Consider the following 57,671-nt stretch of genomic DNA (forward strand, 5'->3'; position numbering starts at 1 on the left):
CATTATATGATTGGCCGATAAGGCCAAGTCAAATCACTTAAGACTTAGCGCTGCTGATTCATGAACTCATCAAAGTTCACAGCGTTCTCAGTAACTTTAGCCGCTGCCAGAATCGCGTCAACCGCTTGCTCTTCCAGAGCAACGTTGCGCATGTTCTGCATCATTTCCTGATTCTTGGCGTAGTAGTCTTTCACTTCCTGCGGATCTTCGTAAGCGGAGGCCATTTCGGCGATCAGCGCATCAACACGCTCATCTTCCACTTTCAGATCCTTGGATTTGATCACTTCACCCAGCAACAGGCCAACCTGGACACGACGCTTGGCTTCATCAGCAAACAGCTCGGCCGGCAGTTCTGGCATCTCGCCGCCCTGCTGGTTACCAAAACGCTGCATGGCCTGCTGACGCAACTGGTTCACTTCCTGATCGATCAGGGCAGATGGCATGTCGATGTCATTGGCCTTAACCAGACCTTCGATCACCTGATTCTTAACGGCGTTCTTCAGGGCCTGCTTGAGCTCGCGCTCCATGTTCTTGCGAACTTCGGCACGCAGGGCTTCAACGCCACCTTCGGCGATACCAAACTTAACCACAAACTCGTCGTTCAGTTCAGGCAGTACCTGCTCTTCAACGGAGTGCAGCTTGATGGCGAACGCAGCGGCTTTACCCTTAAGGTTTTCCGCGTGGTACTCTTCTGGGAAGGTCACATCAACGGTAAATTCAGCGCCGGCCTTCTGGCCCTTGATGCCCTCTTCGAAGCCCGGGATCATGCGGCCGGAACCGATCACGATCTCGAAGTTTTCAGACTTGCCGCCTTCAAACTCTTCGCCATCAATGGAGCCGGTGAAATCGATTTTCACGCGGTCATTGTCGCCAGCCTCACGCTCAACAGCAGCGAAAGTCGCGTGCTGCTTGCGCAGGGTTTCCAGCATGGTGTCAACGTTTTCGTCTGTCACTTCGCAAGTTGGTTTTTCAACTTCGATAGTGTCCAGACCTGCCAACTCAACTTCCGGGTACACTTCAAAAATTGCAGCGAACTCCAGATCTTGACCCTCTTCAGACTTCAGAGGCTCAAACTTTGGCATGCCAGCCGGGTTCAGCTTCTCATCCATCACAGCCTTAAAGAAGCTATGCTGCATAACATCACCCAACACCTGGGCACGGATGGCGGCACCGTAACGCTTTTTGAATACGGAAACCGGCACCTTGCCCGGGCGGAAGCCATCCAAACGAACACGCTTGGCTTCTTTTTTCATCTCTTCAATCACCTTCGGCTCGAACTCGGTCGCTGCCACGGTGATGGTCATGCGGCGTTCCAGGCCCTGGGTGGTTTCAACGGAAACTTGCATTTCGTTACCTCAAGTACTCGATGTTCTTTTGCATCCCGCAGGCATCGGCCCACAGGCAAAAATCCGGGCCCGATCCGAGGCAAAATCTGCCAACAATCGGGCTGGTAGGCGTCCACGCCTATAAGCTACCTAAATAAAGGACGGGCCATTATAGCGGCAGCCCAAAGCGGAGTACAGATGGGGATGTGCTCTAGAACACAAAGAAAAAGGGGAGATGCGATGCATCTCCCCTTTATCAGGAATGAGTGGGGTGGCTAACGGGACTTGAACCCGCGACAACCGGAATCACAATCCGGGACTCTACCAACTGAGCTATAGCCACCACCGAAAAATGGCACGCCCGGCAGGATTCGAACCTGCGGCCATCCGCTTAGAAGGCGGATGCTCTATCCAACTGAGCTACGGGCGCAGAGAATACGGCACAATGCGTACGTTAAGCGATTTACGACACCATCCAGTATCGTTGCTACTCTCGCTGAACAGACGCAGCAAAAATAGAAAAAGTGGTCGGTGAAGAGGGATTCGAACCCCCGACCCTCTGGTCCCAAACCAGATGCGCTACCAAGCTGCGCTATTCACCGACATAGTCTGTTGTTATCGGCCCCCAACAGGAGGGTCGCCCCCTGGTCCACTCATCCCAAACTAGGATGCGCACCAAGCTGCGCTATTCACCGACAGGCGTTGCTGAACAAATCACCTTGTCCCTGCAACGGAGGCGCATATTAGCCCCCACCCTGCCCCCCGTCAATGACTTTTTCTCTCCGTCAGGCCAACTGTACAGGCTTTACACAGCCCATCCGCTGGTGGCGTGATCTGACTCTCACCCACTGTTAGACTGCGTGCGCAATCACGCCATAAACCGCGAAAATAAAAAGAGAAGTGCTGATATGACGACAGCTCAAATCATTGATGGTAAAGCCATCGCTGCTTCACTTAGAAATGAGATCCGGGAACAGGTAAAACAACGACTCGCTCAGGGTCAACGCGCGCCAGGACTGGCCGTGATCCTCCTCGGACACGATCCAGCCTCCAGAGTCTATGTCAATAGCAAACGGCGGGCTTGTGAGGAAGTAGGGTTCCTCTCCCGAAGTTACAATCTGCCGAGCGATACGACACAACAACAGCTACTGGATCTCATCGAACAACTCAATGCAGATCCCACTGTCGACGGGATCTTGGTTCAACTCCCCCTGCCCGTTCAGATCGATTGCACAGACATTATCGAAGCGATCCGTCCCGATAAGGACGTCGACGGATTTCATCCCTACAACATAGGTCGCCTGTCCCAGCGTATACCCGTGCTACGCCCCTGTACCCCACATGGGATCATGCATCTGATCGGCACCACTGGCGTCCCCACCCAGGGCCTCCATGCAGTGATCGTCGGCGCGTCCAATATCGTCGGCCGCCCAATGACGCTCGAATTGTTGCTGCGAGGTTGTACCACCACCACCTGCCATCGGTTTACCACAGATCTGGCCCACCATGTGCGTCAGGCCGATCTGCTGATCGTCGCGGTTGGCAAGCCAAACTTCATTCCCGGCGAGTGGATCAAGCCCGGGGCGATTGTCATCGATGTTGGGATCAACCGTCAGGCAAACGGTACTCTGGTCGGAGACGTCGAGTTTGGCGTCGCCTCCGAACGCGCCGCTTACATTACCCCCGTGCCCGGCGGCGTTGGCCCGATGACGATTGCCAGTCTTCTGGAAAACACCCTATACGCCTGCAACACTTATCATGATGCCGTCGCTCCTGGCCCACACCTGAAAAGCGTCAACGCCTTGTAACCAGCAAGACAGGACAGCAGATACAAAAAGCCCGCGGATAAGGCCGCGGGCTTTCGTTGGACAGATACTGATTACTTACGACGCCAAGTGGTACCACCGGCACCGTCTTCCAGGATCACGCCCATGGCGTTGAGCGCATCGCGCGCCTCATCGGCGGCCGCCCAGTTCTTATCGGCACGGGCCTGGTTGCGCTGGGCGATCCACGCTTCGATCTGCGCCACCTCATCGTCATCACCACCGCCTTGCAGGAAGGCTTCCGGCGCTTGGCCCAGCAGACCCAGAATACTGCCCAGTTTGATCATCAAACCAGCCAGTTGCGCGGCCTGTTCAGACTCACCATCTTCCTTGGTGATGTTCAGCTCACGAGCCAGATCGAACAGCACTGGCAACGCCTCAGCGGTATTGATGTCGTCGTTCATCGCCGCATTGAAGCGCTTCACATGGTCGTTGTCCATCGCCACCTCGGCCGCTGGCGTTACGCCGCGCAAGGCGGTGTACAGACGCTCCAGAGCGGCATGGGCCTGATCGAGGTTCTCGGTCGAATAGTTCAACTGGCTGCGATAGTGGCTGGACAGCAAGAAGTAACGCACCGACTCCGCCTGGTAAACCTTGAGTACTTCACGGATGGTGAAGAAGTTGCCCAGAGATTTGGACATCTTCTCTTTGTTCACCTGCACCATACCTGAGTGCATCCAGTAGTTGACGTAGTTATTGGAATTCGCACAGCAGCTCTGGGCGACTTCGTTCTCATGGTGCGGGAAGGTCAAATCGCTGCCGCCACCATGGATATCGAACACTTCACCCAGATGCTTGTTGCTCATCGCAGAACACTCGATGTGCCAGCCTGGACGGCCTTCACCCCACGGTGACGCCCAGCTTGGCTCACCCGGCTTAGCACTCTTCCACAGGGCAAAGTCCATCGGGTTGCGCTTGGACTCGTCCACTTCAACACGAGCGCCAGATTGCAGTTGATCGAGATCTTGGCGGGACAGCTTGCCGTAGTCGGCAAAGGTCTTTACCTCGAACCAGACATCACCGGCTTCGGTGGCATAGGCATGGCCCTTCTCCACCAGCTTGGCAATGATATCGATGATCTCATCCATGTGTCCGCTGACCGTGGGCTCGATATCGGGACGCAACAGACCCAGGGCATCAAAGTCCTCATGCATCAAGGCCACATTGCGCGCCACCAGCTCCTGCCAGCTTTCGCCATTATCGTTGGCCCGGTTGATGATCTTGTCTTCTACGTCGGTGATGTTGCGCACATAAGTAACGTCCATCCCCTGGCTACGCAGGAAACGTACCACGGTATCAAAGGCAACATAGGTCCGAGCATGACCAATATGACAAAGATCGTAAGTGGTCACCCCGCACACATACATGCCTACTTTGCCGGGCACGATGGGTTTGAATTCCTCTTTCTGACGGGTCAGGGTGTTGTAGATCTGCAACATCATTACGCTCTTTGTTCGAGATGGTTCGGGTGAAAAGTCGAAAGGCGCTATTCTAGCATGACCAGGCGCCGATCCGAGCGCTTTTTCCACGCCCGCCATTAAGGTAGGATCCCCCGTAGCAATCCAACAAGAGACTGACCACTATGGTAACTTTGCACACCAACTTCGGCGACATCACACTGGCACTGAATGCCGAGAAGGCCCCTATCACCGTCGAGAACTTCCTCAAGTACGCAAAAGAGGGCTTCTACAACGGTACCATCTTCCACCGAGTGATCGACGGTTTCATGGTGCAAGGCGGCGGCTTCGATGAAATGATGCAGCAAAAAGAGAATGGCGGCGGCATTCAAAACGAAGCCAGCAACGGCCTGTCCAACAAGACCGGTACCATTGCCATGGCTCGTACGCCGGATCCACACTCCGCCACCGCACAGTTCTTCATCAATGTTAACGACAACACCTTCCTGGACTTCAAAAATGAGTCCATGCAGGGCTGGGGATACTGTGTCTTTGGTGAAGTCACTGAAGGCATGGACGTGGTAAACAAAATCAAAGGCGTTGCTACCGGCAACCGCGGCATGCACCAGGACGTTCCTCTGGAGTCCGTGATCATCGAGAGCGTAACCGTTGCAGAATAATCCTGCCAACCATGCTCCGGGGGCCGCAGCACGCGGCCCCCGTACCTTAGTGATCGGTGATCTTCACCTGTGTCCCAGCCGTCCTGATATCACCGCCGCATTCCGCCGTTTTGTCCAAACCCAACTGGTCGGCGCCGATGCGCTCTATATCGTCGGCGATCTGTTCGAGTTCTGGATCGGGGATGACGATATCAACGCGTTTACCGACGAGGTCGCCGAACTGCTTCAGGCCGCCAGTGAGCAGCTGCCCGTCTATTTTACTCAGGGAAACCGTGACTTTGCTCTGGGACAGGCCTTTGCCCGGCGAACCGGCATGATCCTGCTGCCGGATGTCGCCTGTGTCGAACTATACGGAGAAACCACGCTGATCCTGCATGGTGACAGCCTGTGTACCGATGACATCGAATACCAGAAATTCCGGCGACTGCGCTGCAAGCCCTGGTTTATGGGGGTGACGCTAGCCCTGCCACTGAAGCTTCGCCGATACCTGTCCGATCGTGGCCGGGCCAAGTCGAAGAACAAGGCGGCCCAGCAGGACTACAAACCCGTAGATGTCACCGCAAGTGCGGTACAGGCACTGATGGCAGAACACGGCGCCACCCGCATGATCCACGGTCACACGCACCGACCAGCCATCCATGAGTTGGGCGAGGGTAAACGTCGCCTGGTTGTCGGCGACTGGTATAGCCAAGACAGTGTCCTGGAGTTGACCCCGGAAAAGGCCATCCTGCACAGTCAGCCGCTCTAGAGCGCTCCCCAAGCCACAGCGACACTGTGCCTTACACAGGCGTCATGTGGCTTCCTCACCATCACGTGAAACTGCTGTTGCCCCTGACACAGAGTTTGAGAGGCATAGAAACAGTATCTGATCTCATCGCTCCTCACAGGAACACCCCCGCTTTCCAACGCCTCGCAATCCACACCCTGGGCTCCTTTCCTCAAGCAAGCCACGCACAAATGGCTTGACTCCGCCGTTACATTCACCAATAACTAGAACTGGGCGCCGGCTGAATTGGCCTCGTCTTTCCAAACCCGTAGTAGTTGTAGTGTCTGTGGTAATGACACTAAAGAGCGTGACCAACAAAAGGACTATAACTATGATATTGAACCACTTGTGGGGATTGTATGCCCATCCGCGGCAGGAATGGAAATCGATCGAAAACAGCCATGAAGGCGTCTCATCAAGCCTGATCCACATTCTGGTGATCGCCCTGATTCCAGCCATCTGCGGTTACTTTGCCGCAGCCCATATCGGCTGGGACATCGGAGCAGGCGATCCCATCTACTTGACCCAAAGCAGTGCACTGAAGATGACCGGCGCCATGTATCTTGCACTGATCGCCGGGGTCTTCGCACTGGCCTATTTGGCCCACTGGATGGCGAAAACCTTTGGTGCGCACCCCGACTTTTCCCAGGCTCTGGAGTTGGCCGCCTATACTGCCACACCGGTCTTTATGGTGGGATTCGCTACCCTCTACCCTGCCCTGTGGTTCGTGATGATAGCCGGCCTCGCCGGGATCACCTACTCCGTCTATCTGCTCTACTCCGGGGTCCCCATACTGATGAACATTCCCGAAGAGCGTGGCTTTATCTATGCCAGCTCCCTCGTTACCTGCGGCCTGGTGCTGCTGGTCGGGATCATGGCTGCTTCGGTGATCCTCTGGAGCTACGGCATCGGTCCAGCCTACGTCAGTTAGCACGCCAGAAAGACAAAAACGCCGCTTACGGCAGACCGTAAGCGGCGTTTCTCTATCTGCCTTCCTGATCAGGAATGACAGACGTTGTGGATCTCCAGGTTTGTGCTCTGCTCTGCAGCGTTACCGGTTTTCGCATCATCGTTACGGCTCGCATTGAGTCGATCCAGGTAGGCCTGATCAACATCACCCGTGACATAGCTGCCGGTGAAGACGGACGTCTCAAAGTGACCTATGGTCGGGTTTCCCTCCCTCACTGCAGCCTCTAGATCGGCAATATCCTGGTAGATCAGGCCATCGGCACCGATCTCCGAGCGGATCTCATCCACTTCACGGCCATAGGCGATCAGCTCCTCGGAGCTGGGCATATCAATCCCATACACGTTGGGGAAGCGGATCTCCGGAGCGGCGGAAGCAAAGTACACCTTGTTGGCTCCGGCTTCACGGGCCATTTCGATGATCTGCTCAGAAGTCGTACCACGCACGATGGAGTCATCCACCAGGAGTACATTCTTACCCTTGAACTCCTGGCTGATGGGGTTGAGCTTACGGCGCACCGACTTCTTGCGCTGGATCTGACCCGGCATGATGAAGGTTCGGCCAATATAGCGGTTCTTCACGAAGCCCTGGCGGTAGGGCAACTTCAGCTCATGAGCGATCTGCAGCGCGATATCGCAGGAGGTCTCGGGGATCGGGATCACCACGTCGATATCATGGTCCTTCCATTCCCGAGCGATCTTGGCGCCCAATTTGGTGCCCATGTTCACCCGGCTACCATAAACGGAGATCCCGTCGATGGTGGAGTCGGGCCGGGCAAAATAGACGTATTCAAAGATACAGGGCACATGCTGGGGGTTTTCGGCACACTGACGCGTGTGCAGGTTACCGGCAAAATCAACGAAGATCGCCTCACCCGGCGCGACATCACGCAGCGTTTCAAAACCGGACGCATCCAGAGACACGGACTCGGATGCCACCATGTATTCGGTACCCCGCTCCGTTTCCTTCCTGCCCAGCACCAGCGGACGGATCCCGAAAGGATCACGAAATGCCACCATGCCAACGCCGATGATCAAGGCCACCGCCGCGTAGGCGCCACGGACCTGGCGATGAAGTTGGCTCACCGCATCGAAAACGGCATCTGCACTGGGCTGAAGCGAGTCGGACTTTTGCAACTCGTGCGCCAGCACATTCAGCATCAACTCGGAGTCTGATCCCGTGTTGATATGACGGCGCATCACCGCCATCGCTTCCACCAACTCATCGTAGTTGGTCAGGTTGCCGTTGTGGGCCAGGGTGATCCCAAACGGTGAATTCACATAAAAGGGCTGGGCTTCCGAGGAGCTGGAACTTCCGGCGGTAGGATAACGCACATGGCCGATACCGGTGTTCCCCTGCAGGCGGTGCATATGCTTGATCTCAAATACATCCTTTACCAAGCCGTTGGCTTTGCGCAGGCGAAAAGCCTGGCCGTCAACGGTGCAGATCCCGGCAGCATCCTGGCCACGGTGTTGCAATACGGTCAAAGCATCATAAATCAGCTGGTTGACCGGGGAATGGCCGACAATCCCGACAATACCACACATGTTCGAGTTTCCTCACAAAGGTCGATGTTCTATAGGGTCTTATAATTTTTCAGGAAGCTGGACGACTGTTCGATGTGATCGAAAAACCATTGGATCACAATGCCAAACTCTGGGATCAACATCGACTGCTTCCACCACAGGGCTTCGGAGGCCGTGGTAAAGCTGTCGAGGAAGAAGAGTACGGCACTGATCACCAGGACTCCCCGCAAGGCACCAAAGCACGCGCCAAGGACACGATCGGTACCGCTGAGGCCGGTTTTATCCACCAACTGACCAACCAGATAGTTGATCAGAGTGCCCAAAACCAGGGTCGAAATGAACAAAATGGCTACCGCCGCTCCTTTTTTGAGCATTGGATCGCTGATCTGGGTGAGATACACCGCCAGATCCTCGTAAAACCGACTGGCAATCACGAACGCTGCAATCCAGACCACCAGAGACATCGCTTCACGGGCAAAACCCCGTATCAAGCTGATCACCACCGATAGGCCAATCACAGCCAAGATTGCATAATCGATCCATACCATGTCCGTCACGCTTCCTTTTTATCAGGTTATTTTTGGGCGGCGATCTTACCAGAGCCGTGCCAAATTCACACGGGCGATCACCCTCCACAATGGCAATTTCGTGAGCCTCTCTTCAACGAGACAGGCAGAGTCACCCGCTTGACGGCTACAAAAAAGCCCGCAACTGCGGGCTTTTTCAGATCTTCAGCGGATCATAACGCACCAACTGGGTCTCCAGTGCATGCTTCTGTGCCAGCTCCTGCTGCAGGTTTTCGATCCGTTTACGATCAATTTCCGGCCCGACAAACACCAGGGTCAGTTGCCCTTCAACGGGATTGGCAGGCACCGTATAAGCCGGATAGCCCTGCTTACGCAGCTCGGACACCAGGCGGGCGACGTTAGCCGCATTACGGAAACTGCCCAATCGTATTGTCCATCCCCCCTTGCTGGTCGCAGCGGGCGTAGATGGCGGAACCGACTCGGACGCTGGGACACTTACAGTCGGTTTAGGGTCGGCGGTTTGCACCGCCTCAGACACTGCTACCTGAGGCGACTCCAGCGCTGGACGCTGCGACGCGGGCAACTCGGCCACCGGCTCGTAGGCCTCTTCGGCCACCTGAACCGACGCCAACTCCGGCCGCAATGGGATCGTGGCAAACTGCTCCTCCACCCGAGTTTTCTCGCCATTGAGCAGATCCGGCAGGAACAGTATGCCCAGTGCCAACAGGACAACGGTCCCGACTAACCGGTTATGCAAAGGTTTCGCCACGCTCAACTCCTCTTTCGCCAAAAGGCCTTAGCCTCGGCCACAGTGTAAAAGGAGCCAAACAGGATCACCAGATCGGCATCTCCGGCCTGTGATAACGCCACGGACAAAGCCTGATCCACACTGCTAAAGCACTCTGCCTCATCAAGACAGGCGCGCAACGTTTCCGCCTTGGCCCCTCGTGGACAGGACAGGTCTGCCAAGTACCAGCGCAGTGGCAGATCGTCAAACTGGGCCAGAGTGGCCCCAATCTCTTTATCCGCCAACATGGCACAGACCGCATGGATCCGGGAATGCGTCTGCTGACGCAACCATTGGGCCAGGTAAGCCGCAGCCTGGGGGTTATGGGCCACATCCAGTACCAGCTCGGGCTGCTGGGCAAGTCGCTCAAGCCGTCCCGGCACTCGGACCTGGGCCAGCCCGGCACGGATAGCAGCCTCGGGCAGGCTCGGCAGCAGTTGGCTCAGGGCCTGGATCGCGGTGGCAGCGTTATCCAGGGGAATGGCCGGTAGCGGCAGATCGGATAAGATCAGGGAGTCGCTGTGATAGTGCCAAAGCTCACCTTCACGCCGAAGATCAAACTGCTCCCCTCGCTGAGAAAGGACGGCACCGATCCGCAGGGCATGCTCGGCGACCGAGGCGGGAGGATGGGGATCTCCACACACGGCCGGACGGCCAGCACGAAACACACCGGCTTTCTCATAGCCCACCTGCTCACGGTCATTGCCCAGGTAATCCTGGTGATCCAGGTCCACCGTGGTGATCATCGCCAGATCGGCATCAATCAGATTGGTGGCATCCAGTCGGCCACCGAGTCCGACCTCAAGCAGCACCACATCGGGGCGAGCACGAGCAAAGAGCCACAAAGCGCCCAAAGCCGAGTATTCGAAAAAGGTTAGGCTGGTCTCACCCTGAGCGGCAGCGATGGCAGAAAACGCCTCAACATGCGCCTGCTCATCCAGCTCATCGCCGTCGATCCGGACCCGTTCGGTATAACATTCGATGTGAGGTGAACTGAATACACCGACGGAATAACCAGCATGACGCAGGATCTGCTCCATCAAGGCACAACTGGTCCCTTTACCATTGGTGCCGGCAACGGTGATCACCAGGCTGTTGGGCAGAGCCGTCAACTGCATTTTACTGGCAACCTGGCGCAGGCGATCGAGGCCCAAATCAATTTCGCGAGGGTGTAAAGCGAGGATATGGTCCAGCCACTCCGTCAAGGAGTGGCTGTTGTCGAGCGGTGGGATCATGCAGGTTCCAGCTCGGACTCGGTCACAGTTTCCGTCGGGGTCTGGTGAGTAAACTTGGCCAGTACACGGCCCAAAGTATCCCGCATTTCACGGCGATCGACGATCATATCGATCGCGCCCTTCTCCAACAGGAACTCACTACGCTGAAAACCTTCCGGCAGTTTTTCCCGTACTGTCTGCTCAATCACTCGAGGACCGGCGAAGCCGATCAAAGCGCCGGGCTCGGCAACATTCAAATCACCCAGCATCGCCAGAGACGCCGAAACTCCGCCCATGGTGGGGTCGGTCATCACTGAGATATAAGGGATCCCACGTTCACGCATCCGCGCCAGGGCCGCCGAGGTCTTCGCCATCTGCATCAAGGAGAACAGAGCCTCCTGCATACGGGCACCGCCACTGGCCGAGAAACACACCAGTGGGATCCCCTCTTTCAGGGAAACATCCACGGCACGGACAAAGCGGGCCCCGACTACGGAAGCCATGGAACCACCCATGAAGGAGAACTCAAAGGCACAGGCCACCACGGGCATGCCCAGCAGTTCACCCCGCATCACCACCAGTGCATCCTTTTCGTCACTGGCCTTTACCGCCTGGGTGATCCGGTCTTTGTACTTCTTGGAATCGCGGAACTTGAGGATATCCTGAGGCTCCAGCTCAACACCCAGCTCCACTCGCTGCCCCTCGTCAAGGAAAGCCTCCAGGCGCGCACGGGCACTGATCCGCATGTGATTGCCACATTTAGGGCATACTTCCAAATTACGGTTCAACTCAACACCGTAAAGGATCTGGTCACACTTGCTGCATTTGCTCCAGACCCCTTCTGGTACACTGCGGCGGCGCTCAGATACCACCTTGCTCTTTGGCAGGATCTTAGTTAACCAACTCATTTGTGGTCCTGTCTCCATTTCGGCAAATTTAGTCAATTCAGTTGCCATTGGTGGGGAACATGGTGCCAACTTTCCGACAAGTTACCCCCATCGTGCAGTTTGGCGTTCCATCACCCTTTTCAGCATGGCAGCCATTAAACCACAAGGGACTTTTGGCGGCTAACGAAAACTGGTCTTACCCTCTAAGTGCGGCTATTTGCCGCCGATTATCAAGTAAATAATCAAACTCAGTCGCGTAAGGGATCCGGTAAGAACAGGGGACCGGGTGCGCTCTTGGGCAGCCCGAAATGCTCGGGGTAATCCACCTCGACCAGATAGAGGCCTTCCGCCTTGGCCGTCGCCGCCGCCAGGTTACGATCTTTCGCCTCCAAAAGCTCACTGAGCCAGGCCTTGGGTTGATTGCCCTGACCGATCTCCATCAGAGAGCCCACGATATTGCGTACCATGTGGTGCACAAAGGCATTCGCCTTGATGTCCACCACTACGTAATCGCCCTGACGGCCTACTTTCAGATGGTGCACATTGCGCCAGGGGCTATTGGACTGGCACTGAATGGCACGAAAAGAGGAGAAGTCGCGCTCACCCAATAACAGCTGACCAGCCTCATGCATCTTATCCGCATCCAGCTTCTGGTGATAATGGCTGACGCCATGGCGCAGGATCCCCGGACGTAGTCGGTGGTTGTAAATGATGTAGCGATAGCGCCGAGCAGTGGCGGAGAAACGGGCATGAAAATCTTCACTCACAGGCTTTGCCCACCGGACCGCGATGCCATCGGGCAGGTTGGTATTAACTCCGAGCGTCCAGGCCGCCGGACGACGGTCATGCTGACTATCAAAATGCACCACCTGGCCCGTACCGTGCACCCCGGCATCGGTGCGGCCCGCACAGACGACCTCTACCGGGTGATTCGCCACCTTGGACAGTGCTTCCTCCACCCGCTGCTGAACCCCGACCACTTCTCGCTGTTTTTGCCAGCCAAAATAACCGTGACCGTTGTATTCGATCCCCAATGCTATACGCATATCATGCCCTCTAGAATTTTAGGGTGCGCATTATAGCGAGCAAAAAAAACGGTGGCCAATGCCACCGTTTGTTGCGCTTAGTCGATCATAGCTGAGACAAGAGCAGATCCGCTTCACTGCGCTGATTGTCACTGCCCTCGAGACTGACCTCCTTGAGCAGCGCCTTAGCACTGTCGGTGTCCTCAATCTCGATATAGGCGCGAGCCAGGTCCAGTTTGGCGGCAATGCCGCTCTCATCCAGCGGTGCCTCAGGCATGGCGATCAGCGACTCATCGACATCCGAGATCTCCAGCTCGCCCTCTGAATTGCTCTCTTCCAGCAATTTATCGATATCGATGAAAGGCTCATCCACATCGCTACCACCTGGTGCCAGGGCGGTCTCCACTTCCATAGTGTCTGACTCGACGCTGGACAGCAATGCATCCATGTCCACCCCAGAGCCTCCCTCGAAGGACTCATCGCTCTGATCCATGGCACGGCGTGCTGGCGAGTCATCGGCCTGTGCATGGGCCGCTTGCTGAGACTCCTGCTCCTTGAGCAGCTCATCCAAAGAGAGGATCTCCTCTTCCTTCAACTCACTGTCCAATTGGATCTGACCTTCTGGCTCCCTAGGCTCTGGCACCTGATCCAGTAAACCGTTGTCTACAGGCTCCTCTACGGCCGCCTCTTCGCTCAGTACCGCATCTTCCATGATGCCCTGGGCCTGGTCCGCTTCCTCATCAGAGCGACGACGCACCAGCAGATAGAGCAAGCCCAACAGCAGTCCCACCGGCAGGACGGCAAACAGGGTCAACTTAAACGGATCCGCCAACAAATCGCTCCAAAAGGAGGAAACGGGTTCGTTGATCGGCTCATTAACCACGGGATCCACCCCGGTCGCGGGTGTCAAAGTCAGGCTGCGTTGGCGGTCGAGCTCTTGCTCGAGGGCACGATTCAGGTTTTGCTGTTCATTGAGCGCTCCCTGCACCAACCCCATCTCTTCACCCAACTGGTCAAGCTGCTGCTGCAACAGGGCGTTTTGCTCCAACATCCGAGCCATCTCATCGGCGGTAGCTGCCAACTCCTGGCGCAACGCATCCAGTTGGGCCTCATAACGGGCGGAGTTCGCTTCCAGCTCGGCAGTGTTCGTAACCACTGCAGCCGTCTCGGCGGGTCCAACCTTATCGGTAGAAGCGGTCGAGGAGGTTACCACGGGGGTACCTGCGGCGTTGAGCACCGGAGGTTGCCACTGGGCATCATGCTGGCGGGCCTGAGCACGAGCCTCGCTCTGGGGTAGAGACGCCATCACCTCCCGCGGCGGGATGGTCAGGGTCCGGTTTCGCTCCAGGGAGTTAAAATTGGAGCTGGAGAAGGCGTGAGGATTGGCATCGTAAAGCGACAGCATCACCTGATAGACGGTGATCCCATCATCGGGTCGAACCTTATTGGCGATACGCCACAGGGTATCGGTTCGGCTTGTCGGGCCATAGGTGGCCAGTGGGGTGTCTTCAACCTGCCTCACCTGGCCATCCGAGCCAGTGATATACAGGGTCTGGGCCGTTAGCGGCAGCACCAGCAGCGCACTGCCCAAGGCAGCGGCACGGCAAACGCGAGTCAGGGTGTTGTTCATCATTCCCACTTGTCATTAGTCATGGTAACAGGGAGACCGTCCCGATCTCCCATCACCGTCTTGCGGTTACAGGTAATCCTGCACCAAAAGCTCGGCAATTTGTACAGAATTCAATGCCGCCCCTTTACGGATGTTGTCAGCAACGACCCAGAGGTTCAATCCCTGTGGGTGACTGATGTCCTGACGAACGCGACCAACGAAGACGTCATCCTGGCCCTGGGCGGTACCAAATTGGGTCGGATAGTCCTCATCCAGCTCCATCAAAGTCACCCCTGGTGCCTGGGCCAACAGGGCCTTGGCTTCCCCTACGGAGGTGGGCAGGCGTGTTTCGATATGCACAGCCTCGGCATGACCATAGAACACTGGCACCCGCACGGCAGTGGCATTCACCTTGATATCGGCATCACCGAAGATCTTCTGAGTTTCCCAGACCATCTTCATCTCTTCCTTGGTGTAGCCGTTATCCATAAAGACGTCGATTTTCGGCAATACGTTAAATGCGATCTGTTGATCAAACGCCTCAGTGGTTGCAGGTTGTCCCTGCAACAATTGACTGCACTGCTTGGCCAGCTCTTCAATGGCACGCTTGCCGGCACCGGATACAGACTGGTAGGTACACACATTGATGCGCTCGATCCCGAACTGGTCGTGCAAAGGCTTGAGTGCAACCAGCATCTGAATGGTGGAACAGTTCGGGTTGGCGATAATATTGCGATTACGGAAATCCGCCAGTGCGTGGGGATTGACTTCCGGCACGACAAGGGGGATCTCCGGATCGTTACGGAAGTGAGAAGTATTGTCGATCACCACACAGCCAGCCTCGGCAGCAATGGGGGCCCACTTTTCGGAGATGCTGCCACCTGCGCTGAACAGGCCGATCTCCGCCGTACTCCAGTCAAAGCTGTCCACGTCGATGACGTCCAACTCTTCGCCCTTGAACGTCACGGTCTTACCGATGCTGTTCGCACTGGCCAGCGGATACAACTTGGCGACCGGGAAGTCCCGCTCCTCAAGGATCTCTATCATTGTCTGTCCCACCGCTCCGGTGGCACCCAATACTGCAACGTTATACGCCATGACTGCTCTTCTCTTTTACTGTTTGAAAACCTAAATCGGTCAATACTTTCGTTTGTGCCGACGATGCTGGAACCACGGGCAGGGCACTGAACTCCCGCCGGGCCAGATTGGCTTGACGACGTTGGTCAAAGCCCCCCGGCAAAGCAGCCCGGAACAAGTCATCTTCCTGCTCCAGATTGTACACCTGCTGGATCAACCCCAACAGCCCTGCATCGTTCAACTCGACCGGGGCCGGCACCGCCGCCAGGGATCGTTCACCCAGCAGCTCGTGCATGGCGGGAGTTGGTTGCCCTCCCTCAACCAGGGCACGGTGCAGCATCTGACTGCCCCGGATCTTTCCCTCCACCGAATAGCCGGCGATGTGCGCCGACGCGATCTCGGTGACCGCCACAAGCTCTGCCATGGGCGTAGGCTCATTTTCCCAAACGTCCAGGGCCAGCCGCAGATCCGGACGCTGGGCTTTCACCTGCACCAGCGCGGCATTATCAATCACCTCGCCGCGGCAGGCATTGACCAGCCAGGCCCCCGACCTGAGCCTGCCCATCCGCTTAGCATCAAGCAGTTTCAGGGTGGGATCATCACCATCGGTGATCAGCGGTACGTGAAGACTTATCACGTCACAGCGTTCGATCAGTTCATCGATGCTGTACCAGGGCCCGGGGAGCCCACGGCGCGCTTTGGGGGGATCACAACGCAAAACCGTGATCCCCAGCGCCGCCAAGCGTTTCACCACGGCACTGCCGGTATTGCCAAGCCCCACCACGCCAATGGTACGACCATCCAACGCACAGCCTTGACGCACAGCCAGGATCAACAGGGCCTGCAGCACCCATTCGCCCACGGCATCGGCATTACACCCCGGCGCATTGCTCCAGCGGATCCCGCGACGCTCCAGCTCGGTAATATCCAGATGGTCGGTGCCAATGGTGGCGGTGCCGACAAACTCTAACGCCGGGGCCGCATCCAGCAACGCCTTATCGACCTGAGTAACGGAGCGCAACAACAGGGCCTGTACTTCGGCAACGTGCTCTGGGGCGATATCACGGCCCGGCAAACGCCGGATCTCGCCAAGATCCGCAAACAGCGGATCCAGCGCAGCCATGTTCTCATCGGCAAGGATCTTCATCATCGTTTATGGGGGTTATAAAACTTCGGACAGCCAGTGTACCGGATGCAGCACAGAGGATCAGCCCGGGGCTAAAAAGAAAACCCTGAAAAACAAGACAGACTCATAGGCACCAAAGCCACCCGGCACGAAGGGGGATCCTCCTCTGTGTCCTTCAAGGCAACCTATCTCCCCAAGGGGAGATCCAGCGTAAAACCAAAGAACCCGCCATCAAGGCGGGTTCTTAACAACAGACAAAGACTTATTTAAGCTTGCTGAAGATCAGGGCAGCGTTGGTGCCACCGAAGCCAAAGCTGTTGCTCATCACAGTGCTCAGCTCTTTCTCCTGACACTCGGTGACGATGGGCATCCCCTCGGCATCGGGATCCAGGTTGTCCACGTTGATGCTTGGCGCCACGAAACCGTGCTCCATCATCAACAGGCTGTAGATCGCCTCATGGACCCCTGCGGCACCCAGGGCGTGACCCGTCATCGCCTTGGTGGCGCTGATCAGCGGCGCATTGTCACCAAAGGTATCACGGATGGCACCCAACTCACGGGTATCACCCACCGGCGTGGAAGTACCATGGGTGTTGAGGTATTCCACCTCACCGGCACCGGCGGCCTTAGCCTGTTCCAACGCCTGCTTCATGCAGCGAACCGCACCTTCACCTGAAGGAGCCACCATGTCGTAGCCATCAGAGTTGGCACCATAACCCACGATCTCGGCGTAGATCTTGGCACCACGCGCCAGGGCATGCTCCAGCTCTTCTACCACGACCATGCCGCCACCACCGGAGATCACGAAACCATCACGATCGGCGTCATAGGTGCGGGAAGCCTTGGTGGGATCATCATTGTACTTGGTGGACAGGGCGCCCATGCCATCAAAGCCCATGGCCAGGGTCCAGTGCAGCTCCTCGGAACCCCCGGCGAAGACCACGTCCTGCTTACCCAGCTGGATCTGCTCAACGGCGTTACCGATACAGTGGGCACTGGTGGCACACGCGGAGCTGATGGAGTAGTTCACCCCTTTGATCTTAAACGGAGTCGCCAGACACGCAGAGGCGGTGGAAGACATGATCCGCGGCACCAGGTAGGGGCCAATGCGACGCACGCCCTTGGTACGCAGGGTATCCGCTGCCTGCACCTGGTTCAGGGAAGAAGCCCCCCCACAACCCGCAATGATCCCGGTACGCTCATTGCTTACCTGGTCTTCTGTCAGACCGGAATCAGCAATCGCCTGCTCCATTGCCAGGTAGGCATAGGCAGCGGCATCGCCCATAAAGCGCATCACCTTGCGGTCGATGTGCTCGGCGGGATTGATCTTCAGATCACCCCAGACACGGCTACGCAGCCCCATCTCTTCAAACTGCTCGGAGTAGTTGATGCCACTTTTGCCTGCACGCAGGGCCGCAGTGACCTCTTCGGCGTTGTTACCGATACTCGAGATCACCCCGATCCCGGTAATGACCGCTCTTTTCATCTGTTCGTCCTATGTTTAGACCTAATTCAACCGCCGCTATGGTAGCGCGAAGCACACGCCAAACTGGTCGGCTTTCCCGGATTGGCGGTAGAATAAACTCTAAGTTATGAATTTTGAGTGCAATTGTGAGCCAACTGACCCACGCCAGCATTGACTGGTCCGATCCTGCCGCCCCCCTGTCGAGCGAATTCAGCGACTTCTATTTCTCCAAGGTCAATGGTGCCGCCGAATCCGAATACGTCTTTTTGCACCATAACGACCTGCCGAGACGATGGCGACACCATTCGGCAGCGCACTTTACGGTGGCGGAGACCGGCTTCGGGACAGGACTGAACCTATTCGTTCTCTGGCATCACTTCAAGCGCTTTCGGGCCGAATACCCGGATGCGCCCTGCCGCCGTCTGCACTTTGTCAGCTTCGAAAAATACCCTCTGAGTGAAACCGATCTGAGCCGGGCCCATCGCCAATGGCCAGAGTTTGCCGATCTGGCCAGGCAGCTCAGAGAGCACTACCCGCCCGCCATCGCCGGCTGCCACCGCCTGGTGCTGGAAGAGGGTGCCCTGGTGCTGGATCTCTGGTTCGGCGATGTGCTGGACACCCTGCCCGAACTGGATGAGGGCCCCCATGGCGTCGTCGATGCCTGGTTCCTCGATGGATTTACCCCCAGTAAAAACCCCCAGATGTGGCAACCGGCGCTCTACCAGCACATGGTTCGCCTAGCCAAACCTGGAGGGACCTTTGCCACCTTCACCGCCGCCAGCGATGTCCGCCGAGGGCTTCTGGCTGCTGGCTACGAGGTGAAAAAAGCAAAAGGATTCAGTGGTAAACGAGAGATGATCTACGGTGCACTTGCTGCCGGGGCAAACCATCCTAAGCCAGACTGCGATCCCCTCCCCCAGGCCGTCACCCTGATCGGCGCGGGGATCGCGGCGGCCTGCACGGCACTGGCCCTGTGTCGCCGCGGGATCCCGGTCACCCTTTTCTGTGCCGATCCCAAGCCCGCCCAGGGCGCCTCGGGCAATCGCCAGGGCGCCCTCTATCCTCTGCTTAATCTGGCCAACGACGGCTTGGCGCGCTTCTACCAGCAGGCCTTTCCCCTGGCCCGCCAGCAACTGCTTCAGCTTAACCACCAGCACCCCATCGCCCATGAGCTGTGCGGCGTACTGCAGTTGCCGGTGGATGAACGCAGCCGGAGTAAACTGGCCAAACTCGGCAAGGCCGATCTCCCACTGGAGCTGGTGCATGGCGTCAGCGCCCGACAGGCCAGCGAGATCGCCGACTTGCCGCTGGATCGGGCCGGAGTCTACTACCCCCTGGGCGGCTGGCTGTGCCCCCGGCAATTGACCCTCGCCGCCCTGGCCCAGGCGGAAAAGACAGGCCTGCTGACGAGCCACTACCAGCACCGTCTCACCGCCTTGACGCGGCAGCAAGAGCAGTGGCAACTGGACTTCGATGCCGGCCAATACTCGGCGACGACCGTGATCCTCGCCATGGGGGCCCAAAGCATGACGCTGGCACAAACCGCCGAGCTGCCCCTGAGCCCGGTACGGGGCCAGATCCGCTATCCCAAGGCCGGCCCTCAGACTGGCGAACTGAAAACCGTACTGTGCGCCGATGGCTACCTGGTGCCACAGCACGACGGCCGATTAACCTGTGGCGCCAGCTTCGGTCGAGGTGATGGGGAAAGTGATCTGCGCCAGGCGGATGAGCAGGAGATCGATCAGCGCATGAAGCGCAGCTTTGGCACCCTGAGCTGGGTCCCGGAGTTGATGGGCGAGCCACAGGAGTGGCCAACCCAAAGCCGGGCGGCAGTGCGGGCCGCCGTACGAGATCACCTGCCTCTGGTGGGCCCAGTCCCCAGGAGTAAAGCTCTCGAATCAACTGACGATCCCGACCAGCTGCCAACCTACCCTGGCCTGCACCTGCTGAGCGGCCTCGGCTCTAGGGGGCTGTGCAGCGCGGCCCTCTGCGCCGAATTGTTGGCCAGTCAATTGTGTCATGAGCCCCGCCCTTTAAGCCTGAGGGATCAAAACGCCCTGGCACCGGGACGCTTCGCGCGTCGCAAACTGACCAAGGCCCGTCGACGGGCCGGATCTCGTGGATAGAGTCACAGGTGGCGGGATCCCGTATCCCGCCGCAGAAATGACACAAGCGCAGTAAAGGCCTTTCCCGAGTCAACGAATGGGGTCAAGATCAAAGTTCCCTGTCGCCGAACGGCGTAGATTGATGCCCCGTTTGTGCCCTACACACGGAGTCCCCTTATGTCCCCTACCCCTGTCAGCCTGAAGTGCCAGCTTGCCGGGCTGCCGCTCAACGGCTTTTTGATGAACGCTTCCGGCCCCCTGTGCACCACGGAGTCGGAGCTGCATACCCTGGGCCAGAGTGACAGTGCCGCCATCGTCACCAAGTCCTGCACCCTGGCCCCGCGCGAGGGCAATCCTGAGCCCCGCTACCGGGCGCTCCCCCTGGGGGCGATCCAGTCCATGGGCCTGCCCAACCTGGGCTATGAAGCCTACCTGGAACTCCTACCTCGGCTTAAGCAACACTACAAGCCGGTGATCGTCAGCATCTCCGGTTTCTGCCTGGGTGACAACCACACCATGGTTGAGGCCTTTATGAACAGCGAAGCGGATCTGCTCGAGATCAACTTCTCCTGTCCCAACATCGTCGGCAAGCCCCAGCTCGGCTATGACTTCGAGCAGACCCGAACCAGCCTGGAAGCCCTATGCGCCCTGGGGGATAAGCCCATCGGCATCAAGCTGCCACCCTATTTCGACTTCGCCCATTTCGATCTGATCGCCTCGATCCTTAACGACTACCCGGTGCGCTTCGTCACCACCATCAACTCCATCGGTAACACCCTGGTGATCGATCCTGTGACCGAGTCCCCGGTGATCAAGCCCAAAGGCGGATTTGGCGGCTTGTGCGGCGATTACGTCAAACCCGTCGGCCTGGCCAATGTGCGTGCCCTGAGGGAGCGACTGCGCAGCGACATCGATATCCTTGGGGTCGGCGGGATCCGCACCGGCACCGATGCCTTTGAATACCTGCTGTGTGGTGCCACTGCGGTGCAGATGGCCGCCGGGTTCGAACAGGAAGGCAGCGACTGCTTCAGCCGCATCCACCAGGAACTTGCCTCCCTGCTGGCGCAAAAGGGGTACCCGGATCTGGCCGCGGCACGGGGCAAACTGAAACTGCTGTAACCGGTCTCAGTAGCCCCTCACGGGCTTCACACCCAAAAAAACGGCCTCCTAAAAGGAGGCCGACTTATCCGCGATCCGCCCTTCAGGCGATCAGGCGCTCGGCCAACTGGCGCCAGGCCTGTTGGATCAGCAGATGATCCGCCGGGGCCAGCTCACTGCGAGCCCCTTCCAGTTGTTCCGTCACCACCTGCTCCAGCCGGGTCCACTCGGGGCAGTGACTCTCCTGCTCCAGTTGGGCCAGGGCCACGGCAAAGTGTCCTTGCAAATACCCGCTGGCAAATACGTCATCATCACTGCCGTTCTCCAGCAGCTGTGCCACCCATTGATGACAGATCTCATCCCATCGTTCTAACATACTTCTTTTTCCTGTGTTGATGGTTCAGCCAGGGGATACAACACGGCATCCCGGTAGCCGGTAATGATCCGGTAATAACCCGACAGGGCACGATCCAGCGCCACATCACCGGTATCCGCCAGCATGGGCCGGCCCGCCAAGGCCTCCAGTTTTGTCTTACTGGCCAGGATCATAATGTTGTCCTGGCCGATGGCCTGGATCACCGCCGGGCTCAGCTGCTGATTGCCCCGGCCAAACAGGTGCCCCTGCCCGCCGATCAGGCTGATCACCAGCTTGGTGGGGACCCCTTGCAGTCGCTCAAGCAGTTCCCCGGCCGTCAGATCCTGCCCCAGCACCTTGGGTTCCTCCCCGTCGTACCCTACCAGATCGACACCCAACAGGGTATTGCTCAGCCCCAGCTCATTCATCACCGCCGCCACCGTACTGCCGGAGCCCATGACAAACTGCCAGCGGGCGTCTTGCTCATGCAAGGCCGTCATCTGCTCCCGCATCTCGGCGCCAATATCGTCCAGCACCAGGGCCTCGCTCTCCTGTCCCCCCATCTTGACCGCCTGGATATAACGCAGATCCTCCGGCACCGTCATCTCGCCATAGTGGCGGGAAAGAACCTGATCACGGCGAAAGGCCGCCTCATCGAGATCACGAACCTCGCCATCAACCACAGTGAGCAACTCTCCCCGAACCATCTTGGCGGCAACAAGCCCCGCCGCACGGGGACTGATGGCATAGACACCGGAGTGCATCTTCACTCCGGCGGGGATCCCCAACACCGGCGTCCGCTGGCCCCGCCGAGTCAAGACCGAACACAGATCCCGGGCGGTCCCATCGCCACCGGCAAACAGGATCAGATCGACCTGCTCATCCAGCAGCGCCTCTGCCAGTTGGCAGGTATCCTGCGCCGTGCTTGGCGTCGCCACAGGGCAGAGGGTGCGCACGGCAAATCCCAGCTCTCGCGCCAATTCGCCTCCCATCTCACCCTCTGCGCTAAACAGGGTGATCCGCTCTGCCAGAGGCCGTAATAACGCCAGCGCCGTGGCGGTACGCTGCGCCGATTTGGGCTTAGCACCCAGTGCCAGCGCCTGCTCGGCCACCCCATCAGATCCCTTTAGGGCGACACTGCCTCCCAACCCGGCCAGGGGGTTGATGATCAATCCCAGTTTGAACACAACTGCGCTTCACTCCATGAAAAGTCCGCCGCAGAGGGCAACGAACATTGAAAATAATCGGCCAACTCCCGGGCCAGGTATTGGGCCCGGGGCGGCCAGCCCCGCTCACAATAGGCCAGGGCCGCCGCCTGCACTGCCCGGCGAAAGCCGGGCCTGTCAGTCTCAAGCATCAGGTTGTCGGCACTGACATCAAAGCGGTGACCACAGGACAGGCTCAGGTACCACTCGATCGCCTGGGGCTGAGCCTCATGGGCTTCAAACGCCGTTTGCTGCTGGGCCGTGCGCCCATCGGGCTCATACCAATAGCCATAATCCACCTGCTGTCGGCGCGCTTCTCCGGCCTGACACCAGTGAGCCAGTTCATGCAGAGCACTGGCGACAAACCCATGGGCAAAGTAGATCCTGTGGAAGGGACAATGGTGATCGGCCGGAAGATACACAGGCTCCTCGCCACCGTGCAGCAGCAAGGTCGCATGGTGCCGTCCCAGGCCACGATTAAACAGGGTGATCAGCTGATGAGCTTCAACCATGGCAACGCTTAAACACTCCCAGTACCAAAGCCGCCAGGAGGGCGGCAACGACGGCGCCCCACCAGGCGAGGTGCGCACCGGCACCATCTTGCCATAAAACGCCACTGAGGTAGGCCCCCAGGGCGCCCCCCACGCCGAAGCTCAGGCTGGCGTACAGGGCCTGGGCTTTACCCTGTGCCTGGCCGGAGAAGCGACTATGGATATAGGCGATGGCACAGGCGTGGGTCAGGCCGAAACTGAAGGCGTGCAGCGAGGCGGCGAGGCCCTGACCGACCAGGTTGTCTGCGGCCAGATCCGTCAGTGCCCAGCGCAGGGCCATCAACAAGCTGGCCAGGATCATCAGTGAAGCCAGGTGATAGCGTCTAAGCAGACGAGGCGCCAGGGCGAAGATCCCGATCTCCGCGACCACGCCAAGGGCCACCAAAGCCCCCGCGGTGCCTTCTCCCAGCCCCAATCCCACCAGATAAAGCACGTAAAACCCATAGAAGGGACCGTGACTGGCCTGGATCAGCAGAGTGGCCAGTAAAAACAGCAACACCTCCGGCTGGCGCAGGGTCGCCAAGAAGCCGGTTGCCTTCGCCTCAGCCTGAGCGGGCTCATTCTTCGCCTGCGTTTGAATGGCCCAGGTGGCCAGCACGAGGCCACAGAACAGGATTGTACCCAGCAGGGGCAGATCTCCCGCTCCCCGCTGCTCGAACCAGGCCCCGGCTGCCACCACCAACAGGATATAGCCCACACTGCCAAAGCTGCGCAAAGTACCGTACTGTTCCGTCTGCCCCTGCAGAGAGGTCAGAGTGACCACCTCCAGTTGGGCCAGGATGGCGTTCCAGAAAAAGGTGAACAGGGCCATCACCGCGGCCAGATAGAAGAAAGAGGGTGGCCCCCACATGCCCAGGAATGCCAGAGCCGCCGCTGCCGCCCCCAAGCGGATCACCCGCACACGCTGCCCCGTGTGGTCCGCCAGGGCCGCCCAGAGATTGGGGGCCAGGATCCGGGTGGCAAACAGGATGGCCAGCAACTGGCCAATGGCCAAGGAATCAAACCCCAGCCCGTGCAGATAGGGGCCCAGATAGGGCACCAGCAAACCAAGGATCGCAAAGAAGAAAAAATAACAGGCCGCCAGGGCTTTACCCTGGCGGCCTGTTAACGCAGATGAAGCCAACACCTTACTCCTGCATCGGCAGGACGGGGGTATCTACCCGGACCTCTCCGCACTGCGCCTTGTGGCGCAGCAGGTGGTCCATCAGGGTGATCGCCACCATGGCTTCGACGATGGGCACTGCGCGGATCCCGACACAGGGATCATGACGCCCCCGGGTCACCATCTCCACGCTCTCACCGGACACATCAATACTCTGACCGGGCACCATAATGGAGGAGGTGGGCTTAAACGCCACTTCCGCCACCAGGGGCTGGCCCGAGCTGAGGCCACCGAGGATCCCGCCGGCGTGGTTGCTGGCAAAGCCATCCGGATGCATCTCATCACGATGCTCGGAACCCCGCTGCGTCACCACATCAAAGCCATCACCAATGGAGACCGCCTTGGCCGCATTGATCCCCATCAGACTGTGGGCGATCTCCGCATCCAGACGGTCAAACACTGGCTCGCCCAGCCCCACAGGTAAACCTTCGGCCACCACGCGAACCTTGGCCCCGACGGAATCACCGGCCTTCTTCAGCTCCCGCATGGTCTCATCCAACGCCTCGAGCTTGTCCGGATCCGGGAAGAAGAAGGGGTTTTGCTCCACCTGATCCCAGTCATACTGTTCGGCGATCACCGGACCCAACTGGTTCACACAGGCGCGGATGGTGATACCGCACTGCTGGGCCAGGTACGCCTTGGCAATGGCGCCCGCCGCGACGCGCATGGCGGTTTCCCGCGCACTGCTGCGCCCGCCGCCCCGATAGTCCCGGTTGCCATATTTATGGTGATAGGTGTAGTCCGCATGGCCCGGACGAAACACCTGGGCAATGGCCGAGTAATCCTTGCTGCGCTGATCCGTGTTCTCAATCAGCAGGCCGATACTGGTGCCCGTGGTCTTGCCCTCGAACACGCCGGACAGGATCTTCACCTGATCCGGCTCACGACGGGCCGTGGTGTAGCGAGAGGTTCCCGGACGGCGGCGATCCAGATCGCCCTGCAGATCCGCCTCGGACAGGGCCAGTCCCGGGGGACAGCCATCCACAATGGCGCCGAGCGCGGCACCGTGACTCTCACCAAAGGTGGTGACGGTAAAAAGCTTTCCAATGCTGTTGCCGGCCATGGCGATACTCCTGTGCCGTTCTTGTTTTAATGGGTGGGCTTAGAGTCGGGGCGGGGTTCCGCCCCGAGGATTATTTGTAAGGGGCGAGGTCCGCCTCGGCAGCAACCAGCTGCTCACGGGTTAACATAAACACGCCGTGACCACCCCGTTCGAACTCCAGCCAGGTGAAGGCCAGGTTCGGGAACTGCTCGGCCAGGGCCACCATGGAGTTACCCACTTCGACAAACAGCAGGCCGCCTTCGGTCAGGTGATCCGCAGCCTGGGCCAGGATCCGACGGGTCAACTCCAGGCCATCATGGCCGGAGGCCAGACCCAACTCGGGTTCATGGTGGAACTCTTCGGGCAGATCCGCCATATCATCCGCATCCACGTAGGGCGGATTGGAGACGATCAGATCATACTTCTGCCCCTTGAGCACACCAAAACCATCGGATTCGATGGGGTATACCCGCTCCAACAGGCCATGGTTCTCGATATTCAGCTGCGCCACTTCCAGCGCCTCGGGACTGATGTCCACGGCATCCACCTGGGCCTCTTCGAAGGCATAGGCACAGGCGATGGCGATACAGGCAGAGCCGGTGCACAGATCCAGAACCTGATGTACGGGCTTGTCACCCAGCCAGGGCTGGAAGCCATTTTCGATCAGTTCGGCGAAGGGGCTGCGTGGCACCAGGACACGTTCATCGACGTAAAACTCCAGGCCAGCAAACCAGGCATGATTGATCAGGTAAGGCACGGGCACTCGCTCACGTACCCGGCGGATCACCAGCTCAACGATGCGTTGCTTCTCGCTGGAGGTCAGGCGTGCGGTGCGAACCTGATCCCCCAGGGTCAGGGGAAGATGCAGGGTATGCATCACCAGGGCAATCGCTTCATCCCAGGGGTTGTCGGTGCCGTGTCCGTAGTAGATCCCGGCGGCATTGAAGCGGCTGACGCACCAGCGCAACATATCGTCGATGGTGTGAAGCTCATTGACGGCTTCATCAATAAAGATCTTTTCCACGAGGTGGCCTTCTAAACACTAAATTGGCGCACATTGTAGCGGCAGATCCCTTGCGATCCCACATTATCTGGCTTTTTCACTGTCAGATCCGAGCACTAAGGGGCGCAAAAATGTTCCGATGGCCCCCCGGATTTCGCCTGTCGTCCCGAGATCGCCCCCACCAGTCACATCTGGCGGCCCATTGAGGTAAAATAGGTCACCATGAAAAAGCCCAATCCCCTACACGAAGAAGATATCAGCCTGTTTCGCCAGAGCATGGGTGATATCCAGCCAATAAAACAGGATCAGATCCGTCACCGTCCGGAGATCCCCACGCCGGATAAGACCCGCGCCAAGCAGGCACGAAAGCTGGCCGATCACTACTTTTCCGACAGCTTTCAGCCTGTGTTCCCCAGCGAAGGCCCCATGCGTTGGGCCCGTGACGGTGCCAGTGCCCATGAGATGAAAAGATTGCGACGGGGCGATCACAGCCCTGAGCTGCTGCTGGATCTGCATGGCATGACCCAGGCCGAAGCCCGGCATGAGCTGATCGCCTTGCTGGAGGCCTGTAAGCGCCAGCAAGTGGCCTGTGCCAGCGTGATGCATGGACTGGGAACCGGGATCCTAAAACAGCGAGTTCCGGCCTGGCTGTGCCAGCATCCGGACGTGATCGCGTTCCACCAGGCCCCCCTGGAGTGGGGCGGCAACGGTGCCTTGCTGGTCCTGGTGGATATTGGACAAGAAACAAGGTTTGGTGACTAATTCACCAGAAGATCGTGCGGTCCGAGATGGCTGAGCAGTCGTGCCATGCCATCCGGGTGCTTGCTACGCTGGATCCGTGCCACCGACGAGGTGGCAAACATAACCGGATTTTGACCCGGTACCAGCTCGGCCAACAGATAGCCTGCCAGCGGCATGTGCGACACGACAAGCACACGCTCCGCCCCTGCCAGATCGGCGGTCGCCTTGATCAGATCGGCGGCAAAGGCCGGATCTCCCTCAGGCACTAACTCATCCAGCACCTGAAACGGCACAGCCTTAGGCAACTGCCCCTGCACCTGTTCCCAGGTTTGCTGGGCACGCACATAGGGACTGACCAAAACCAGGTCGAGTCGCTGCCAATCGGACAGAAAGTGCTCTGCCATGGCCCGACTCTGGCTTCCCCCCAGTTCGGTCAGTACACGCTCCGGGTCCGACGGAGCATCAAAACCCGCCTCCCCGTGCCGCATCAAATATATGTCCATCTGCTATTGTCTTAGTTACCGCATTGTTGGTCCGATTTTAGCGCGGCAGCCCATCGGGCAACAGCCCCAGACTGTCTAGTCTTTAGTCGGATGAACACTCCAGCAATTGCACGAGGCCCGAACAGGGCGCACACTAACCAGCATATAAAATTTAACAATTAAGGACGGCCCGTTTCGGACCGCAGGTGGCCATGGCGCACGCGCTCAAACTCAGCCCCAACGATCCACGCCAATACCAATACCTTGAGCTCGACAATGGTTTGAGGCTTCTATTGGTACATGATCCCGCCGCCACCAAGGCCGCAGGGGCATTGGCGGTTCGCGTCGGCCACTTCGACGATCCCAATGATCGCGAAGGCATGGCACACTTTCTTGAGCACATGCTGTTCCTGGGCACGGAAAAGTACCCCACAGCCGGTGAGTACCAGCAATTTATCAGTCAGCATGGCGGCACCCATAACGCCTGGACCGGCCCCGAATTCACCAGTTACTACTTTGATGTCCGTCCCAGTGCCTTTCCCGAGGCACTCGATCGCTTCTGCCAATTCTTCACCGCCCCACTCTTTGATCCCCACCTGGTAGAAAAGGAGCGCCAATCGGTGGACTCCGAGTTCAAGATGAAGCTGCAGGATGATATGCGCCGCTTCTACCAGGTCCATAAAGAGACGGTCAATCCGGCCCACCCCTTCAGCAAGTTCTCCGTCGGAAACCAGCAGACCCTGGCGGATCGCCCAGAGCAGCCGGTACGGGACGAGTTGTTGGCATTTTATCAAAGCCGCTACTGTGCCAGCCAGATGACCCTGGTTTTGGTTCAGGGTGAACCTTGGGCAGCCCTGCAAGACTCCGTGTGCCAATCTTTTTCTCGGATCCCAAATCTGGGACAGAATAAGTCGATGCCCGACTGCCCGCTCTATCGGCCAAGCGAACTGGGGATCCAGATTGAGATGGTCCCGATGAAAAAGAACCGCCAGCTGACACTCACTTTTCCACTGGGTTCGCTGGACGCCTGGTATCGTCACAAGCCACTGACTTACATATCATACCTCCTAGGGCATGAAGGACCCGGCAGCCTGTTGTCCGTACTCAAGCAGGAGGGGCTGATCAGCCAACTGTCTGCCGGGGGAGGGATCAACGGTTATAACTTCAAAGACTACAACATCAGCTACCAACTGACTGAGCAGGGGCTGGCTGAGCAAGACAGGATCCTGGCACTGACCTTTCAGTTCATCGAGATGATTAAGCAAAGCGGGATCGAGTCCTGGCGCTATCAGGAACGACAACGCCTGCTGGAGCGGGCCTTTCGCTATCAGGAGCCCGTAAAACCACTGGATCTGGCCAGCCACCTGACCATTAACATGCAGCATTACGATGTTGAAGACACCATCTATGGTGACTACCGCATGGACGGCCTGGAGCAGGATCTGATCCGAACCATCCTGGACCAGTTCCATACGGATAACCTTCGCCTGATGTTAGTGGCCCCGGAGTGCGAAGGCGATCGCAGGGCAAAGTGGTATGACACCCCCTACAGGATCACCCGACTGGATGCACAACGAAAAGCCGCCTGGCTCAACCAGCCCGCTTGCCCGCAACTCGCGTTACCCAACGTCAACGAGTACATTAGCGAGCTGCTGGATCCTCGTGACGAGCCCAGTGCCCACAGGGACCCGACGCCCATCTACCAGAGCCCAGGTCTGACGCTCTGGCACAAAAAAGACGACGAATTTAAGGTTCCCAAGGCCCACCTGTTTGTCTCGCTCGACAGTGAGGCCTGCCACAGCAGCGCCCGCAAGGCCGCGCTGACCCGACTATACATAGCCCTTCTCATGGACAGCCTGGCCGAATTGACTTACGAAGCCGAGGTCGCGGGACTGCATTACAACATCTATCCCCACCAAGGGGGCCTGACCCTGCACCTGAGTGGCTTTACCGGCGGCCAGGAAAAACTGCTGGACATGCTGCTGCACCATGCACGCCAGCGTAATTTCAGTCAGCAACGTTTCAACGAGATCCGCAGCCAGTTACAGCGAAACTGGAACGGCCTCAGGGTCGGACGCCCTGTCTCACGTCTGTTCAGCGCACTAACCAGCACCCTGCAAAAACGGAGTTACGATCCACTCAGGATGGCCGATGAATTGGATCAAGTCTCTTTAGAACAGCTGGATCGACACATCAATGCCATCTATCAAGAGGTCCATGTTGAGGGGCTGATCTATGGAGACTGGGTCCGTGCCGAAGCCGACCGCCTGGCTCAACATCTCGAAAACACGCTCCATCAAGTGGCCAACCCTGGACGGGAGGTGAAACGCCAGTTGGTCAGTATCCATAACAAGGGAACTATCCTGCAGGAAATAGAAAGCAACCATCAGGACAGTGCGATTCTGGTCTATTACCAATCTCGCCGTAATGAATTGGCTAAAATGGCCCTGTTCAGTTTGCTGAATCACACCATTTCCAGCGATTTCTTCAATGAACTGCGTACCAAGCAGCAATTGGGCTACATGGTGGGTACCAGCTATGTACCGATGAACCGCTGCCCCGGTATCATCTTCTACATCCAAAGTCCGGTGGCGGGTCCTTTGCAACTGCTGGAAGCGATCGATCAATTTATCGCCGACTTTTGTTATGCCCTAATGCAGATCTCCAGCCAACAGTGGACGGACACCAAAGCTGCCCTGTGTCATCAAATCCTGGAGCAGGAAAATAATCTGAAGGCCAAAGCCCAGCGCAGTTGGGTCAGCATAGGCAACAAAGACACAGAGTTTGATCAACGAGCCCAGATCGCCACGCACATAGAAAACCTCGACCGGGCTGACCTTATTCGCTTTATGATGGAACGAATGCGAAGCAAAGACCCCGATCGCCTGGTGCTCTATTCCTCTGGCAGTTCCCATGCAGAGATGGAGCCCTTAACCGGAGAACGCCACATTACCGACGTCACCACATTCAAAGGCCAAAGCGCATTGATCGATTTTTAAAAACCAATTATGGTGCGGTAGCTAACTGAAACCTTGGAAAAGGTCAGCACCAGGGTAAGAGTTACCGCAATATCAGCCAGGGAAACATGGACGGCTCAATGAAACAATGGACAGTGCTGCTTTTACTGCTGATCTCGATTGGTACCTCCTACGCCGAGCCGCAATACCTCCTCCAGCAATATCAATTCCAGCAGTTCGGTCTTAAAGAGAATCTCTCCGAAGGCACCATTACCGCTATTGAACACGACAGCATGGGTTTTCTCTGGGTTGGCACGCCCAGTGGCCTGAACCGTTTCGATGGCTACGAGTTTGTTCAGTACAAAGCCGTCGACGCTCCAAAGCATGGACTCAGTAACAACTTCATTCTGGATATTCATGCCACCGATGATGGAGAGCTTTGGGTCGTTGGCAGCAGTAATATTTTCCGCTACCGCACGGATACGGGCACCTTCCAATCCCTGTTTGATCGCGCTCAGACTCTCTGGGGAGCCTACCGTAACGGCAACCAGCTATTTGCCGCAGGCCCGGAGTGCATCTATATCATTGATCGAACCGGAGTCGTAGCCAGGTTGCCCATCGATTCACTGGGGCCCAGTGGTTATAAAGTGGTGGGCCAAAAAGACCATCAGTTACTGCTGTCGGCCTATAATGGCCAAAGCTACCTGTTCGACCTCAACACCCTGAGTCTATCCTCTCTACCCACTACTCTGGGCATGATCAGCAGCGCGCTCATTACGCCAGGTCAAGACTGGCTACTGGCATCCAGTACCGGGCTCTACCTACAAGATAAACAGGGGCAGTTTCATACCCTGCTGCAAGAGGGGGCAATCAACCACGTGTTGTACGATGCGACTCGCAACGACTATTTTGTTGCCAGCCGGGATGGGATAGACAAACTGACCCTGGCGCAAGGAGATCAGGTCCAGAGGCTTCATCGCATCTACCATCGCCACACCTCACGACTCACCCAGGACCCAAGCGGCAACCTTTGGGCAGCATCGGGCAATAGTAGTGTGATACGCCTCTCCCACTACCTGGCCAAGGCACGCACCTTTGGGTACCAAGGTATACTGGATGGTGGCAACCAGACTTGGTCACTGGCAGCCCACGGAGGAGAGTTATGGCTGAGTAACAACGCCCCTCAGCTTGCCCGGCTCTCAGACTCCATGGCACTAGACGGCCTCACCAGCGCCTCGATGCCAGGACCCAAATCCTTATTATCCACTGATTCAGGCATGCTGATCGGTGGGGGCAGTGGCCTGGTACTGCTTGGCGATGACGGCTCAGGGCCGACATATCTTAACGATAGCCATATCTTCACCCACCTGTCACGCTCGGGAGAAGCAACCTGGGCTGGCACCTTTGCCCAAGGCCTGTTCCGGCTCAATGCAACACTTCAAGTCGAACCGGTAAGCCTGAGCCCCCAGCTTAATGAGCCCATCTTTGCCGTTTACCAGCAAGAGCAAGACCTCTATGTCGCAGCCCAAACCGGGCTTCACATCTACCGGAAACAGGGGATGCACTGGAGCCTAAAGCAAATCTTACTGAAACAGCAGATCCCTGTGGTGCTGCAGCCCTCTCCCTCTGGCCTAATTGTCGGCACGGCCAGCGGCGGGCTCTATGTACTGAACAAAAAAGGGGAAACCATCAACCTATTTGCCACCTCTCCCCTTGAAAATATGGCTGTCTACGCCTCGGTCGAGCACAAGGGCTATCTTTTGTTTACCACCAACAAAGGGATCCTGATCCTAGATAAAAATTCTCTGGAACTGCTCGAAATTGTTGGCTTAGAGCAGATAGCTCAATCAGAATTCAATGCCCTCTCCGCACTGTCTCTTGGCAAATATGTCTACTTTGGTGGAAACAATGGCATCACCCAAGTTGATATTCCAGCTTTGATGAACAAGCGCTATCAATTCAGCCCAATTATTACTTCAGTCAAAGTGTTTAACAAAGAGTTCCGCAACCCAGAAAATGCTGGTTTAGCGGCTCACAATCTTAAGGAAATCACATTAAATTATAGTGACTACCCTTTTTCACTTTCCTTTTCCAGTATTACCGGAAGCAACCATAGCCTGGTGGAATATGCCTTTAGACTTGTCGGCTTTTCCGACGACTGGTTAACCGCAGAAAAAAATCACAGGGTTGCCACTTTTACCAATGTTCCACCCGGCGATTATCTCTTCGAGGTAAAAGCTGTATCCCCCCAGGAAAATATAATCAGCGGCGTGTCACGACTGAATATCACCATTACGCCTCCCTGGTGGTTATCACCGCAAGCCAAAGTCGGCTATGGATTGCTATTTTTCCTCGCCTTGATCCTTTCCTTGCTGGCAAGTCGCCGCCGCCGCCAGATCCACGCCCGGATCGCACAGAGCGAGGAGCGACTTAAGCTGGCGCTTTGGGGCAGTGGCGATGAGATGTGGGACTGGGATATCAAAGAGGGCACCATGCACCGCTCAAATATCTGGGACACCCTGGATTTTTCCAGCCCCAAGGGGCGCTCCGAGGGGGAGAACATTCATCCCGCCGACCAGTCCAGGGTCAATGAGCAGCTGATGGCCTGCTTCAAAGGAGAGGTCGACCATTTCGAAGCCACCTATCGCGTTAAGGGGAGTCAGCAACGCTGGGTCTGGATCCTGGACCGAGCAAAAATCGTCGAATGGGATGAAGAGGATAATCCCGCCCGGATGACCGGCACCATCAAGGACATAGATACCATTAAGTCCAACGAAGCTCGCCTCTCCCTGTTTGCCAGCGCCCTGGCCAATATCTCCGATGGCATGTTTATCCTCGACGATAACAGCCAGATCACTGAGATCAACAAGGCATTCAGCCAGATCACCGGCTTTGATCGCGAAGCCGTACAATACCAGCCATTCCAGCTAAGTGAGTACCCACAAGAGTACACTCAGGATCTGTTGGCCCGACTCCATAGTCAGGGTCAATGGAAGGCTGAAATCGACTACCGTCAGGCCAACGGCAAGCTGATCCAGGTTGAGATCAGCCTGGACAGGGTACAGGGTGAGTTTGAAAACGGCACCTTCTATGTCGGGATCCTCAGCGACATTACCCATCGAAAAGCCGCCGAAGCCGAACTGCGCCGCCTCACCAACAATGACACCCTGACCGGCCTTCCCAACCGCACTTACCTGCATGCCAATATTGATCGCCTGCTTCTGGGTAACGTGCCATTTAGCCTGTTTATACTGGATCTGGACAACTTCAAACGGGTTAACGATACCCTGGGCCATGAGATCGGAGACGAACTCCTGTGTCGGATCGCCAAACGATTGCAGAGCATGCTCCCTAAAGAAGCAACGTTACACCGGATGGGGGGGGATGAGTTTGCCGTACTGTATGAAGGCGAATGGGCTCTGTCTGCCAACTCCCGCCTGGCACGGATCCTACTCAACTCGTTCGAGCACGACTTCAACCTCCACAACAAACAGTTGCTTCTCAATTGCAGCCTGGGGATCGCCTCCTACCCGGAAGATGATAAGAGCCGAGCCGCCCTGGTCCGCAAGGCGGATCTGGCGATGTACCATGCGAAAAGTCAGGGGGGTCAACGCTACCAATACTACAACGAACAATTGAATCGGGCGGCCTTGTCCCGCCTGGACATGGAAGCCGTGATCCGGCAAGCCCTCGAGCAGGAGTGGTTCGAGGTGTATTACCAGGCAAAAGTCGACAGCGAGACGGAAAGTATCTGTGGTGCGGAAGCCCTGGTGCGGATCCGACATCCTCAACGGGGCCTGATCCCCCCAGGTGAATTCATCCCCCTGGCCGAAGAGAGTGGCCTGATTGTCGACATCGGTGAAGTGGTACTGAGCAAAGCATGCCGGGCCACCTACCAATGGTGCCATCAGGGGCTGTTCAAAGGCCGTATTGCGGTAAACCTGGCCTCGAAGCAGTTTGCACTGCCCGATCTGGCTGAGCGCATTCAACATCAACTCGACCGCAGCCAACTGTCGCCGGCACGCTTGGAGTTGGAGATCACCGAAGGTACCATGATCGATGAGCCCAATCAGGCGGTCGACGTCATGCAGCGACTCAAAACCTTGGGGATAAAGTTGGCACTGGATGACTTTGGTACCGGCTACTCCTCACTCTCCTACCTCAAAAGATTCCCTCTGGATACCCTGAAAATCGACAAATCCTTTGTCGACGACCTGACCCACTCTCACTCTGATAAGATGATGGTCGCCTCTATCGTGACCATAGCGAAAAACCTGGAGTTGTCTATCGTCGCAGAAGGTGTTGAAACCCAAGAGCAGGCGAACACACTTAGGGAAATAGAGTGTGAAATGATGCAAGGGTATTTATTCAGCCGACCCCTTCCGGAAGCAGAGTTCACTGAACTCCTGATCCAAAATGCCTCATTGAGTCACACCAAAATACGTCAAAAATCCGTCCAATAATATTGGCACGCCGATTGCTGATGGCTAAACAAGTTTATTTGTTTACTCCGTCATCAGGGATCGATCATGAAAACCACACTCAAAACCATTGCTATTGCCTGTGCTATTTCCTTCACCGCCATCACTTCCGCATCCGTCGGCCATAACCCACTGGGAAATACTGAGCAAAAAACACAAGCATGGCTTGAAGAACATAATTCTCAGCACACTAAAACCTCCCATCTAAATAACGATAAACGTTATTCATCGCTTCCCTGGGTAAAAGTGACGCGCGCCGAGCTTCCTGCCAAACATGCAGAGCAGCAGCTGGCCCGCTACCCCTGGATCAAGCACTCCGAGCAGCAGCTGGCCCGCTACCCCTGGATCAAGCACTCCGAGCAGCAGCTGGCCCGCTACCCCTGGATCAAGCACACTGAGCAGCAGCTGGCCCGCTACCCCTGGATCAAGCACTCCGAGCAGCAGTTGGCCCGCTACCCCTGGATCAAGCACTCCGAGCAGCAGCTGGCCCGCTACCCCTGGATCAAGCACTCCGAGCAGCAGTTGGCCCGCTACCCCTGGATCAAGCACACTGAGCAGCAGCTGGCCCGCTACCCCTGGATCAAGCACTCCGAGCAGCAGTTGGCCCGCTACCCCTGGATCAAGCACTCCGAGCAGCAGCTGGCCCGCTACCCCTGGATTAAGCACTCCGAGCAGCAAGTCGCCAACAAGCCTTGGATCAAGCACTCCGAGCAGCAAGTCGCCAACAAGCCTTGGATCAAGCACACCGAACAGCTGATCGCCGGCAAGCCTTGGATCAAGCACACAGAGCAGCTGATCGCCAACAAGCCTTGGATCAAGCACTCCGAACAGCAGATCGCCAACAAGCCTTGGATCAAGCACTCCGAGCAGCCCGTCGCCAACAAGCCTTGGATCAAGCACACCGAGCAGCAAGTCGCCAACAAGCCTTGGATCAAGCACTCCGAACAGCAAGTCGCCAACAAGCCTTGGATCAAGCACAACGAGCAGCTGATCGCTGGCAAGCCATGGATCAAGCACACCGAGCAGCAAGCCTAAGCAGTTAAATCACCCAGTAAGGAGTCACATTATGTTTAAGCTCATTAAATCAGTATTGGGGATCAAAGCACCTCGGCAAAAGATCCGCACTCCCAAAGGCCTGGATCAACTTCACAGCATCAAAGCATCGGCCTGGTGGCATTGATCAGCAGGTTTGTCGTCACCGGCTGACAACCGCCATTTCAGGCAAGCCGGGTAAACAAAAAAGAGAGCCAGTGGCTCTCTTTTTTGTTTTGTCCCGACTAAAAAAACGTCATTTTGTTGTCTTGCCAGTGCCTCCACTGCCCTCAGGTTCGTCAATAATTTGACGCACCTGGTGACATTACGCCTTGGCTATGAGACTCAGCTATGCATTCAGAAAAACCAGCCTCCGCCTAACGCACAAAAAACGTTTCCCCGCTTTGAGCCATCTGTTTAAGCCGCTCGGCCGGTGCGAAACGCGCACCCAGGCGGGTTTCACACTCCTCCAGTTTAGCCAGCAAGTTGCCAGCCCCCATCTGATCGATATAGCGGAATGGCCCTCCTCGAAATGGCGGGAATCCAATGCCGAAGATGGCACCAATATCCCCATCCCTTGGGCTGGCAATGATCCCCTCCTCGAGACAGCGAACGGCTTCATTAAGCATCTGTATAACGCAGCGCTGGGCCATCTCTTCGGCATTCAAGCGGGGTTGTGGTGTCACCCCCAGGACGGAATAAACACTTTCATCAACCGATTTTTTTCCTTTCTTGCCACCGAAGCGATAAAAACCTCGACCATTCTTTTTGCCTTTGCGATCGTCCGCCAACACCTTATCGAAGGCGGACGGTGCGGCAAATCGATCGCCCAGTTCCCCCTCGAGGATGGGGGCGATCTTAGCCCCAACATCAATACCGACCTCATCCAACAAGGCGATGGGGCCAACAGGAAATCCAAACTTAACCAGGGCGCTGTCCAAAGCGTCAATGGGCTCTCCCTCAAGGACCAGGCTGGCAGCCTCGTTCACATACAGTGCAAGGATCCGATTGACGTAAAATCCTGCGCCATCCTGAACCACGATCGGCGTTTTACCCTGCTGGCGGGCAAAAGCCACCGTCGTTGCTATGGTTTGTGCCGAGGTCCCCTTATGAGGGATCACCTCCACCAGGGGCATCTGCTCTACCGGTGAAAAGTAGTGGAGTCCAATCACGTTTTCCGGTCGAGCCGCCGCCTCGGCGATCTGCTCAATGGGCAAAGATGAGGTATTGGAAGCAAAGATGGTGTGCTCACCACAATGGTTCTCTACCTCCTTGACCATTTGGTGCTTCAGCTCCAGATCCTCAAATACCGCTTCAACGACCAGATCCACCCCCTTCAGCCCATCATAACGGGTCGTGGTGGAGAGGAGGTTCATCGCCTTATCTCTTTGAGCTGCCGTGATCTGCCGCTTCTGAACTCGCCGCGCGACCTGTTTATAGCTGTAAGCCAAGGCACTGCTCAACCCCGCCTCATTGATGTCCTTGATCCGAACCGGCAACTTGGCCTTCAGTGCGGTCACCGAAGCGATCCCCCCGCCCATCAAGCCTCCCCCCAGCACCATCACCTTGTTGACCGGTAAGGGCTCGGCCCCCTCGAAACCGCTCTCTTTTTTCATCTGCGTGGTAGCAAAAAACAGGGCACGCAAACATTTGGACTCTGGGGTCATCACCAGTTCGCCAAAGAAGCGGGCCTCCGCCGCATACCCCTGGGCACTGCCCTGCTCGATACCTATCTTTACCGCCTCGATGATCTTTGAGGGTGCCGGGTAGTTACCCTGGGTTTTCGCCTCCACCTGCTTAGCGGCCTGCTGGTAGATCAGTTTGCGACCCACTCCGGTCAGCTCCAGCGCCTTTTCCGCCGCACCCAGCTGAGGTGCCCACTTTTTGCGCTTCCCCTTCAGGGCCCACCGCCGGGCGACATCCATCAAGACCGTTTGGGGCACCATCTCGTCCATCAAACCCATCTTCTTGGCCGATTTAGGCCGAAGTTGACGCCCGGTCAGCATCAGATCCAGCGCTTTGGCCACTCCCACCAGCTTAGGCAGCCTTTGGGTTCCGCCCCCGCCGGGCAGGATCCCGAGCTGAGACTCGGGCAGGCCGATCAGCGTCTTATCGCTGTCACTGCAGACTCGATAGTCACAGGCCAGGGCCACCTCCAAGCCGCCCCCCAGACAGGGCCCGTGGATCGCCGCGACCACGGGCACGGGCAGGGCCGCCAGCGCCGCCAATGTCTTGTGGCCCGCCAGGGACAGGCGGGTCACATCGTCGGCGGTTTCACAGGCCTCAAGCATGCCGATATCCGCCCCGGCGATAAAGGAGTCGGGTTTTCCGGAGCGCAGCACCACGCCCTGGATCTCAGGATCCTGGCCAATGGCGGTGATCACCTCCATCACCTCGTCATTGAAGCTGTCACGCAGGGTATTCATGCTTTCACCGGGCAGATCCATGGTGATCACCGCGATACCGCCATCCTCTTTGGCCCAACTGAATGTCTTCTCGCTCATCACTCCACCTCCAGGATCATCGCCACACCCAGGCCACCCGCCGCACAGGCGGTGGTCAATCCGGTCCCGCCACCCCGCCGTTTCAGTTCGTGACACATTGAGGTGATCATTCGGCCTCCGGTCGCAGCAAAGGGATGGCCGTAGGCCAGGGAGCTGCCCATCACATTAAACTTGTCCATATCGATCTCACCGATCGCCTCGCTGCGCCCCAGCTTTTCCTGAGCAAACTGCCGACTGGCAAACATCTTAATATTGGCCAGGGTCTGCGCGGCAAAGGCTTCATGCATCTCGATCAGATCCAGATCGGCCAGGGTCATTCCTGCCCTATCCAGGGCCTTGGGCGTGGCATAGCTGGGCCCCATCAGCATGTCTTCCCACACATCGATGCCGGCAAAGGCGTAGCTTCGAATGTAACCGATGGGATCGTATCCCATCGCCTTGGCCCTGGACTCCGGCATCATTAACAGCGCCGAGGCACCATCGGTCAACGGGGTCGCATTGGCGGCCGTTACACTGCCATATTTTTTATCAAACACAGGCTTAAGCTTGGCCAGTTTATCCGCCGTCATATCGGCCCGAACGTTGTTGTCTCGCTCGATAAAGGCTTTATAAGGCGGGACATGGCAGGTCATCACCTCCTGGGCCAGCACACCGGACTCCCAGTTCTGATGAGCCCTTTGATGGGAGCGGATCGCCAGTTCATCCTGTGCCTGCCGTGGGATCTGGTGACTCTTCGCCATCTGTTCGGCGGTCTGTCCCATGGACAAGCCGGTGGAGTACTCCGCCACCGCAGGGGGTACGGGGAGCAGATCACCGGGTCGCAGCCGTTTTAAGATCGACAGGCGTTGTCCCAGGCTTCGCGCCTTGGTGAGATCCACCAGGGACCGTCCCAATTTTTTACTGACGCCTATGGGCAGCACCGAGCTGGAATCCGCGCCTCCGGCGATCCCGATCTCAACCTGACCGGCCATCATGGACTCCGCCACACTCACGGCCGACTGAAACGAAGTGGCACAGGCCCGGCTCACCGAGTAGGCATCCGTATGGACCGACATACCGGTTCCCAGGACGATCTCCCGGGCGATATTCGGGGCCTCGGGCATCTGGATCACCTGCCCATACACAAGTTGATCGACCAATTTTGGGTTCAGCTCACTGCGAGCAAGCAGTTCACTGACCACCATCTGTCCCATCTGCAGTGCCGAGATCCCGTGAAACGCCGTCGCTTGCCGCGCAAATGGAGTACGCAGCCCGGCGACGATGGCGATACGATCGCCCGAAGGGGTTTGCAGCCTGTGTCGTTGCGTCATGATTGTCCTCTTTCCCTGAACTCTAGAGTGTGACCTCGACGAGGTCGGACCAGAAAAATGTGATCTCATCCTACCTGCTGGGCTGCCAGTTTCAAACACTTGTGTGAATCCTTTGCCGGAACGCTCGGCCTGAGGCGTGGCGAGTAAAGTCCGCTTTCACTTAAAAAAAGTCATAATATCAGTGACACTCAGCACAATTTCGAGACGAAGAGAACAAACAATGCGCCCAGAAACGAACCTCAGCCGCCGCCCCTTGTCTGTTTGGATAGCACTGCTGTATATCCCTTTGGGAGTGCAGATGCTGTTCTGGATGATGGGCTTCCACTATGTGGACTTCGGCCTGCCGCAGAGCCTTCGGGCCCTGCCCATGACGCTGTTGCAATACTACGTCAGCATCACACTGCTGCTCTATCCACTGGTCTTTGCATATGGGCTGTTTTTCAGCCTGCATCTGAACCGTCAGGGGGCCACAGCAGGCAAAGTGATACTGGCATCACTCTTGCCCATGGTCACGGCCGCGCCCTACTTGCTCACCACCCAGATCATGCAGTATTTTCAATAACCTTTATTAGATCAGGCCCTAGATGAGTTCCCGGCTTCAACGCCCGTTTCCCATCGATACGGGGCAGTGTAAAACCGTCCGCAGCCATAGAGACACACCATGCAACTGCAACGCCTTAATCAGATCCAATCCTATCTGCACCAGATGATCCTGGGACAGCCCAGCTTGGTAGAGGGTCTGCTGATCGCCCTGATCGCAGATGGCCACCTCCTGGTGGAGGGTCCACCCGGACTGGCCAAGACCCGGGCCGTAAAAGCCCTGGCCGACTGCATCGATGGCAATTTCCACCGCATCCAGTTCACCCCGGATCTGCTTCCGGCAGATCTGACCGGCACCGATATTTTCCGTCAGGAAACCGGCCAGTTCGAGTTTCAAGCCGGCCCTCTGTTCCACAACCTGGCGCTGGCCGATGAGATCAACCGGGCTCCCGCCAAGGTCCAGTCCGCACTGCTCGAAGCGATGGCTGAGGGGCAGATCACCGTAGGGAAGCGCAGCTACCCCTTGCCCCGTCTATTTATGGTGATGGCCACCCAAAACCCCATCGAGAACGAAGGCACCTACCCCCTGCCAGAAGCCCAGCTCGACCGCTTCCTGCTGCACCTGTCTCTGGACTACCCCGACGCTGAGACCGAGTTGCAGATCCTGGCGCTGTCCCGCAACGAAGCCAAACACAGTGTGATCACCCCACCCCAGCCCCTGACGGAAGCCGAAGTGTTTGCCGCCCGGGATGCAGCCCTGGGGATCCACCTGGCCCCTCAGATGGAGCAATACATAGTGTCCCTGGTGATGGCAACACGCCAGCCGGCTCGCTATGACGACACCCTGGGGCAATGGTTGCAATGGGGCGTCAGCCCACGTGCCAGTATCGCCCTGGAACGCTGTGCCCGTGCCCGTGCCTTCCTGCTGGGACGGGACTATGTCGCCCCGGAAGATATCCAGGCGGTGGCCCCCAATGTACTGCGTCACCGGATCCTGCTGAGCTACCAGGCTGAGGCCGAAGGCGTTAGCAAAGATCAGGTGATCGCCCGGATCCTCAAGCTGGTGGCCGTACCCTGATGTCTGCTGCAAGGTTACCCCTGCCTCGCCATGGGAACGGTGCCACCCTTTGCCTCAAGGAGCTGCTGGCCCGGGCCGAGCATCAGGATCTGATCCGCAGCGGTGATCAGGGCCGAGCCCGCGCCCTGATGGCGGGCGAACGGCTGTCGCGGCTCAAGGGGCGTGGCATGGAGTTCGCCGAGGTGCGCGCCTATCAAAGCGGTGACGATATCCGCACCATCGACTGGCGCGTAACGGCCCGAACCGGCAAAGCGCACACCAAGCTGTTTCGCGACGAACGGGAGCGTCCGGTTCTACTGTGCGTCGATCTGGGCAGCCGAATGCAACTGGGCTCTGAGCTGCTTCTGCAGTCAGTGCAGGCGGCGCACCTGGCCGCGACCCTGAGCTGGCACATTACCGGTAAGGGCGATCGTCTCGGCGGGATCGTCTGCAACGAGTCCGAGCATGCAGAGCTCAAACCCAAGGCCCGGCGAGCCGGGCTACTGGCGATGCTCGAAGCCCTGATTGAGAAGCATGGCAAAGCCCCAACCCAGGAAAATGGTGACTACTGGTCTGCAGCCCTGGTCCGCCTCGAACGCCTGGTGCGCCCCGGCTCCCTGGCCGTGATCATCACCAACCCCCTGGGCATGGATGAAGAGAGCCTGCAGCGGATCAAACGGCTAAGGCGTCACGCCGAAGTGCGTCTGTTCTGCCTGACCGATCCCCTGTTTGACAAGCTGCGTGATGCCGGCGGTCCCCTGCCGGTGCGTCTTCCAGATCAGGTCCGGCCAAATTGGCTGGATCATCAGGGCGCCAAAACCCTTTCCAGTCGCTGGCATAGCGCGCAGGAACGCGCCTATCAGCAAAGCCTGCAACAAGACCTGGCCTTGAGTGAGATCAGTGCTGCCGCCCCTCTGGAGCAGCAGTGGCAAAAATTGTGGTTATGAATCCCTTAGAACAACTTCACGATATCCTTCTCCCCCCGGCGGTGAGTCCCTGGCCACTGGCCTGGGGCTGGTGGTTACTGATGGCGCTGCTCCTGCTGGCCGGAACCTCCCTGACAGTATGGTTATGGCGTCGCCATCGCTACCGGGCGCCATTGCGCCAGGCGCTTCAAGCCCTGGCAGCATTGGATCCCCTTCAGAGCGATCTCAACCGGACGATCCCCACCCTGCTTAAGCGCACCGCCATCGCCTACACCGATAGGGAAGCCATCGCCGGGCTGCACGGTGACGCCTGGCACAGCTTCCTGAATCAGCTGCATCCGGCCCCCTGGCCCACCCTGCTGGGGAACCCCTATCGCAGCGACAACGCCATCCCAGACGGCGCCGCGTTGATCGCCGCCACTGGGCAAGCCCTTCGGGCCCTGCCAAGCCATCACAAGGCAAACAGGGAGGCACCGGCATGCTGAGCTTCGAATGGCCCTGGCTGCTCTTGGCCCTGCCCCTCCCCTGGCTGCTGCCACGCCGACGCCCGGCCGCTGTCAGTGCTTTGCGCCTGCCCGGCAGCCTGAGCCGCTCCATCGCCCTGGCTGGCGGTCCGGCTCCCAAGACGAGGTGGCGCGTGCTCGGGGCACTGACCTGGCTGTGTCTGGTACTGGCGGCCTGTCGGCCCCTTTGGCTTGGAGAGCCCGTGGCCCTCAAGCGGGAAGGTCGGGATCTGATGATCTCGGTGGATCTCTCCGGCTCCATGTTGATCGAAGACATGGAGCTCAATGGCCGACTGGTGGATCGCTACACCATGGTTCGCCATGTCCTGGGCGACTTTATCCAGCGCCGGGACGGGGATCGCCTGGGGCTGATCCTGTTTGCCGACGCCGCCTACCTTCAGGCGCCCCTGACCTTTGACCGGCAAACCGTTGCCCAGTATCTGCGGGAATCCGAGATCGGCCTGGTGGGGAACCAGACCGCCATCGGCGACTCCATCGCCCTGGCTGTTAAGCGCTTCGAAGAGCTGGAGCAAAGTTCCCGAGTGCTGGTGCTGCTGACCGACGGGGAGAACAACGCCGGCCGCTTTACCCCGGCTCAGGCGGTCGAGCTGGCTCGCCAGGCTGGCGTCACCCTCTATACCATAGGTGTCGGCTCTTCCCAGATGAAACAGCGCCGCCTGTTTGGCAGCAGCACGGTCAATCCCTCGGCCGAACTGGACCGGGCGGAAGCCGAATTTATCGAACTGTCCGAGTCTACTGGCGGACGCTACTTCAGGGCCCGTACCACGGCAGAACTCGATGAGATCTACGCCGAGCTCGACCAGCTTGAACCGCTGGAGCAGGAGGGCAGCCAATGGCGCCCACAAACCGAACTCTATACCTGGCCCTTAGCCATAGCCCTGGGCCTACTTACGCTACTACTGGTGAGGAGGCAACATGGCTGACTTTCATTTGATCCGTCCCTGGGTACTGTTGGGCCTGTTACTGCTCCCGATCCTGGCCTGGTGGCTGAGACGCCAGGGTCAACATCATCAGTTTTGGAGCAAGCTACTGCCTGCACACCTGCACCAGGCCATGCTGCAGAGTGAGGGCACCAGCAAAGCCCTGGGCCAAGCGCTCCCCATCACCCTGCTGGCGCTGATCCTGCTTGCCCTCTCCGGCCCCGCCTGGGACAAACGCTCAGTGCCTCTGTTCCAGCTGGATCAGGGCCGGGTTCTGCTGATGGACATGTCCTACTCCATGTGGGCCACCGATCTCCCCCCCAACCGACTGGCCCATGCCCGCTTCAAGGCACTGGATCTGCTTGAACACTTGCCTGAAGGCGAGATGGGGCTGGTGGTCTACGGTGGCGATGCCTTCACCCTGGCCCCGCTGACCGATGATCGCGCCACCCTGGCCAACCTGATCCCTGTTTTATCGCCGGATCTGGTCCCTGTCCCCGGCTCCAATGTCCCCAAGGGGCTGTACCAGGCCGATCAGCTGCTGCGGGATGCGGGCTATCTCAATGGGGAGATCCTGCTGATCGCCGATGATCTCCACCCTGAACATGCCGATGAAGCGATTGAGCTGGCCAAGAAAATGCCATGGACCCTGAAGATCCTCGCCCTGGGCACCCCCGCCGGGGCGCCCATGGAGCCCCCAGGTGGCGAGCTGATCCGTACCCGCTCTGGCGAGGTGGCCCTGGCCTTCACGGACTTTGAGCTGCTGGGCAAGCTGGCCCGGGCCGGTGATGGCACCCTGGTGCCCTACCAGCCCGACGGCAGTGACGTGCTCAGCCTGGCAGACAAGGGGCCAGCACAGATGGACACTGGCCGCGAACATGGGCATCAAGGTCACAGCCAATGGCAGGATCGGGGGGGCTATCTGCTGGCATTGCTGCTTCTGCCCCTGGCCTGGATGATGCGACGCCACGCACTGCTGGCACTGCTCCCCATGATGTTGCCCCTGCTGGCCTTTAGCCCCAGTGGCAACGCCAACCCCTGGTTACGCGCCGACCAACAGGGACAAGCCGCCTTTGAACAGGGCGACTTTAGCCAGGCTGCCAACCAATTCAACAATCCCGCCTGGCGGGGCGCCGCTCACTACCGGGCGGGAGAGTATGAACAGGCTCTTGAAGCCTTCGATCAGGCAGAGGATCTAAACAGTCTCTATAACGGCGGTAATGCCCTTGCCCAACTGGGGCGTTATCAAGATGCCGCCCAACGCTATCGTGAGGTCCTGGACCGGCACCCAAGCCACGAACAGGCACAGGAAAATCTGGACCTGATGGAGCAGTTGATCGCCCAACAGCCTGAGGGTGAGCAAAACCCGGACGGCGAGCAGAACCCGGACGGCGAGCAGAACCAAAACGGCGAGCAGAACCAGAACGGCGAGCAGAACCAGAACGGCGAGCAAAGCCCGGACGGCGAGCAAAGCCAGAACGGCGAGCAGAACCAGAACGGCGAGCAGAACCAGAACGGTGAGCAGAGCCAGAAGGGTGAGCAAAACCCGGACGACGAGCCAAGCCAGAACGGTGAGCAGAATCAAAGCGGCGAGCCAAGCCAGAACGGTGAGCAAAACCCGGACGGTGAGCAAAACCCGGACGTCGAGCAAAGCCAGAACGGCGAGCAGAACCAGAGCGATAAGCTAAATCCGGACGATCAGACGCCCGGCACGGAGGCCAACCCCGAGTCCACACCGCCTGCCTCCACACCACAAGAGTCCACCGACGAAGAGCAGTCCCAGGCCTCAAGCTCAGCACAGCCGACCGAAGAGGACGTTGACAACCGTCAGCTACACCGACAACTCCAGTTGGTACAGGATGATCCCGGCCAACTGTTGCGCAACAAAATGCAATTGGAATACCAACGCCGCCGTCAGGAAGGCACCATCAATACGGAGCGTACCCAGTGGTAATGCGAGTTTTACCCAAGATATTTTTGCCGACACTGGCCTGCCTGGCGCTGCTTTTCTCCTCCGCCAGCTGGGCCCTGACCCAGTTAACCACCACGGTGGATCAAAATCCGGTGCTGATGGGTCAGTCCTTTACCCTGAGCGTGACGGCTGATGACAGCGTCGATCGGGACGCGCTGGACACCACGCCACTGGAACGCGATTTTATCCTTGGCCGGGTCAACGTCAGCTCCAGCACCCAGATCGTTAATTTCGACATGCAACGCCAGACCCGCTGGCAGGTGCTACTGCTGCCCCGCAAGACAGGTACCTTTACCCTGCCATCCCTGCAGATCGAAGGCGTTGCCAGCCAGCCCATTGAACTGACCGTTTTGGCTCAGGACCAAGCCGACGCCCTGGAGCAACTGCCCCTGGCCTTTATCGAAACGCGTCTCGATTCAGACAGAGTCTACGTCGGCCAGCCTGCCGTACTCACCTTGACCCTCTATCTGGGGGCCGATCTGCAACGAGGCACCCTCAACGCCCCAGAGCACGCCCAGGCCAACCTGCAACAACTGGGTGAAGACAGTGCCGGCAGCATCATCCGCCAGGGACGGCGCTACCGCACCATTGATCGCCAATTCCTGATCACCGCGCAACAAAGCGGCGCACTGGAGTTGGGCACGGCCACCTTTGAAGGGGATCTGATCGTCGCCAATCGCAGTAACGACTTCTTTGGCCGGGGTCAGGCCCGCTCCATGGTGGCCACCAGCGATCCCATCAGCCTGACGGTGCTGCCGAAACCCGCCGCCTACAAGGGGGAGTGGCTGGTCGCCGACATGGTGGCCTTAAATGATAACCTCGCCGACGAGGCCGCACCGACCGAATTTGAGGTGGGCCAACCCATCACTCGAACCCTACGCCTGACCGCCATCGGCACCGTAGCCGATGCCCTGCCACAGCTGACACTGACGGCCCCCGAGGGAGTCCGTCTCTACCCGGATAAGGTTGAACGCAACGGTGGGGTAAGGGAAACACAGTTGATCGCGACCCTGGAGCAGAGCGTCGCCCTGGTTCCCAGCCAGCCCGGCAGCTATACCCTGCCCGAGTTGCGCGTTCCCTGGTGGAATGCCCGGCTGAAACGCCAGGAGTGGGCGGTCTTGCCTGAGCGTACCATCGAGGTCCTGCCCAGCAGCACGGGATTGGCGCCTATCCCCGTACCCAGCTTCTCTTTGGAGCAGGAGCCCCTCTCAAACCAAACCCAGGTCATCCACACTCCAGGACTCTGGCCCTATACCACAATCGTCTTTGCCCTGCTCTGGCTGGCGACCCTGGTATGGGGGGTGCGCCGAGGCCAGGCTCGCCCATCGATCACGGAGAGCCCGGATCTGAAACCCGTCGTCAGCGAGCGGACACTGCTGCAAGCCTGCCAACAGAATGATGCCAGCCTGGTCCTCAACCTGCTGCCCCGCTGGGCCAGTGAATACCTTGAGCGTCCGACATCTTTGGCCCAGATCCCGGCCCAGCTACCGAGCCTGGCCGAGCCCCTAAGCCAACTGCAACGCAGCCGCTACAGCCCGTCCAATCACCCCTGGCAGGGTGACAAGCTGGCAACGGCGCTCCGTGCCCTCTCAACGCAGGACACCCGTAATCGGCAATCACTCTTGCCGCCACTGGATCCGACATCCACAATGGGTTAAATCTGCGGGCGGGCGCACAAAAGGGAAGGTGACGCAAAAATGTTCAGGGGTTTAGGAAAGAAAAAGGCGGCTTCATCGGTCACTAGAGACATGATGAGCAAACAAAAACGCTATGAGGCGCTGGTGCGAGCCCTGCACGGCGACCTCTTTCGCTATGCCTACTGGCTGAGTCACGACCGCTCGATTGCTGACGACCTGGTTCAGGAGACATTTTTGCGGGCCTGGAAATCGCTCGACGCACTCAAGGATGAAAAAGCGGCAAAGGCCTGGCTCATTACCATATTGCGGCGGGAGAATGCCCGCCGCTTCGAGCGTAAGCAGTTCGATCTGACCAACATCGATGAGATGCAGGTCGCCGATCTCGGCACTACGACCCAAGAGCAGGACGTGGAGAATCAGTGGCTGCGCAAAAAAATGGCCCAGTTGGAGCCGGAATACCGAGAGCCCTTGTTGCTCCAGGTGCTCTATGGCTTCTCCGGTGACGAGATCGCCACCGTGCTGGAGCTCAACCGTAATACCGTGATGACCCGGCTGTTTCGGGCCCGGAACCAGTTGCGCGAAGCCCTGGACGTTCATCACATCAATGAGGGGCAACGAAATGGATGAGCTTGAATTCCGTCGGCGCCTGTATGCCGACCCGAGTAGCCAGGATCCGGAGCTGATCCAGGCCGCCGCAGACGATCCGGCCTATGCCGCCTTTCGGCAGGAGCTTCAAACCCTGGAGCATAAAATCAATCATGCGGCCAAAGTCCCGATCCCCGAAGATCTGGCCGAGCGCCTGCTACTTAGCCAAAATCTGACGGTTCATCATCAACAGCAACGTCGTCATCGCTGGCAATTGGCCGCCGTCGCATCGGTGGCCTTCGCCGTCGGCCTGATCTTTACTCTGGCAACCCGCGTACCTGGCGATCTCGGTCAGCATGCCCTGGCCCATGTCGCCCATGAGCAAAGCTTTGTCGAATCCATCGATGAACAGGTGAGCCTGAACGCCCTGAATACGAAATTGGCATCCCTTGGTGGACAGTTTTCACAAGTCCCCGGGGCCATCTACTACGCCAATTATTGTGACTTTGATGGGATCCGCAGCCTGCATGTGGTGATGGATTCCGATGAGGGCCGCATCACCCTGTTTATGATCCCTGCGCAAGAGGGGGCTACCCTGCCCGACCGCTTTGCCAATGACCACTTCCATGGCCTGGGCACGGATCATGGCACCCTGCATATGGCTGTGGTGGGCACCCCACAGCAACGCCTCAAGCCCGCGTTGAATGCCTTGAGTGGCGGGTATCAGAGTCTCTAAGCAGGCAGAGCAGGAAAGCATCAGCGCCGTGCTGTTAGAGCACGGCGCTTTGTGTTCAGGGAGCCAGCACCATATCCAGGTGCATCACACCCCCATCGTCATAGGGTTGGGAGACCACCTCAAACCCGAAACTTTGGTAATAGTGGGTCAGCGCCTGTTGAGCCGAGATCTTGATGGCCAACCCGGGGGCCAATAAACGGCCGCGCTCTATCCCCTCCTGGATCAAGGCCCGCCCCAGGCCAGTCCCCCGCGCCGACGGGGCCAAGACGATCCGGCCCAGCTTTAACACCTCACCGTTTGATATCAGTCTCAGATAACCCAGCAGCACGCCACTGTCATCACTCACCAAAAGGTGCCAAGCATCAGGATCCTGGCCATCAATATCTTCATAGAGACTGCTTTGCTCCAACTGGAACACCCGCTCACGCAGCCGCAATAGATCGTACAGCTGTCCAACCGTTAACTGGGCGAAAGTTCGCCAAACAAGTTGGCCTGGTAAATTGGTATGACTGGTCACTCAGGGAGTCCTTTGTTAGCATTCGGTCGCATAGAATTAAGGACAGTAGAATATAAGCATGATCACCACGGCGACCAGCATTACTTTTTTCGGCTATTTGATCTTCCTTTTGGTCATTGGCACGCTTGCATACAAGAACACCAACACCTCCTCAGACTACATCCTTGGGGGCCGTAAAATGGGCCCGGCCGTCACTGCCTTGAGTGTCGGCGCCTCCGATATGTCCGGCTGGCTCCTGTTGGGATTGCCCGGGGCGGTTTATCTCTCGGGACTCAGCGAAGCCTGGATCGGCATCGGCCTGGTACTGGGCGCCTGGATCAACTGGCACCTGGTGGCCAAACGTCTGCGGATCTACACCGAATTTACCCGCGACTCCCTGACCCTGCCCGACTTCCTGGAAGGCCGCTTCGCCGATACCGGGATCTTGCGACTGGTCGCCGCCTCCACCATCTTGCTGTTCTTCACCTTCTATACCTCTTCCGGCATGGTCGGTGGCGCGATCCTGTTTGAGCAGGCGTTCGGCCTTGAGTACACCACCGCTTTGCTGATCGGTGCCTCCATCATCGTTTCCTACACCTTCGTCGGCGGCTTCTTTGCCGTCAGCTGGACCGATTTTTTCCAGGGGATCCTGATGCTGCTTGCCCTGCTGGTGGTGCCCGCCGTGGTGTTCTTCGGTGATACCCATGATATCGCCATGGTCGAACCCGCCATGCTGGAGCTGATCCCAGAAAGCCTCTCCCTGCTGGCCATTATCTCCCTGATGGCCTGGGGCCTGGGTTACTTCGGCCAGCCCCACATCCTCTCCCGCTTTATGGCCATCGGAGACGTCAAAGATCTGCCCGTCTCCCGTCGTATCGCCATGAGCTGGATGGTGGTCTCCCTGTTTGGTGCACTGGCTACTGGCCTGGCCGGTTACCTTTACTTTGCCGACAGCCCGCTGACCAACCCCGAAACCGTCTTTATCGAACTGTCCAAGGTCCTGTTCAACCCCTGGATCGCCGGCTTCCTGATCGCCGCCATCCTCTCGGCGATCATGAGCACCATCGATTCCCAACTCTTAGTGTGCTCCTCCGTGGTCACCGAAGACTTCTATAAGAAGTGGCTGCGTCCGGACGCCTCTGAGCGGGAGAAGGTGATGGTCGGACGCTTGACCGTCCTGGCCGTTGCCGTGCTGGCCACAGTGATCGCCCTCAATCCTCAATCCAGCGTCCTAAGCCTGGTGTCCTACGCCTGGGCCGGATTTGGTGCCGCCTTCGGCCCCGTGGTCCTGCTCGCCCTGTACTGGCGCGGATACAGCCGCTACGGCGCGATTGCCACCATCCTGGTCGGTGCCGCCACCGTGGTGATCTGGAAGCCCCTCTCAGGTGGCCTGTTTGATCTGTACGAGATCCTGCCAGGCTTCCTGTTTGCCACCCTGGCAGGCGTCCTCATCAGTCAATGGCTACCCGCCAGCCAGCCGGTGCGAGAGCAGCACGCCAGATTTGAGCAGCTACTCTAAACCCCACAACAACAAAGGGCGCCTCCGGCGCCCTTTGCTTTTACATAAAACACACCCCAAAAACACATTCACCGCCAAAAGCGTCGAGTTGCCTGCAAAGTCACCGAACTTACCCCCAAAACGCCCTCTGGTCGGATATGTAGACCCCACCCCCCTCCCTAGAATGCGCACCATTATTAAAACGATCCACTGCATTTTAGTGAGAGCGCAGATGAAAACGATGAACAAGACACTGATCGCCACTGCGATCGCCTTGACCAGCACCCAGACCCTGGCTGCTGGCTTTGGTTTGAACTCCCAATCCGCCACCGGTATCGGTCGCGCCTTCTCCGGTGATGCAGTGATCGCCGACAATGCCTCCGTGCTGTCCCGTAACCCGGCCGCCATGGCGATGTTTGATTCCGCTGCCCTGTCTTTGGGTGTTGCCTACGCCGATACCGACGTCAAGATCTCCAACGTCAACTACGAAGGCGGTAACCTGAACAACATCGACGATGCCGCCGATGCTGCAGTGATCCCGAACTTCTACTACATCCAGCCCCTGAGCGACAAGTGGGCCATCGGTTTCGCCGGCTTTACCAACTTCGGTACCGGCACCGACACCCGCTCTCTGCTATCCGGTGTCTCTCCTGCGGCAGCTGGCACCCCGCCGTATGATCTCATCGGTGAGACCGAGGTGATCACCATGAACCTCAATGCCAGCGTCTCCTACCGCATCAATGACAAATTGGCCATCGGTGCCGGTCTGGATCTGATCCAGGGCAGTGGTAAGCTGAGCCGCCTGGACATGGCTGGCGCCCAATTTAGCCAATCCATTTTGGGCGGGATCGCTAACATTGGTCTCGATGACATAACCACTGGCATTAATGCCGATGCCGACGGAATTGGCTTTGGCGGTATCGTCGGTGCGACCTACGAAGTGAACGAAAACCACCGCTTCGGCATGAGCTACCGTGTTAGCCCCACCGTAAAAGCCAGTGGTAAAGTGGGTGCGAACATCTCCACGGATGCTGCCATCAACGCAACCGTCACCGGTGGTATGGTCAACGTACCTGGGACCATTATAGGCATTAACATTGACGCCCCACTGGCAGTCAATGCCAACTTCGACGAGTTGGAAGTCCCGGTACCAGATATCTTCCAGTTTGCCGGCTTCCACCAGCTCACCGATCGCTTTGCCATGCATTACACCGCGCAGTGGACCAAGTGGAGTGTGTTTGACAAGATCACAGCTACCAATGGCCAACTGGTTGCAGGGAGCGATGCAACGATCACCCTGACTTGCACCAACAATCCACTTGCACCGGGCAACTGCAACGATTTTGGTGATCAACAGGTACACAAACTTTCTATTAGTGAAAGTGAAAGCCTCGGTAACGTGGTCCTCAAAGATTACAACTGGAAAGACTCCTGGATGCTGAGCATCGGCGGTACCTACAGCCTGAATGACAAATGGACCCTGCGCGCCGGTTACATGTTCGATCAGGGCGTGGTCGGTGACACCGAGTCCCTGTCCATCCCGGATTCCGACCGTAACTGGTACACCGCAGGTGTGGGTTACCAGCTGAGCCGCAACAGCGCCATCGATCTCGGCATGGCCGTTATTCGCGGCGAAAAAGTCAATCTGGTGGAAGACTCGGCCTTGGTCGGTCCAGTCAATGCCACTACTGAGTCCGGCGCGACCTACTACTCCCTGCAATACAGCCGCCGCTTCTAAGCACTCACGGCTAAGCACGTCACAAGGAGGCCAACCGGCCTCCTTTTTGCTTTTTCCCCGCCATATCCCTGCACGTTCTCCCTCTTTCTTTCCTCACCAGCACAAAATGTGATCCAGATCACAGTACCGAGCAAAAACTCAGATTAGAGCAAATGCTCTCGTTTCATTTATTAATACACTGCCCGGCGCATAGCAAAAAAAACACAACGGGATTAGAACGATGACAACAATACGGAAAACTTTGCTCGCCACCAGCATCCTGGCTTTGAGCGCCCCGTCTTTGGCCGCCGGTTTTGGCCTGAACGCCCAGTCCGCCGCTGGCGTCGGCCGGGCCATCTCTGGGGACGCCGCCATCGGCGACAACGCCGCCATCCTGGCCCGCAACCCCGCCGGTATGGCCCTGTTCGACCAAAAAGCGCTCTCAGTCGGGATCAGCTACCTGGATGTGGACGTCAAGATCAAGGACATCAACTTCGATGTCCCACTGGTAGGTACTCAGCACGTAGGCAGCGAACATGATGCCGCCGACAGCAAGGTAGTCCCCGCCGTCTACTATATCCAGCCACTGAACGACAAGCTGGCCTTCGGCCTGGGTGCCTTCACCAATTTTGGTACCGGCACCGACACCAGCGATCTGCAAGGTAAGACCTTTGTTCTGGGCCAGATCCCCGGCCCAGATGATCTGCTGGGCAACACTCAATTGACCACCGTCAACCTTAACGCCAGCCTCTCCTACCGCATCAACGAGATGTTCAGTGTCGGTGCAGGCCTGGACGTGATCTACGGCTCAGGGGAAGTCACTCGAGGCAACGTGCCCGGCTCTGATATTCCGTTGACCAATGTGGACGCCGATGGCTGGGGCCTTGGTGGGATCGTCGGTGGTTTGATTGAATTTAACGAAAACCATCGCATCGGTCTGAGCTACCGCTACAGCCCCGATACCACAGTCGATGGGGATCTGGATAAAGTCAGTAGTTATCCAGCGCTGGGCGGAGAGCTGCTGCCCACCCGATACGAAGAGATGGACGTGCCGCTGCCGGATGTCTTCCAGATTGGTGGCTTCCACCAAGTTCTGCCCAAACTGGCCGTGCACTACACCCTGCAATGGACCAAATGGAGCGACTTCGATCAAATCACCCTGAAAAATGGCACCAGCCTGGTCGAGATCCCCAATCTGGGTGCACCAACGCTGGATGAAGATGCGCTGAAAGTCTACGAGTGGAAAGACTCCTGGCTTTACAGCATCGGGGCAACCTATTCCCTCAGCGACAAGTGGGATCTGCGTGCCGGTTACCTGTTCGACAACGGTGTGATCGATCAGGTTGAGTCCATCTCCATCCCGGACTCCGATCGTAACTGGTATACCGCCGGTGCCAGTTACAAGCTGACCCCGAACCAAAGCCTCGATTTCGGTTACGCCTATGTTCAAGGCAAAAACGTTGAGGTGAATGAAGAGAGTGCCCTATTGAGCGGCGCATTTGGTGCCCCGACCTTCGTCACCGCCATCACCCGCTCCAACGCCCAGTACTTCTCCATGCAGTACAACTACCGCTTCTAATCCCGCCATCAGGCAATGAAAAGGAGGCCATCTGGCCTCCTTTTTCTATTTGGGCTTAAACCCATCACACCCATGGCGATCCAATAGGCCATAGGTTCGACCCGTGGAAGCGCTTCTCAAACATCTAATCAATAAGATCATCACTGTACGACGGCTAGGCAGGATCTCGGCATTCCGCTATGCTGCCCCTCCCCCAAGGATGGAGTGTGACGGATGGAATGGATAGGATTTACCTTCCTCGCTGCCTTTATGCAGGCCTGGCGCAACGCCCTGCAGAGCCAACTCAGCACCCAGGTGAATGCCCTGGGCGTCACCCTGGCTCGTTTCCTCTGGGCCGGGCCCATCGCCGCCCTCTACCTGGCTGGACTCACCCTGTGGCAACCCCAACCCTGGCCCGAGCTTAACCTGGATTTTGGCCGGTTCGTGATCGGTGCCGCCCTGATGCAGATCCTGGCCACCGCACTCATGGTGCGCCTGTTTCAGCTTAAAAACTTCGCTGTCGGGGCAGGCCTGGCAAAGAGCGAAGCACTGATCGCCGCGATCCTCGGCATGGCCTTCTTCGGCACCCAACTGTCACTTCTGGGCTGGCTGGGGATCGGCATTGGCACCCTGGCAGTCTTTTTGCTCAGTGCCAAAACCGGGCTGCGTCAGCTCTCCTTCAGTACCGTCGCCCTCGGTCTGGCCTGTGGTGGCAGTTTCGCCCTCACCTCATTGTGGATCCGCGAGGCCAGCCTGAGCCTGTCCCTGCCCTTTCCCCACCGCGCTGCCTGGGTGCTCGTTCTGGTGATCGGGCTGCAAACCCTTCTGCTGCTGGGCTATCTGCTGTGGCGGGATCGCGCCACCCTTACCGCCCTCAACCAACGCTTTCGCCTCACCGCCGCCATCAGCCTGGCCAGTTGCCTCGGCTCCATCGGCTGGTTCAGCGCCATGTCGCTGCAAAATGTGCCTCTGGTCAAAACCCTGGGCCAGGTGGAGGTGTTCTTTACCCTGATGATCGCCGCCTACTGGCTGAAACAGAAGGTTAAGGTGCAGGACATGCTCGGCCTGTTCTTGATCGCCGTCGCCGCCATCATAGTGATGTGGTTCTGAATCGGCGCAGCCGTGCATCGAGTTTTACGAATGCGCCAACGATCATTTCGAACATTCTGGAAATTTGACATTATCTCAGAGCGACGTTAAAGTTTGGCCAACTTGAGAGGGAGAGAAGGCAACCGGTGCTGTGTTTTTTCCTGAATACACATTTCGAATTTTCTGGAATTATAGTTGTGAAGACCTTGACGATCGAACACCTCCTCGACACGCTGCAATTTTTTGTTTTTCTTGCCCTGGAGCTGACCGCCCTGTTTCTGCTGATCAGCTTCCTGATCGGCGTGATCATGGACGTCATGCCGGCCAAGCGGATCCAGTCCATCCTGGGCTCCCAAGGAGGGCGGGGCTACCTGTCAGCCGGTTTATTGGGTGCCCTAACGCCGTTTTGCAGTTGCTCAACCATTCCCATGCTGAGCGGACTGCTTAAGGCCCGCGCCGGTTTTGGCCCGACCATTACCTTTCTGTTCACCAGTCCCTTGTTGAACCCCATCATCATCGGCCTGTTCTGGGTGACGTTTGGAATAAAGGTTACAGCCATCTATTTTGCCATTGCACTGTTCACCTCCGTCGTCGCCGGCTTCGTACTGGAAAAGATGGGATTTGAACGTCATGTACGCCGTGACGTGGTGGAGGGCGGAACCAGCAGCTGTGGCACCAGCACTGCATCCAGCTGTGGCACCAGCACTACATCCAGCTGTAGCACCAGCGCCACGTCAGGCTGCGGTGGCGGTAAACCCGCTGGACGGTGGATCAAGATCTGGCGCGAGACCTGGAAGCAGTTTCGCAAGATCTTCCCACTACTGATGCTAGGGGTAGCCATCGGCTCATTCACCTACGGCTTCGTACCGGAAGATCTGATCGTCCAGTACGCCGGGGATGACAATCCGCTGGCCATCGCCATTGCCGCAGTGATTGGCGTACCGCTGTACATTCGCGCCGAGGCGATGATCCCCCTGGCGGCCGCGCTGGAGCTCAAGGGCATGGGTATGGGGGCCTTGATGGCCCTGATCATCGGCAGTGCCGGGGCCAGCATCACCGAACTGATCTTGCTTAAAACCCTGTTCCTTCGCCCGATGATTATGGCGTTTCTGACCGTGATCTTCACCATGGCTTTCAGTGCTGGTCTGTTGTTCAGCGTCCTGTAACGCGCAAAGGCCCGATGCCTACCGACATTGGGCCTTTTTATTTCGGTAATTAGCTAACTGTGGAATAATTAGCAACGAATTTTGTCTGCCGGAGCCCAATGTGAGCGAACTCGAACAGCACGCCAAAGCCTTGAAAGAGCTGGGCCATCCCGCCCGCCTCGCCGTCTACAAACGCCTGTCTAAGGCTGGCTACGCCGGCCTGCCCGTCGGCACCTTGCAAAAAGAGTTGGCCATTCCCGGCTCAACTCTGTCCCATCACATCTCGGCCCTCGTCTCCGCAGGCCTGGTTAAGCAGCACCGAGAAGGCCGGATCCTGCACTGCATTGCCCAATACGAACAATTTGACCGCCTGGTGGCCTTCCTCTGTGACGAATGCTGCGCCGACGAGCGCTCCTAGACCCAGCCTGCGTGTCCTCCCCCCACTTGCTCAACGCTGGCCTTGCCGCTACCATTCGCATCCATTTAACTTCAGGCAACCGGACAAAGATCAGTGTTGCCACCGCAACCAAGGCGTCCCCATGTCCAAGTTTTTCTACAAAGGCAAGATTGAGAAAAAGCCTAAGCACGAGAGTTTCGGCTACAGTACCAAACGGGCTATCAAGCTGGGCAGTGAAGAGAACCCGCTGACCGTCGTGGTCACCAGCGCAGAACGTCAGGCAGAGATCGAAGCACTGCTCGCCGAGCACCAGCTCGTCGCCAACATCGAATTGGATTCCGATGGCCAGGAAAACATCCAGGAGTTGGAAGGCCTGCTTAACAAGCCTAAAACCACCACGTTCGAGAAAACCCCGAGCCGAAACGATCCCTGCTCCTGTGGCAGTGGCAAAAAATATAAGAAATGCTGCGGCTAAGCCGTCGTTAAAAAAAGGGCCGCGCTGGCCCTTTTTGCTCTCCTTTGCTCACTTCTCCGGGAGCAGCTCAGCCAAAACCGGTCCGGCATTGGCCGGGTAGATCACGTACTCCCCATGGTATTTCACTCGGGATTTGTAATCGGTCACTTTGTGCAATAAAAGTCCATGAT

At 57.8% G+C, this 57,671-nt stretch carries 49 protein-coding genes and 3 tRNA genes (1 of these 52 only partly in view); 26 read left to right on the forward strand and 26 right to left on the reverse strand.

Annotation, left to right across the window (positions count from 1 at the left end):
- Positions 1–44: 44 nt before the first annotated feature.
- The 4 genes from tig to AC2D8U_RS01115 all read right to left on the reverse strand — a co-directional run bounded on the left by tig (position 45) and on the right by AC2D8U_RS01115 (position 1,927).
- Positions 45–1,346, reverse strand: coding sequence for a trigger factor (gene tig, locus AC2D8U_RS01100; protein WP_484617190.1), 1,302 nt, complete (start codon positions 1,344–1,346; stop codon positions 45–47).
- A 246-nt stretch (positions 1,347–1,592) separates the two neighbouring features.
- A tRNA-His gene (locus AC2D8U_RS01105) sits at positions 1,593–1,668 on the reverse strand.
- A gap of 10 nt (positions 1,669–1,678) precedes the next feature.
- A tRNA-Arg gene (locus AC2D8U_RS01110) sits at positions 1,679–1,755 on the reverse strand.
- Between the two features lie 95 nt (positions 1,756–1,850).
- Positions 1,851–1,927: transfer RNA gene (locus tag AC2D8U_RS01115), tRNA-Pro, on the reverse strand.
- Positions 1,928–2,233: 306 nt separating this feature from the next.
- On the opposite strand from AC2D8U_RS01115, the gene folD reads away from it, so the two are divergent.
- Positions 2,234–3,133 (forward strand): bifunctional methylenetetrahydrofolate dehydrogenase/methenyltetrahydrofolate cyclohydrolase FolD, encoded by a 900-nt coding sequence (gene folD / locus AC2D8U_RS01120; RefSeq protein ID WP_484617191.1) that lies wholly within the window; start codon positions 2,234–2,236, stop codon positions 3,131–3,133.
- 71 nt (positions 3,134–3,204) lie between these two features.
- On the opposite strand, the gene cysS is transcribed toward folD, so the two are convergent.
- A complete protein-coding gene (gene cysS, locus AC2D8U_RS01125) occupies positions 3,205–4,590 on the reverse strand; it encodes a cysteine--tRNA ligase (protein ID WP_484617192.1) in 1,386 nt (461 codons plus the stop codon).
- A 140-nt stretch (positions 4,591–4,730) separates the two neighbouring features.
- On the opposite strand from cysS, the gene AC2D8U_RS01130 reads away from it, so the two are divergent.
- The 3 genes from AC2D8U_RS01130 to AC2D8U_RS01140 all read left to right on the forward strand — a co-directional run bounded on the left by AC2D8U_RS01130 (position 4,731) and on the right by AC2D8U_RS01140 (position 6,922).
- Entirely contained in the window at positions 4,731–5,225 is a 495-nt protein-coding gene (locus AC2D8U_RS01130) for a peptidylprolyl isomerase (protein WP_484617193.1), read from the forward strand.
- Positions 5,215–5,973 (forward strand): UDP-2,3-diacylglucosamine diphosphatase, encoded by a 759-nt coding sequence (locus AC2D8U_RS01135; protein ID WP_484617194.1) that lies wholly within the window; start codon positions 5,215–5,217, stop codon positions 5,971–5,973. Before AC2D8U_RS01130 ends, AC2D8U_RS01135 begins: the two co-directional genes overlap by 11 nt.
- A 349-nt stretch (positions 5,974–6,322) precedes the next feature.
- Positions 6,323–6,922 (forward strand): Yip1 family protein, encoded by a 600-nt coding sequence (locus AC2D8U_RS01140; protein WP_484617195.1) that lies wholly within the window; start codon positions 6,323–6,325, stop codon positions 6,920–6,922.
- Between the two features lie 68 nt (positions 6,923–6,990).
- Here the strand turns inward: AC2D8U_RS01140 and purF are convergent, their stop codons facing one another.
- From purF to fabB, 10 genes are all read right to left on the reverse strand, one after another.
- On the reverse strand, positions 6,991–8,505 hold the full coding sequence (purF, locus tag AC2D8U_RS01145) for an amidophosphoribosyltransferase (protein WP_484617196.1): 1,515 nt from the start codon (positions 8,503–8,505) through the stop codon (positions 6,991–6,993).
- Between the two features lie 29 nt (positions 8,506–8,534).
- Positions 8,535–9,032 carry a CvpA family protein gene (locus AC2D8U_RS01150; RefSeq protein WP_484617197.1) on the reverse strand — a complete coding sequence of 166 codons (498 nt, stop codon included), beginning with the start codon at positions 9,030–9,032 and terminating at the stop codon, positions 8,535–8,537.
- A gap of 175 nt (positions 9,033–9,207) precedes the next feature.
- Positions 9,208–9,780 carry an SPOR domain-containing protein gene (locus tag AC2D8U_RS01155; RefSeq protein WP_484617198.1) on the reverse strand — a complete coding sequence of 191 codons (573 nt, stop codon included), beginning with the start codon at positions 9,778–9,780 and terminating at the stop codon, positions 9,208–9,210.
- Positions 9,781–9,782: 2 nt separating this feature from the next.
- A complete protein-coding gene (folC, locus tag AC2D8U_RS01160; RefSeq protein WP_484617199.1) occupies positions 9,783–11,033 on the reverse strand; it encodes a bifunctional tetrahydrofolate synthase/dihydrofolate synthase in 1,251 nt (416 codons plus the stop codon).
- Complete coding sequence (accD, locus tag AC2D8U_RS01165) at positions 11,030–11,920, reverse strand: acetyl-CoA carboxylase, carboxyltransferase subunit beta (RefSeq protein ID WP_484617200.1); 891 nt, start codon at positions 11,918–11,920, stop codon at positions 11,030–11,032. The genes folC and accD overlap by 4 nt, the downstream gene beginning before the upstream one ends.
- A gap of 227 nt (positions 11,921–12,147) precedes the next feature.
- On the reverse strand, positions 12,148–12,945 hold the full coding sequence (truA, locus tag AC2D8U_RS01170) for a tRNA pseudouridine(38-40) synthase TruA (RefSeq protein ID WP_484617201.1): 798 nt from the start codon (positions 12,943–12,945) through the stop codon (positions 12,148–12,150).
- A gap of 85 nt (positions 12,946–13,030) precedes the next feature.
- Positions 13,031–14,557, reverse strand: a complete 1,527-nt coding sequence (locus tag AC2D8U_RS01175; RefSeq protein ID WP_484617202.1) for a FimV/HubP family polar landmark protein — start codon at positions 14,555–14,557, stop codon at positions 13,031–13,033.
- A 63-nt stretch (positions 14,558–14,620) separates the two neighbouring features.
- A complete protein-coding gene (locus AC2D8U_RS01180; protein WP_484617203.1) occupies positions 14,621–15,631 on the reverse strand; it encodes an aspartate-semialdehyde dehydrogenase in 1,011 nt (336 codons plus the stop codon).
- Complete coding sequence (locus AC2D8U_RS01185) at positions 15,621–16,760, reverse strand: 4-phosphoerythronate dehydrogenase (protein WP_484617204.1); 1,140 nt, start codon at positions 16,758–16,760, stop codon at positions 15,621–15,623. The genes AC2D8U_RS01180 and AC2D8U_RS01185 overlap by 11 nt, the downstream gene beginning before the upstream one ends.
- Positions 16,761–16,998: 238 nt before the next feature.
- Positions 16,999–18,222 (reverse strand): beta-ketoacyl-ACP synthase I, encoded by a 1,224-nt coding sequence (fabB, locus tag AC2D8U_RS01190; protein WP_484617205.1) that lies wholly within the window; start codon positions 18,220–18,222, stop codon positions 16,999–17,001.
- A 125-nt stretch (positions 18,223–18,347) separates the two neighbouring features.
- Here fabB and mnmC point away from each other — a divergent pair, with 125 nt between their 5' ends.
- Both mnmC and AC2D8U_RS01200 read left to right on the forward strand, forming a co-directional pair.
- Complete coding sequence (gene mnmC, locus AC2D8U_RS01195) at positions 18,348–20,327, forward strand: bifunctional tRNA (5-methylaminomethyl-2-thiouridine)(34)-methyltransferase MnmC2/FAD-dependent 5-carboxymethylaminomethyl-2-thiouridine(34) oxidoreductase MnmC1 (protein ID WP_484617206.1); 1,980 nt, start codon at positions 18,348–18,350, stop codon at positions 20,325–20,327.
- Positions 20,328–20,483: 156 nt separating this feature from the next.
- A complete protein-coding gene (locus AC2D8U_RS01200; RefSeq protein ID WP_484617207.1) occupies positions 20,484–21,425 on the forward strand; it encodes a dihydroorotate oxidase in 942 nt (313 codons plus the stop codon).
- Between the two features lie 82 nt (positions 21,426–21,507).
- Here the strand turns inward: AC2D8U_RS01200 and AC2D8U_RS01205 are convergent, their stop codons facing one another.
- The 6 genes from AC2D8U_RS01205 to prmB all read right to left on the reverse strand — a co-directional run bounded on the left by AC2D8U_RS01205 (position 21,508) and on the right by prmB (position 26,743).
- Positions 21,508–21,780, reverse strand: a complete 273-nt coding sequence (locus AC2D8U_RS01205; RefSeq protein ID WP_484617208.1) for a YfcL family protein — start codon at positions 21,778–21,780, stop codon at positions 21,508–21,510.
- The gene (locus AC2D8U_RS01210; protein ID WP_484617209.1) at positions 21,774–22,946 is read right to left on the reverse strand and encodes an ATP-NAD kinase family protein; all 1,173 of its coding nucleotides are present in this window, start codon (positions 22,944–22,946) and stop codon (positions 21,774–21,776) included. Before AC2D8U_RS01210 ends, AC2D8U_RS01205 begins: the two co-directional genes overlap by 7 nt.
- The gene (locus AC2D8U_RS01215; protein WP_484617210.1) at positions 22,928–23,476 is read right to left on the reverse strand and encodes an elongation factor P hydroxylase; all 549 of its coding nucleotides are present in this window, start codon (positions 23,474–23,476) and stop codon (positions 22,928–22,930) included. The genes AC2D8U_RS01210 and AC2D8U_RS01215 overlap by 19 nt, the downstream gene beginning before the upstream one ends.
- A complete protein-coding gene (locus AC2D8U_RS01220) occupies positions 23,469–24,641 on the reverse strand; it encodes an MFS transporter (protein ID WP_484617211.1) in 1,173 nt (390 codons plus the stop codon). Before AC2D8U_RS01220 ends, AC2D8U_RS01215 begins: the two co-directional genes overlap by 8 nt.
- A 1-nt stretch (position 24,642) precedes the next feature.
- Positions 24,643–25,740: a chorismate synthase gene (gene aroC / locus AC2D8U_RS01225; RefSeq protein ID WP_484617212.1), complete on the reverse strand. Its 1,098-nt coding sequence runs from the start codon at positions 25,738–25,740 to the stop codon at positions 24,643–24,645.
- A gap of 70 nt (positions 25,741–25,810) precedes the next feature.
- A complete protein-coding gene (gene prmB / locus AC2D8U_RS01230) occupies positions 25,811–26,743 on the reverse strand; it encodes a 50S ribosomal protein L3 N(5)-glutamine methyltransferase (RefSeq protein ID WP_484617213.1) in 933 nt (310 codons plus the stop codon).
- A gap of 201 nt (positions 26,744–26,944) precedes the next feature.
- On the opposite strand from prmB, the gene smrB reads away from it, so the two are divergent.
- Positions 26,945–27,484 (forward strand): endonuclease SmrB, encoded by a 540-nt coding sequence (gene smrB / locus AC2D8U_RS01235; RefSeq protein ID WP_484617214.1) that lies wholly within the window; start codon positions 26,945–26,947, stop codon positions 27,482–27,484.
- Here smrB and sixA read toward each other — a convergent pair.
- Entirely contained in the window at positions 27,481–27,966 is a 486-nt protein-coding gene (gene sixA / locus AC2D8U_RS01240) for a phosphohistidine phosphatase SixA (protein ID WP_484617215.1), read from the reverse strand. The two genes, smrB and sixA, sit on opposite strands and share 4 nt — an antisense overlap.
- A 185-nt stretch (positions 27,967–28,151) precedes the next feature.
- On the opposite strand from sixA, the gene AC2D8U_RS01245 reads away from it, so the two are divergent.
- From AC2D8U_RS01245 to AC2D8U_RS01255, 3 genes are all read left to right on the forward strand, one after another.
- Positions 28,152–30,944 carry an insulinase family protein gene (locus AC2D8U_RS01245; protein WP_484617216.1) on the forward strand — a complete coding sequence of 931 codons (2,793 nt, stop codon included), beginning with the start codon at positions 28,152–28,154 and terminating at the stop codon, positions 30,942–30,944.
- 98 nt (positions 30,945–31,042) lie between these two features.
- Positions 31,043–35,365, forward strand: a complete 4,323-nt coding sequence (locus tag AC2D8U_RS01250; RefSeq protein ID WP_484617217.1) for an EAL domain-containing protein — start codon at positions 31,043–31,045, stop codon at positions 35,363–35,365.
- A gap of 66 nt (positions 35,366–35,431) precedes the next feature.
- The gene (locus AC2D8U_RS01255) at positions 35,432–36,418 is read left to right on the forward strand and encodes a hypothetical protein (protein WP_484617218.1); all 987 of its coding nucleotides are present in this window, start codon (positions 35,432–35,434) and stop codon (positions 36,416–36,418) included.
- Positions 36,419–36,792: 374 nt separating this feature from the next.
- Here the strand turns inward: AC2D8U_RS01255 and fadJ are convergent, their stop codons facing one another.
- A complete protein-coding gene (gene fadJ, locus AC2D8U_RS01260; RefSeq protein WP_484617219.1) occupies positions 36,793–38,919 on the reverse strand; it encodes a fatty acid oxidation complex subunit alpha FadJ in 2,127 nt (708 codons plus the stop codon).
- Complete coding sequence (fadI, locus tag AC2D8U_RS01265) at positions 38,919–40,229, reverse strand: acetyl-CoA C-acyltransferase FadI (protein ID WP_484617220.1); 1,311 nt, start codon at positions 40,227–40,229, stop codon at positions 38,919–38,921. The genes fadJ and fadI overlap by 1 nt, the downstream gene beginning before the upstream one ends.
- Before the next feature lie 220 nt (positions 40,230–40,449).
- On the opposite strand from fadI, the gene AC2D8U_RS01270 reads away from it, so the two are divergent.
- From AC2D8U_RS01270 to AC2D8U_RS01310, 9 genes are all read left to right on the forward strand, one after another.
- Positions 40,450–40,791, forward strand: a complete 342-nt coding sequence (locus AC2D8U_RS01270; RefSeq protein WP_484617221.1) for a hypothetical protein — start codon at positions 40,450–40,452, stop codon at positions 40,789–40,791.
- Between the two features lie 99 nt (positions 40,792–40,890).
- Complete coding sequence (locus AC2D8U_RS01275) at positions 40,891–41,847, forward strand: AAA family ATPase (RefSeq protein WP_484617222.1); 957 nt, start codon at positions 40,891–40,893, stop codon at positions 41,845–41,847.
- A complete protein-coding gene (locus AC2D8U_RS01280; protein WP_484617223.1) occupies positions 41,847–42,773 on the forward strand; it encodes a DUF58 domain-containing protein in 927 nt (308 codons plus the stop codon). The genes AC2D8U_RS01275 and AC2D8U_RS01280 overlap by 1 nt, the downstream gene beginning before the upstream one ends.
- The gene (locus AC2D8U_RS01285; RefSeq protein ID WP_484617224.1) at positions 42,770–43,237 is read left to right on the forward strand and encodes a DUF4381 domain-containing protein; all 468 of its coding nucleotides are present in this window, start codon (positions 42,770–42,772) and stop codon (positions 43,235–43,237) included. Before AC2D8U_RS01280 ends, AC2D8U_RS01285 begins: the two co-directional genes overlap by 4 nt.
- Positions 43,231–44,199: a vWA domain-containing protein gene (locus tag AC2D8U_RS01290; RefSeq protein ID WP_484617225.1), complete on the forward strand. Its 969-nt coding sequence runs from the start codon at positions 43,231–43,233 to the stop codon at positions 44,197–44,199. The genes AC2D8U_RS01285 and AC2D8U_RS01290 overlap by 7 nt, the downstream gene beginning before the upstream one ends.
- Entirely contained in the window at positions 44,192–46,150 is a 1,959-nt protein-coding gene (locus AC2D8U_RS01295; RefSeq protein ID WP_484617226.1) for a vWA domain-containing protein, read from the forward strand. The genes AC2D8U_RS01290 and AC2D8U_RS01295 overlap by 8 nt, the downstream gene beginning before the upstream one ends.
- Complete coding sequence (locus tag AC2D8U_RS01300) at positions 46,150–47,826, forward strand: BatD family protein (protein WP_484617695.1); 1,677 nt, start codon at positions 46,150–46,152, stop codon at positions 47,824–47,826. Before AC2D8U_RS01295 ends, AC2D8U_RS01300 begins: the two co-directional genes overlap by 1 nt.
- 39 nt (positions 47,827–47,865) lie before the next feature.
- Positions 47,866–48,432 (forward strand): sigma-70 family RNA polymerase sigma factor, encoded by a 567-nt coding sequence (locus AC2D8U_RS01305; RefSeq protein WP_484617227.1) that lies wholly within the window; start codon positions 47,866–47,868, stop codon positions 48,430–48,432.
- Positions 48,425–49,126: a DUF3379 family protein gene (locus tag AC2D8U_RS01310; RefSeq protein WP_484617228.1), complete on the forward strand. Its 702-nt coding sequence runs from the start codon at positions 48,425–48,427 to the stop codon at positions 49,124–49,126. Before AC2D8U_RS01305 ends, AC2D8U_RS01310 begins: the two co-directional genes overlap by 8 nt.
- A gap of 55 nt (positions 49,127–49,181) precedes the next feature.
- On the opposite strand, the gene AC2D8U_RS01315 is transcribed toward AC2D8U_RS01310, so the two are convergent.
- On the reverse strand, positions 49,182–49,643 hold the full coding sequence (locus AC2D8U_RS01315) for a GNAT family N-acetyltransferase (protein WP_484617229.1): 462 nt from the start codon (positions 49,641–49,643) through the stop codon (positions 49,182–49,184).
- A 58-nt stretch (positions 49,644–49,701) separates the two neighbouring features.
- Here AC2D8U_RS01315 and putP point away from each other — a divergent pair, with 58 nt between their 5' ends.
- The 7 genes from putP (at position 49,702) to AC2D8U_RS01350 (ending at position 57,501) form a co-directional block, all read left to right on the forward strand.
- Positions 49,702–51,141: a sodium/proline symporter PutP gene (gene putP / locus AC2D8U_RS01320; protein WP_484617230.1), complete on the forward strand. Its 1,440-nt coding sequence runs from the start codon at positions 49,702–49,704 to the stop codon at positions 51,139–51,141.
- 211 nt (positions 51,142–51,352) lie between these two features.
- Positions 51,353–52,858, forward strand: coding sequence for an outer membrane protein transport protein (locus tag AC2D8U_RS01325; protein WP_484617231.1), 1,506 nt, complete (start codon positions 51,353–51,355; stop codon positions 52,856–52,858).
- A gap of 220 nt (positions 52,859–53,078) precedes the next feature.
- The gene (locus tag AC2D8U_RS01330; RefSeq protein WP_484617232.1) at positions 53,079–54,416 is read left to right on the forward strand and encodes an OmpP1/FadL family transporter; all 1,338 of its coding nucleotides are present in this window, start codon (positions 53,079–53,081) and stop codon (positions 54,414–54,416) included.
- A gap of 213 nt (positions 54,417–54,629) precedes the next feature.
- On the forward strand, positions 54,630–55,505 hold the full coding sequence (locus AC2D8U_RS01335; protein WP_484617233.1) for a multidrug transporter: 876 nt from the start codon (positions 54,630–54,632) through the stop codon (positions 55,503–55,505).
- 176 nt (positions 55,506–55,681) lie between these two features.
- On the forward strand, positions 55,682–56,650 hold the full coding sequence (locus AC2D8U_RS01340) for a permease (protein WP_484617234.1): 969 nt from the start codon (positions 55,682–55,684) through the stop codon (positions 56,648–56,650).
- Positions 56,651–56,750: 100 nt separating this feature from the next.
- Positions 56,751–57,047 carry an ArsR/SmtB family transcription factor gene (locus AC2D8U_RS01345; protein WP_484617235.1) on the forward strand — a complete coding sequence of 99 codons (297 nt, stop codon included), beginning with the start codon at positions 56,751–56,753 and terminating at the stop codon, positions 57,045–57,047.
- Between the two features lie 121 nt (positions 57,048–57,168).
- A complete protein-coding gene (locus AC2D8U_RS01350) occupies positions 57,169–57,501 on the forward strand; it encodes a PBPRA1643 family SWIM/SEC-C metal-binding motif protein (protein WP_484617236.1) in 333 nt (110 codons plus the stop codon).
- A gap of 48 nt (positions 57,502–57,549) precedes the next feature.
- Here AC2D8U_RS01350 and AC2D8U_RS01355 read toward each other — a convergent pair whose 3' ends face one another.
- Positions 57,550–57,671 carry the 3' portion of a DUF2913 family protein gene (locus AC2D8U_RS01355; RefSeq protein WP_484617237.1) on the reverse strand. Its footprint extends 529 nt past the window's final position, so 122 of the gene's 651 nt are visible here — the last part of the coding sequence; its start codon lies beyond the right edge, outside the window — the gene reads right to left on this strand; its stop codon occupies positions 57,550–57,552.

Source organism: Ferrimonas sp. YIN67 (assembly GCF_057219095.1).

What these genes read in the sequence shown, in the direction of transcription:
- AC2D8U_RS01270 (WP_484617221.1), top strand. Translation starts at nt 40,450, where the DNA reads ATGCGCCCAGAAACGAACCTCAGCCGCCGCCCCTTGTCTGTTTGGATA.
- AC2D8U_RS01300 (WP_484617695.1), top strand. Translation starts at nt 46,150, where the DNA reads ATGCGAGTTTTACCCAAGATATTTTTGCCGACACTGGCCTGCCTGGCG.
- purF (WP_484617196.1), bottom strand. Translation starts at nt 8,505, where the DNA reads ATGTGTGGTATTGTCGGGATTGTCGGCCATTCCCCGGTCAACCAGCTG.
- AC2D8U_RS01290 (WP_484617225.1), top strand. Translation starts at nt 43,231, where the DNA reads ATGCTGAGCTTCGAATGGCCCTGGCTGCTCTTGGCCCTGCCCCTCCCC.
- AC2D8U_RS01200 (WP_484617207.1), top strand. Translation starts at nt 20,484, where the DNA reads ATGTCCCCTACCCCTGTCAGCCTGAAGTGCCAGCTTGCCGGGCTGCCG.
- AC2D8U_RS01140 (WP_484617195.1), top strand. Translation starts at nt 6,323, where the DNA reads ATGATATTGAACCACTTGTGGGGATTGTATGCCCATCCGCGGCAGGAA.
- AC2D8U_RS01185 (WP_484617204.1), bottom strand. Translation starts at nt 16,760, where the DNA reads ATGATGAAGATCCTTGCCGATGAGAACATGGCTGCGCTGGATCCGCTG.
- AC2D8U_RS01180 (WP_484617203.1), bottom strand. Translation starts at nt 15,631, where the DNA reads ATGGCGTATAACGTTGCAGTATTGGGTGCCACCGGAGCGGTGGGACAG.
- tig (WP_484617190.1), bottom strand. Translation starts at nt 1,346, where the DNA reads ATGCAAGTTTCCGTTGAAACCACCCAGGGCCTGGAACGCCGCATGACC.
- smrB (WP_484617214.1), top strand. Translation starts at nt 26,945, where the DNA reads ATGAAAAAGCCCAATCCCCTACACGAAGAAGATATCAGCCTGTTTCGC.
- folD (WP_484617191.1), top strand. Translation starts at nt 2,234, where the DNA reads ATGACGACAGCTCAAATCATTGATGGTAAAGCCATCGCTGCTTCACTT.
- AC2D8U_RS01150 (WP_484617197.1), bottom strand. Translation starts at nt 9,032, where the DNA reads ATGGTATGGATCGATTATGCAATCTTGGCTGTGATTGGCCTATCGGTG.
- accD (WP_484617200.1), bottom strand. Translation starts at nt 11,920, where the DNA reads ATGAGTTGGTTAACTAAGATCCTGCCAAAGAGCAAGGTGGTATCTGAG.
- AC2D8U_RS01130 (WP_484617193.1), top strand. Translation starts at nt 4,731, where the DNA reads ATGGTAACTTTGCACACCAACTTCGGCGACATCACACTGGCACTGAAT.
- sixA (WP_484617215.1), bottom strand. Translation starts at nt 27,966, where the DNA reads ATGGACATATATTTGATGCGGCACGGGGAGGCGGGTTTTGATGCTCCG.
- truA (WP_484617201.1), bottom strand. Translation starts at nt 12,945, where the DNA reads ATGCGTATAGCATTGGGGATCGAATACAACGGTCACGGTTATTTTGGC.
- AC2D8U_RS01330 (WP_484617232.1), top strand. Translation starts at nt 53,079, where the DNA reads ATGACAACAATACGGAAAACTTTGCTCGCCACCAGCATCCTGGCTTTG.
- aroC (WP_484617212.1), bottom strand. Translation starts at nt 25,740, where the DNA reads ATGGCCGGCAACAGCATTGGAAAGCTTTTTACCGTCACCACCTTTGGT.
- AC2D8U_RS01275 (WP_484617222.1), top strand. Translation starts at nt 40,891, where the DNA reads ATGCAACTGCAACGCCTTAATCAGATCCAATCCTATCTGCACCAGATG.
- AC2D8U_RS01295 (WP_484617226.1), top strand. Translation starts at nt 44,192, where the DNA reads ATGGCTGACTTTCATTTGATCCGTCCCTGGGTACTGTTGGGCCTGTTA.
- AC2D8U_RS01350 (WP_484617236.1), top strand. Translation starts at nt 57,169, where the DNA reads ATGTCCAAGTTTTTCTACAAAGGCAAGATTGAGAAAAAGCCTAAGCAC.
- AC2D8U_RS01250 (WP_484617217.1), top strand. Translation starts at nt 31,043, where the DNA reads ATGAAACAATGGACAGTGCTGCTTTTACTGCTGATCTCGATTGGTACC.
- folC (WP_484617199.1), bottom strand. Translation starts at nt 11,033, where the DNA reads ATGATCCCACCGCTCGACAACAGCCACTCCTTGACGGAGTGGCTGGAC.
- AC2D8U_RS01255 (WP_484617218.1), top strand. Translation starts at nt 35,432, where the DNA reads ATGAAAACCACACTCAAAACCATTGCTATTGCCTGTGCTATTTCCTTC.
- AC2D8U_RS01205 (WP_484617208.1), bottom strand. Translation starts at nt 21,780, where the DNA reads ATGTTAGAACGATGGGATGAGATCTGTCATCAATGGGTGGCACAGCTG.
- putP (WP_484617230.1), top strand. Translation starts at nt 49,702, where the DNA reads ATGATCACCACGGCGACCAGCATTACTTTTTTCGGCTATTTGATCTTC.
- AC2D8U_RS01310 (WP_484617228.1), top strand. Translation starts at nt 48,425, where the DNA reads ATGGATGAGCTTGAATTCCGTCGGCGCCTGTATGCCGACCCGAGTAGC.
- AC2D8U_RS01285 (WP_484617224.1), top strand. Translation starts at nt 42,770, where the DNA reads ATGAATCCCTTAGAACAACTTCACGATATCCTTCTCCCCCCGGCGGTG.
- AC2D8U_RS01175 (WP_484617202.1), bottom strand. Translation starts at nt 14,557, where the DNA reads ATGATGAACAACACCCTGACTCGCGTTTGCCGTGCCGCTGCCTTGGGC.
- AC2D8U_RS01335 (WP_484617233.1), top strand. Translation starts at nt 54,630, where the DNA reads ATGGAATGGATAGGATTTACCTTCCTCGCTGCCTTTATGCAGGCCTGG.
- cysS (WP_484617192.1), bottom strand. Translation starts at nt 4,590, where the DNA reads ATGATGTTGCAGATCTACAACACCCTGACCCGTCAGAAAGAGGAATTC.
- fadJ (WP_484617219.1), bottom strand. Translation starts at nt 38,919, where the DNA reads ATGAGCGAGAAGACATTCAGTTGGGCCAAAGAGGATGGCGGTATCGCG.
- fabB (WP_484617205.1), bottom strand. Translation starts at nt 18,222, where the DNA reads ATGAAAAGAGCGGTCATTACCGGGATCGGGGTGATCTCGAGTATCGGT.
- AC2D8U_RS01325 (WP_484617231.1), top strand. Translation starts at nt 51,353, where the DNA reads ATGAAAACGATGAACAAGACACTGATCGCCACTGCGATCGCCTTGACC.
- fadI (WP_484617220.1), bottom strand. Translation starts at nt 40,229, where the DNA reads ATGACGCAACGACACAGGCTGCAAACCCCTTCGGGCGATCGTATCGCC.
- AC2D8U_RS01215 (WP_484617210.1), bottom strand. Translation starts at nt 23,476, where the DNA reads ATGGTTGAAGCTCATCAGCTGATCACCCTGTTTAATCGTGGCCTGGGA.
- AC2D8U_RS01305 (WP_484617227.1), top strand. Translation starts at nt 47,866, where the DNA reads ATGTTCAGGGGTTTAGGAAAGAAAAAGGCGGCTTCATCGGTCACTAGA.
- AC2D8U_RS01280 (WP_484617223.1), top strand. Translation starts at nt 41,847, where the DNA reads ATGTCTGCTGCAAGGTTACCCCTGCCTCGCCATGGGAACGGTGCCACC.